Origin of the sequence: Pseudomonas serbica (assembly GCF_028823535.1) — a bacterium.
GTDB lineage: Bacteria > Pseudomonadota > Gammaproteobacteria > Pseudomonadales > Pseudomonadaceae > Aquipseudomonas > Aquipseudomonas serbica.
Genome location: NZ_JAQIYM010000003.1, coordinates 112,681 through 169,683, shown reverse-complemented (window position 1 = coordinate 169,683; position 57,003 = coordinate 112,681). Strand labels below are relative to the sequence as shown.

Annotated in this window: 50 protein-coding genes (2 of these 50 cut by a window edge); 23 read left to right on the top strand and 27 right to left on the bottom strand. The window is 60.7% G+C overall.

All coding sequences use genetic code 11. From position 1 onward, the window contains the following. Positions 1-602, bottom strand: partial view of a YkgJ family cysteine cluster protein gene (locus NQL71_RS05705; protein WP_046820492.1) — the 5' portion only. It extends 148 nt beyond the left edge of the window; only the first 602 of its 750 coding nucleotides appear in the window; its start codon is at positions 600-602; its stop codon lies beyond the left edge, outside the window. Between the two features lie 87 nt (positions 603-689). After that, positions 690-2,240 carry a nitric oxide reductase transcriptional regulator NorR gene (gene norR / locus NQL71_RS05700; RefSeq protein ID WP_046820491.1) on the bottom strand — a complete coding sequence of 517 codons (1,551 nt, stop codon included), beginning with the start codon at positions 2,238-2,240 and terminating at the stop codon, positions 690-692. 155 nt (positions 2,241-2,395) lie between these two features. On the opposite strand from norR, the gene hmpA reads away from it, so the two are divergent. Next, entirely contained in the window at positions 2,396-3,577 is a 1,182-nt protein-coding gene (hmpA, locus tag NQL71_RS05695) for an NO-inducible flavohemoprotein (protein ID WP_077182464.1), read from the top strand. Between the two features lie 28 nt (positions 3,578-3,605). Here hmpA and NQL71_RS05690 read toward each other — a convergent pair whose 3' ends face one another. The 5 genes from NQL71_RS05690 to NQL71_RS05670 form a co-directional block, all read right to left on the bottom strand. Continuing rightward, positions 3,606-4,247, bottom strand: coding sequence for a helix-turn-helix transcriptional regulator (locus NQL71_RS05690; protein WP_248686594.1), 642 nt, complete (start codon positions 4,245-4,247; stop codon positions 3,606-3,608). Between the two features lie 91 nt (positions 4,248-4,338). Then, on the bottom strand, positions 4,339-5,466 hold the full coding sequence (locus NQL71_RS05685; RefSeq protein ID WP_077182465.1) for an NAD(P)/FAD-dependent oxidoreductase: 1,128 nt from the start codon (positions 5,464-5,466) through the stop codon (positions 4,339-4,341). A 147-nt stretch (positions 5,467-5,613) separates the two neighbouring features. Beyond that, positions 5,614-6,558: an ornithine cyclodeaminase family protein gene (locus tag NQL71_RS05680; RefSeq protein WP_274642380.1), complete on the bottom strand. Its 945-nt coding sequence runs from the start codon at positions 6,556-6,558 to the stop codon at positions 5,614-5,616. A gap of 137 nt (positions 6,559-6,695) precedes the next feature. Continuing rightward, positions 6,696-8,183, bottom strand: coding sequence for an ATP-dependent RNA helicase RhlB (rhlB, locus tag NQL71_RS05675; protein ID WP_046820486.1), 1,488 nt, complete (start codon positions 8,181-8,183; stop codon positions 6,696-6,698). A gap of 98 nt (positions 8,184-8,281) precedes the next feature. Next, positions 8,282-8,938 (bottom strand): alpha/beta hydrolase, encoded by a 657-nt coding sequence (locus tag NQL71_RS05670; protein WP_077182466.1) that lies wholly within the window; start codon positions 8,936-8,938, stop codon positions 8,282-8,284. A 467-nt stretch (positions 8,939-9,405) separates the two neighbouring features. Between NQL71_RS05670 and NQL71_RS05665 the strand changes: the two genes are divergently transcribed. The 4 genes from NQL71_RS05665 to NQL71_RS05650 all read left to right on the top strand — a co-directional run bounded on the left by NQL71_RS05665 (position 9,406) and on the right by NQL71_RS05650 (position 13,570). Continuing rightward, positions 9,406-10,437: an amino acid ABC transporter substrate-binding protein gene (locus tag NQL71_RS05665; protein WP_046820484.1), complete on the top strand. Its 1,032-nt coding sequence runs from the start codon at positions 9,406-9,408 to the stop codon at positions 10,435-10,437. Positions 10,438-10,502: 65 nt separating this feature from the next. Next, positions 10,503-11,684 carry an amino acid ABC transporter permease gene (locus NQL71_RS05660; protein ID WP_046820483.1) on the top strand — a complete coding sequence of 394 codons (1,182 nt, stop codon included), beginning with the start codon at positions 10,503-10,505 and terminating at the stop codon, positions 11,682-11,684. Between the two features lie 10 nt (positions 11,685-11,694). Next, positions 11,695-12,792 (top strand): amino acid ABC transporter permease, encoded by a 1,098-nt coding sequence (locus NQL71_RS05655; protein ID WP_046820482.1) that lies wholly within the window; start codon positions 11,695-11,697, stop codon positions 12,790-12,792. 13 nt (positions 12,793-12,805) lie between these two features. Continuing rightward, positions 12,806-13,570: an amino acid ABC transporter ATP-binding protein gene (locus NQL71_RS05650; RefSeq protein ID WP_003171943.1), complete on the top strand. Its 765-nt coding sequence runs from the start codon at positions 12,806-12,808 to the stop codon at positions 13,568-13,570. 617 nt (positions 13,571-14,187) lie between these two features. Here NQL71_RS05650 and NQL71_RS05645 read toward each other — a convergent pair. Further along, a complete protein-coding gene (locus tag NQL71_RS05645; RefSeq protein ID WP_046820481.1) occupies positions 14,188-15,156 on the bottom strand; it encodes a LysR family transcriptional regulator in 969 nt (322 codons plus the stop codon). A 193-nt stretch (positions 15,157-15,349) separates the two neighbouring features. Here NQL71_RS05645 and NQL71_RS05640 point away from each other — a divergent pair, with 193 nt between their 5' ends. The 4 genes from NQL71_RS05640 to NQL71_RS05625 all read left to right on the top strand — a co-directional run bounded on the left by NQL71_RS05640 (position 15,350) and on the right by NQL71_RS05625 (position 20,269). Further along, positions 15,350-16,849 carry an efflux transporter outer membrane subunit gene (locus NQL71_RS05640; protein WP_274642379.1) on the top strand — a complete coding sequence of 500 codons (1,500 nt, stop codon included), beginning with the start codon at positions 15,350-15,352 and terminating at the stop codon, positions 16,847-16,849. 146 nt (positions 16,850-16,995) lie between these two features. Further along, the gene (locus tag NQL71_RS05635) at positions 16,996-19,200 is read left to right on the top strand and encodes an FUSC family protein (protein WP_274642378.1); all 2,205 of its coding nucleotides are present in this window, start codon (positions 16,996-16,998) and stop codon (positions 19,198-19,200) included. After that, positions 19,190-19,390, top strand: coding sequence for a DUF1656 domain-containing protein (locus tag NQL71_RS05630; protein ID WP_015096751.1), 201 nt, complete (start codon positions 19,190-19,192; stop codon positions 19,388-19,390). The genes NQL71_RS05635 and NQL71_RS05630 overlap by 11 nt, the downstream gene beginning before the upstream one ends. A gap of 24 nt (positions 19,391-19,414) precedes the next feature. Then, a complete protein-coding gene (locus tag NQL71_RS05625) occupies positions 19,415-20,269 on the top strand; it encodes an efflux RND transporter periplasmic adaptor subunit (protein ID WP_046820478.1) in 855 nt (284 codons plus the stop codon). Between the two features lie 3 nt (positions 20,270-20,272). Here the strand turns inward: NQL71_RS05625 and NQL71_RS05620 are convergent, their stop codons facing one another. The 16 genes from NQL71_RS05620 to yaaA all read right to left on the bottom strand — a co-directional run bounded on the left by NQL71_RS05620 (position 20,273) and on the right by yaaA (position 40,577). Further along, positions 20,273-20,662, bottom strand: coding sequence for a hypothetical protein (locus tag NQL71_RS05620; protein ID WP_046820477.1), 390 nt, complete (start codon positions 20,660-20,662; stop codon positions 20,273-20,275). A 119-nt stretch (positions 20,663-20,781) separates the two neighbouring features. Further along, on the bottom strand, positions 20,782-21,606 hold the full coding sequence (locus NQL71_RS05615; RefSeq protein WP_046820476.1) for an SDR family oxidoreductase: 825 nt from the start codon (positions 21,604-21,606) through the stop codon (positions 20,782-20,784). A 32-nt stretch (positions 21,607-21,638) separates the two neighbouring features. Then, entirely contained in the window at positions 21,639-22,103 is a 465-nt protein-coding gene (locus NQL71_RS05610; protein ID WP_046820475.1) for a hypothetical protein, read from the bottom strand. Positions 22,104-22,384: 281 nt separating this feature from the next. Further along, the gene (locus tag NQL71_RS05605; protein ID WP_046820474.1) at positions 22,385-23,836 is read right to left on the bottom strand and encodes a mannose-1-phosphate guanylyltransferase/mannose-6-phosphate isomerase; all 1,452 of its coding nucleotides are present in this window, start codon (positions 23,834-23,836) and stop codon (positions 22,385-22,387) included. Between the two features lie 192 nt (positions 23,837-24,028). Beyond that, entirely contained in the window at positions 24,029-24,685 is a 657-nt protein-coding gene (locus NQL71_RS05600) for an alginate O-acetyltransferase AlgF (RefSeq protein WP_046820473.1), read from the bottom strand. A 17-nt stretch (positions 24,686-24,702) separates the two neighbouring features. Continuing rightward, complete coding sequence (locus tag NQL71_RS05595; RefSeq protein ID WP_046820472.1) at positions 24,703-25,878, bottom strand: alginate O-acetyltransferase; 1,176 nt, start codon at positions 25,876-25,878, stop codon at positions 24,703-24,705. An 11-nt stretch (positions 25,879-25,889) separates the two neighbouring features. Continuing rightward, positions 25,890-27,455 carry an MBOAT family O-acyltransferase gene (locus tag NQL71_RS05590; RefSeq protein ID WP_046820471.1) on the bottom strand — a complete coding sequence of 522 codons (1,566 nt, stop codon included), beginning with the start codon at positions 27,453-27,455 and terminating at the stop codon, positions 25,890-25,892. Positions 27,456-27,596: 141 nt separating this feature from the next. Further along, positions 27,597-28,709 (bottom strand): mannuronate-specific alginate lyase, encoded by a 1,113-nt coding sequence (locus NQL71_RS05585; protein WP_046820470.1) that lies wholly within the window; start codon positions 28,707-28,709, stop codon positions 27,597-27,599. Positions 28,710-28,717: 8 nt separating this feature from the next. After that, positions 28,718-30,169, bottom strand: coding sequence for an alginate O-acetyltransferase (locus NQL71_RS05580; protein WP_077182470.1), 1,452 nt, complete (start codon positions 30,167-30,169; stop codon positions 28,718-28,720). Between the two features lie 10 nt (positions 30,170-30,179). Further along, on the bottom strand, positions 30,180-31,769 hold the full coding sequence (algG, locus tag NQL71_RS05575) for a mannuronan 5-epimerase AlgG (protein ID WP_046820468.1): 1,590 nt from the start codon (positions 31,767-31,769) through the stop codon (positions 30,180-30,182). Positions 31,770-31,795: 26 nt separating this feature from the next. Next, entirely contained in the window at positions 31,796-33,280 is a 1,485-nt protein-coding gene (locus NQL71_RS05570; protein WP_046820467.1) for an alginate export family protein, read from the bottom strand. Continuing rightward, entirely contained in the window at positions 33,277-34,788 is a 1,512-nt protein-coding gene (algK, locus tag NQL71_RS05565; protein WP_282581548.1) for an alginate biosynthesis TPR repeat lipoprotein AlgK, read from the bottom strand. The genes NQL71_RS05570 and algK overlap by 4 nt, the downstream gene beginning before the upstream one ends. 9 nt (positions 34,789-34,797) lie before the next feature. Beyond that, positions 34,798-35,967 carry an alginate biosynthesis protein Alg44 gene (locus NQL71_RS05560; protein ID WP_046820466.1) on the bottom strand — a complete coding sequence of 390 codons (1,170 nt, stop codon included), beginning with the start codon at positions 35,965-35,967 and terminating at the stop codon, positions 34,798-34,800. Between the two features lie 36 nt (positions 35,968-36,003). Continuing rightward, complete coding sequence (alg8, locus tag NQL71_RS05555; protein WP_080957131.1) at positions 36,004-37,494, bottom strand: mannuronan synthase; 1,491 nt, start codon at positions 37,492-37,494, stop codon at positions 36,004-36,006. A gap of 175 nt (positions 37,495-37,669) precedes the next feature. Next, on the bottom strand, positions 37,670-38,986 hold the full coding sequence (locus NQL71_RS05550) for a nucleotide sugar dehydrogenase (protein WP_046820464.1): 1,317 nt from the start codon (positions 38,984-38,986) through the stop codon (positions 37,670-37,672). Positions 38,987-39,797: 811 nt separating this feature from the next. Further along, positions 39,798-40,577, bottom strand: a complete 780-nt coding sequence (gene yaaA / locus NQL71_RS05545) for a peroxide stress protein YaaA (protein ID WP_046820463.1) — start codon at positions 40,575-40,577, stop codon at positions 39,798-39,800. 267 nt (positions 40,578-40,844) lie between these two features. Here yaaA and NQL71_RS05540 point away from each other — a divergent pair, with 267 nt between their 5' ends. The 6 genes from NQL71_RS05540 to aotJ all read left to right on the top strand — a co-directional run bounded on the left by NQL71_RS05540 (position 40,845) and on the right by aotJ (position 46,150). Continuing rightward, positions 40,845-41,969, top strand: a complete 1,125-nt coding sequence (locus tag NQL71_RS05540; protein ID WP_046820462.1) for a polysaccharide deacetylase family protein — start codon at positions 40,845-40,847, stop codon at positions 41,967-41,969. Between the two features lie 335 nt (positions 41,970-42,304). Further along, on the top strand, positions 42,305-43,699 hold the full coding sequence (locus NQL71_RS05535) for a PhoH family protein (RefSeq protein ID WP_046820461.1): 1,395 nt from the start codon (positions 42,305-42,307) through the stop codon (positions 43,697-43,699). A gap of 225 nt (positions 43,700-43,924) precedes the next feature. Further along, positions 43,925-44,398: a cyclic pyranopterin monophosphate synthase MoaC gene (gene moaC, locus NQL71_RS05530; protein ID WP_046820460.1), complete on the top strand. Its 474-nt coding sequence runs from the start codon at positions 43,925-43,927 to the stop codon at positions 44,396-44,398. Further along, on the top strand, positions 44,395-44,637 hold the full coding sequence (gene moaD, locus NQL71_RS05525; RefSeq protein WP_046820459.1) for a molybdopterin converting factor subunit 1: 243 nt from the start codon (positions 44,395-44,397) through the stop codon (positions 44,635-44,637). Before moaC ends, moaD begins: the two co-directional genes overlap by 4 nt. A gap of 3 nt (positions 44,638-44,640) precedes the next feature. Further along, positions 44,641-45,093 carry a molybdopterin synthase catalytic subunit MoaE gene (moaE, locus tag NQL71_RS05520; protein WP_046820458.1) on the top strand — a complete coding sequence of 151 codons (453 nt, stop codon included), beginning with the start codon at positions 44,641-44,643 and terminating at the stop codon, positions 45,091-45,093. A gap of 280 nt (positions 45,094-45,373) precedes the next feature. Continuing rightward, positions 45,374-46,150, top strand: a complete 777-nt coding sequence (gene aotJ / locus NQL71_RS05515; RefSeq protein WP_046820457.1) for an L-arginine-binding protein AotJ — start codon at positions 45,374-45,376, stop codon at positions 46,148-46,150. Here the strand turns inward: aotJ and NQL71_RS05510 are convergent. Next, positions 46,138-47,097: a DMT family transporter gene (locus NQL71_RS05510; RefSeq protein WP_274642377.1), complete on the bottom strand. Its 960-nt coding sequence runs from the start codon at positions 47,095-47,097 to the stop codon at positions 46,138-46,140. The genes aotJ and NQL71_RS05510 overlap by 13 nt on opposite strands. 121 nt (positions 47,098-47,218) lie before the next feature. On the opposite strand from NQL71_RS05510, the gene NQL71_RS05505 reads away from it, so the two are divergent. Together NQL71_RS05505 and NQL71_RS05500 are read left to right on the top strand one after the other, a co-directional pair. Continuing rightward, the gene (locus NQL71_RS05505) at positions 47,219-48,112 is read left to right on the top strand and encodes a LysR family transcriptional regulator (RefSeq protein WP_274642376.1); all 894 of its coding nucleotides are present in this window, start codon (positions 47,219-47,221) and stop codon (positions 48,110-48,112) included. Positions 48,113-48,220: 108 nt separating this feature from the next. Then, positions 48,221-48,730 (top strand): disulfide bond formation protein B, encoded by a 510-nt coding sequence (locus tag NQL71_RS05500; RefSeq protein WP_046820454.1) that lies wholly within the window; start codon positions 48,221-48,223, stop codon positions 48,728-48,730. A gap of 436 nt (positions 48,731-49,166) precedes the next feature. Here the strand turns inward: NQL71_RS05500 and NQL71_RS05495 are convergent, their stop codons facing one another. Beyond that, positions 49,167-49,508 (bottom strand): hypothetical protein, encoded by a 342-nt coding sequence (locus NQL71_RS05495; protein ID WP_046820453.1) that lies wholly within the window; start codon positions 49,506-49,508, stop codon positions 49,167-49,169. A gap of 27 nt (positions 49,509-49,535) precedes the next feature. Between NQL71_RS05495 and cyoA the strand changes: the two genes are divergently transcribed. The 5 genes from cyoA to cyoE are packed head-to-tail and all read left to right on the top strand — an operon-like array spanning position 49,536 to position 54,365. Next, a complete protein-coding gene (gene cyoA / locus NQL71_RS05490) occupies positions 49,536-50,471 on the top strand; it encodes a ubiquinol oxidase subunit II (protein ID WP_046820452.1) in 936 nt (311 codons plus the stop codon). A gap of 3 nt (positions 50,472-50,474) precedes the next feature. Beyond that, complete coding sequence (cyoB, locus tag NQL71_RS05485) at positions 50,475-52,505, top strand: cytochrome o ubiquinol oxidase subunit I (RefSeq protein WP_077182475.1); 2,031 nt, start codon at positions 50,475-50,477, stop codon at positions 52,503-52,505. Positions 52,506-52,508: 3 nt separating this feature from the next. Then, a complete protein-coding gene (locus NQL71_RS05480; protein ID WP_046820450.1) occupies positions 52,509-53,132 on the top strand; it encodes a cytochrome o ubiquinol oxidase subunit III in 624 nt (207 codons plus the stop codon). After that, a complete protein-coding gene (gene cyoD, locus NQL71_RS05475) occupies positions 53,132-53,467 on the top strand; it encodes a cytochrome o ubiquinol oxidase subunit IV (RefSeq protein ID WP_007916940.1) in 336 nt (111 codons plus the stop codon). The genes NQL71_RS05480 and cyoD overlap by 1 nt, the downstream gene beginning before the upstream one ends. A 10-nt stretch (positions 53,468-53,477) precedes the next feature. Further along, entirely contained in the window at positions 53,478-54,365 is an 888-nt protein-coding gene (gene cyoE / locus NQL71_RS05470) for a heme o synthase (RefSeq protein WP_020796846.1), read from the top strand. Positions 54,366-54,570: 205 nt separating this feature from the next. On the opposite strand, the gene NQL71_RS05465 is transcribed toward cyoE, so the two are convergent. Next, positions 54,571-55,989: an aminotransferase-like domain-containing protein gene (locus NQL71_RS05465; protein ID WP_046820449.1), complete on the bottom strand. Its 1,419-nt coding sequence runs from the start codon at positions 55,987-55,989 to the stop codon at positions 54,571-54,573. Positions 55,990-56,137: 148 nt separating this feature from the next. Between NQL71_RS05465 and NQL71_RS05460 the strand changes: the two genes are divergently transcribed. Further along, positions 56,138-57,003, top strand: the 5' portion of a protein-coding gene (locus tag NQL71_RS05460; protein WP_274642375.1) for an MFS transporter. It continues 235 nt past the right edge of the window; only the first 866 of its 1,101 coding nucleotides appear in the window; it begins with the start codon at positions 56,138-56,140; its stop codon lies off the right edge, out of view.

Sequence of the window (57,003 nt, the reverse complement as noted above, 5' to 3'; positions counted from 1 at the left end):
AGTTCGTCGATGATCGTCGCGAACTCGGTCATGTCCGGCAGATAAGCGGTAAACCCGTCGCCCTTGAGGGCAGTCGTTCGAATCCCCAACAACGCGCAAATCGCGTCCTTGGTTTGGATATCATCGCGATCCGCCTGGCGAGAGCGTTGGATCAGTTGCGCCAGTTCCGGGTCCACCAGTTGGCCACCCACGATCAGCTGTGGCCCTGTTTCCCACGATTGCGGCGGGCATTCCTTGGCGGCGATGTCCAGGGGGATGTGCGGATTGATCTCCATCGGATAGATACGGCACACCAGCGGCCGGCGTTCGTAGATGCGGCACAGGTTGTCCTGGTCCAGATGGCGGCAGGCTCCGGTGCTGTAGGCGGCAAAAGTGATGGCCACGTAAGCCTCGCTGGCGCCGCTGCGCACCAGCGCCGAGCGCGGTTCGGCATGTTCGCGTTGCTGCGCCGTCAAGCCCAGGCCATTGCTCAGGAAAGCTTCCACCAGCACGATCACCTGACCACCGTCGGCCGCCCACATCCTGGCTTCGGACAGGGTCAAGGGCACATGGTGGTCATTGCAGCATTTACCGCAGCCTACGCAGGAAAACGTTGTATTCATTGAGCAGCCAGTCGCATCCGAGGGCAGAAAGCGGCGACAGAATGCCGCCGCGAAGGTTGCTCTCGAAGCAAGTTATACGCCACGGTGCTATTTCATCCCCAGTCGCTTGGCCATCCGCCCGAGATTGGCCCGGTCCAGGCCCAGCTCCCGGGCCGCGCTCGCCCAGTTGTGGTGGTGGCGTTCCAGGCAGGCGCCGATCAATTGGCGCTGGTAACGCTCGGTGGCTTCGCGCAAATCGCCGGTCACCGTTTCCATGGCCACTTCGGCGGGTTGCTCGGCGCTGACTTCGACATTGGCATGGGGCAGGTCGAGGTCGGCGGCATTCAAGCTGAGGATCTTCGGCCGTTCCTTGCAGTTACCCAACGCCTTCAACGCACTGCGCCCGATCAGGTGTTCCAGCTCGCGCACGTTGCCGGGCCAACCGTAGGCCAGCAACGCCGCCTGGGCGTCGGTGCTCAGGCGCAGGCTGTTGAGGCCCATGCGCGAGCGGTTCTGCTCGAGGAAGTAACCGCTGAGCAGCAGCACATCCCGTCCGCGATCCCGCAGCGCCGGTACCAGCAACGGGTAAACGCTGAGGCGGTGATAGAAGTCGGCGCGGTAACGGCCACTGCGCACTTCCTCGGCGAGGTCGCGGTTGGTCGCTGCGATCAGGCGCACATCGACCTGGTGCTCCTTGTCCGAACCCAGTCGCTGCAACTGGCCGCTTTGCAGCACGCGCAGCAATTTGGCCTGCACCGTCAGTGACAATTCGCCGACCTCATCGAGAAACAGTGTGCCGCCATTGGCCAGCTCGAACTTGCCGCGGCGGTCGTTCAGCGCCCCGGTGAAGGCACCGCGGACATGCCCGAACAGCTCGCTTTCCACCAGGGTGTCCGGCAACGCCGCGCAGTTGAGACTGATAATCGGCTTGTCGGCGCGAGGCGAGGCGGCATGGATGGCCTGGGCGACCAGTTCCTTGCCGACCCCGGTTTCCCCGGTGATCAGCACCGTCAGGTCGCTGCCGCCCACCAGGTTGATTTCTTCCACCAGGCGTTTATGGGCCTTGCTCTGGCCGATCATTTCGCGGTTTTGCTGACCGCTGGCCTGGCGGTACACCTCGGCACGCTGGTGTTCGTCTTCGACCCTGTTGTTCAACCGCTCGATGCGTTCGGCGGCATTGACGGTGGCCGCCGCGAGGCTGGCGAAGGCTTCCAGGGCATCCAGCTCGACCGGTTCGAATTGTTCCGGATTGAGCGCGTCGAGGGTCAGCAGGCCCCACGGCCGCTCGTCGATAAACAAAGGGCAACCCATGCAATCGTGCACCTCCAGATGATCGTCCAGGCCATCGACCAGGCCGTCATAGGGGTCGGGCATGTCGCTGTCGGCAGCAAAGCGTGTGGGACCGGTGCTGCTGAGCAGGGCCTGGAAGCGCGGGTGTTCGCTGACCTTGAAACGCCGGCCGAGGGTGTCGGTACTCAATCCGTCGACAGCCAGCGGTACCAGCCATTCGCCATCCAGGCGCAGAAGGGCGGCCGCGTCGCATGGGAGCAGGGCGCGCATGGCTTCCAGCAGGCGCCGATAGCGCTCGCCTTCGGGAAGTTCGCGGGACAGGTCGGACACCAGCGGTAGCAGGGCGGTTAACAACGATTTTGCAGTCATAGTGACTCCATGTAGTCGATGTGACTATAAAGCAGTCTGTGTCGATATGACTACTATGTTATTAAGTTGCTGATTTATATGGTTTTATTTGTTGGCACGGAAACTGATAAGCATAAGGTAATTGCTAAAAACCTTCGTTGCCCAGGAGTTACTCTATGCTCAGCGTTCAAGACCGTACCATCGTCAAATCCACTGTGCCGCTGCTGGAGAGCGGTGGCGAAGCGTTGATCACTCACTTCTATCGCATGATGCTTTCCGAGTATCCAGAAGTGCGTCCACTGTTCAACCAGGCCCACCAGGCCTCCGGCGACCAGCCACGTGCCCTGGCTAACGGTGTATTGATGTATGCCCGCCACATCGATCAGCTCGACCAACTGGGCGACCTGGTGGCCAAGATCATCAACAAGCACGTGGCCCTGCAGATTCTGCCGGAGCACTATCCGATTGTCGGCAACTGCCTGTTGCGTGCCATTGCCGAAGTGCTGGGCGAAGAAATCGCCACCCCGCAAGTGATTGCGGCCTGGGCAGCGGCCTACGGTCAACTGGCGGACATCCTGATCGGTGCCGAAAAAAGCATCTACGACCAGAAAGAGCAGGCACCGGGCGGCTGGCGCGGGGCTCGCGAATTCATCGTCACGGCCAAGGTCGAGGAAAGTGCGGAAATCACCTCGTTCTATTTCGAGCCGGCCGACAAGGGCCAGATCCTGGCAGCTGAACCAGGCCAGTACATCGGCATGAAACTGATCCTCGATGGCGAAGAAATTCGTCGCAACTATTCGCTGTCGGCCTTGGCGAACAAAGGCCAGTACCGCATCAGCGTCAAGCGTGAAACCGGTGGCCGGGCCTCCAATCACTTGCACGATCAACTGCAGGTAGGGGCGAGCATCCAGCTGTTCCCGCCGTCGGGCGAGTTCACCCTGAGCGCCAGCGACAAGCCGTTGGTGCTGATCAGCGGCGGCGTCGGCATCACCCCGACCCTGGCGATGCTGGAAGCGGCGCTGCAAACCGAGCGGCCGGTGCACTTTATCCACTGCGCTCGCAATGGCAGCGTCCACGCCTTCCGCGACTGGATCGACGGGCTGGCCGAGCGTCACCCGCAACTCAAGCGTTTCTACTGCTATGCCGAAGATGACGGCGTCAGCCCGGCGGCCCACAAGGTCGGGTTGTTGAGCCAGGAACAACTGGCCGCCTGGTTGCCCGAAGAGCGTGACCTGGACGCTTATTTCCTCGGACCGAAGGGTTTCATGGCGGCGATCAAGCGCCACCTCAAGGCGTTGGGTGTGCCTGAAAAGCAGAGCCGCTACGAGTTCTTCGGCCCGGCTGCGGCGCTGGAATAAACACTGCCGGTGACGGCAAGGTATGGTTTCAGCCCTTGAGTTCCTTCAAGTGCTTGTACACCGTCGCCCGCCCCATGTTCAGCACATTGGCCACATAGTTGGAGGCGCTTTTGCCCTTGAAGGCGCCTTCGGCGTGCAGAGCCAGCACCAGTTCGCGTTTGTGATCGCGGGTCAGCAGGTTCAGGCTCAGCTGGCGTTCGCGCAGCCAGGCGTGGAGGAAGGTGTTGATCCGTTCTTGCCAGTCATCGCGGAACAGTGAATCCGGCTGCGGAATCACTTTGGTCGGCGACAGGAACAAATCCAGCGCGGCCTTGGCATTCTCGAACAGCGAAATATTCAGGTTGATGCACAGCACGGCCAGCGGGTTTCCCTGGCGGTCGCGCAGTACGGTGCTGAGGCTGCGGATCTTCTGACCATCCCAATTGAGCTTTTCGTACGGCCCGATATTTCGTTCGCTGACATCATCGCTGAGCATGTCCTCCAGCGCCGAATCGTCACCGATTTCCCGTTTCGACAGGTTGTTGGCGATGTAGTCGACCTTTTGCGTGCGCAGGTCGTGCAGCACCACTTCGGCATGGGGAAAGAACAACGTCGCGATGGCATCGGCAATCGCCCGGAAGTTATCCAGGGACGTGTCGTTCAGGGCCGGGTCTTTTTCAGGTGCGTTCATACAGTAGGGCTCCGGGCAGCTTCAGCGCCCCGTAAAACAGGGCGTTGAAAGTGTGACGCAATCGAGTCGGCGCGTCACCTGAGGACAACCGTCAGCCCAGGCGGGCAGGGGACAGCATGCCGGCATTCAGACCGAAACCACCGAGGGTTTCGGGCAGGGGTTCACCCCGCACGAGCGCGGCACTGGCCTGGCCCATGGCTGGCGAGGTCTGGATGCCGTAGCCGCCTTGTGCCGCCACCCAGAACAACCCCGGCACCTGGGAGTCGAATCCCGACAGCAGGTCGCCATCGCTGACGAAGCTGCGCAAACCGGCCCAGGTTCGGGTCGGGCGGCGGATGGTCAGGGTGGTGGCTTCCTCGATCTGGTAGATGCCCATGGCGATGTCCAGCTCTTCGGGCTGCACGTCGTGGGGTTCCACCGGGTCGGCGTTGGCCGGCGAGCCGAGGAACATCCCGGCGTCAGGCTTCATGTAGAAGGATTCATCGAGGCTGACCAGCATCGGCCAATGGTGGATGTCCACGCCCTCGGGGCCGGCGAAGATGAAGGCCGCGCGGCGCTTGGGTTGCAGGCCCAGCGGCCGGGCGCCGGCCATTTCGCCGATCTTGTCGGCCCAGGCGCCGGCGGCGTTGATGATGACCGGAGCGCTGAAGGTCTGGTCCTTGGTTTGTACCTGCCACAAGCCTGCGGCATCGCGGGTCAGGCTCAGGACTTCGCTGTCGGTATGGACTTCGCCCTGGTGGCGGCGGATTCCGCGCAGGTAACCCTGATGCAGGGCGTCGGTGTCGATGTCGCTGGCGGTCGGATCGTAGATCGCGCCGTGGACTTTTTCCCGACGCAGGATCGGCACGAGCGCGCAGGCTTGGTCGGCGCTGAGCAGTTGCATCTCGGGGACCGTGGCTTTGGCGCTCAGGTATTGTTTGTTCAGCTCGGCCGGGTCACCGGTGAGGTCCACGGTCATCTCGCCACGCGGGGTCAGCAGTGGGTGTTCGCAGAAACCGGCCGGAGGGGCGTCGAAGAAATCCCGGCTGGCCTGGGTCAGCGCCCGAACTTGCGGCGTGCCATAGGCGGCGGTGTACAGCGCCGCCGACCGGCCGGTGGAGTGATAGGCCGGATGGGATTCGCGCTCGAGCACGATCACCCGAGCGTGCTGCGACAGCCAGAAACCGGTGGAAGCGCCGGCTATTCCGCCGCCGATGATGATGAAGTCTGCCTGGCTCATGAACGTCTCCTGTGAAACACAATGCCGGAATGATGGTGATCTCCTGTGGGAACGGGCTTGCTCGCGAAAGCGATTTATCAGTCGACATCGTCGGCGAATGCCAGACCGTATTCGCGAGCAAGCCCGCTCCCACAGGGTGTTGCGGTGTCAGGGATGCAGGCGGTAGATGGCATTGGCCAGCGCTATGTCTTCCAGGCCCAGGCCGATCGAGCGGAAGAACACATGGCGGGCGTACTCGGGGCGCTGCACTTTTTCGCTCAGCAGATCGGGCAGGTCGCCGACAATCGCATTCTTGTCCCAGCCATGCTGTTCGCCGGCAATCAGCATCTCGCCGGCAGCGCCTGGGGTGGTCACACGATAGTCGCAGAATACCTGCATGTCGTTGAGGCTCTGCGGCGGCACTTCGTGGGCGCGGGGGGCGTTGGTGCTGATGGAGGTGATCAGCGCCGGCTTGCTCAGGCTCGACGGATCGATCACCGGACCAGGGGACGAGGTGCACAGCATGATCACGTCGGCGTCCTGGATGGCGGCCTCGCGACTGTCGACGATATTCAAGCGCGGCTCGATGCTTTTCAGCAGATTCACCGTTTCAGGGTCTTCGCTCAGGCTTGGCGAGTACAGGTTGATGTTTTGCCAGTCGCGCAGCCCTTTCACGTAGTGCAGGTGCGCCTGGGCCACTTTGCCGCTGCCGATGATTGCCAGGCGATTCGCGGTGAGTGGCGCCAGGGCGTCAACCGCTACCGCCGTGGTCGCGGCGGTGCGGGCGGTAGTGAGCTCGGCGGCATCCACCAGCAGCAGCGGCTGGCCGGTCTGCATCGACATCAGCAAGGTCCATGCGGTCACCAGCGGTCCTTGTTCGCCCACGATGTAGGGCGAGGTCTTGACCCCGTATACGCCTTCTTCGGCCAGCACACCGAGGTAGTTGATGAAGTCGCCGGCACCCCGTGGGAATTCCACCAGTTGCTGTGCCGGTTGCACAGCTTGCCCGGCGGCCAGGTCGCGGAACAATTTGCGCAGGATCTGCGGCACGTCGACTTGCGCCAGCAACTCGCGGGCCTGGGATTGGTTGATCACGTAAGGGGTGCTGGCCATGGTGGCTCCGGGAGTGATAAGTAAACTAATTTGTCCATTATGGACTTTTAGTTATCTCGAGCAAGCACCTGTTGAAAAAACCAGACGAAAAAAAAGCGCAGTCCGTTTCCGGCTGCGCCCTTTACTGCAAGTCGCCGTTACGGCCGCTTGCGCTCAACCGCCCGCAACAGATGCGTGGGTGGCGTTTCACAGCTGATCTTGCGACCGAGTTTTTCTTCGATGGCCGGTAGCTGGTAGGAGTCATCTTCACCGGCAAAACTGATGGACACACCGTCGGCGCCCGCACGACCGGTACGGCCGATGCGGTGCACGTAGTCGTCCGGCACTTCCGGCAAGGTGAAGTTGATCACGTGGCTGATGCCGTCGATGTGGATGCCGCGACCGGCCACGTCGGTGGCGACCAGCACGCGAATCTTGCCTTCGCGGAAACCTTCCAGGGTCTTGATGCGCTTGTGTTGCGGCACGTCGCCGGACAACTGCGCGGCGTTGACGCCATCGCGTACCAGGCGTTCTTCGATGCGCCGCACTTCATCCTTGCGGTTGGCGAAAACGATGACCCGCTCCCAGCCGTTGTCGTTGACCAGGTTGTAGAGCAGTTTGTATTTGTCGGCACCGGCCACCGCGTAGATGTGCTGTTCGACGTTTTCGTTGGCCACATTCTGCGACTCGATCTCGACGATGGCCGGGTCGGTGGTCCATTGCTTGGCCAGGTTCATCACGTCTTCGGTGAAGGTCGCCGAGAACAGCAGCGTCTGCCGCTCGTTCTTCGGCGGCGTCTGGCGAATGATCTGGCGCACCTGTGGGATGAAGCCCATGTCGAGCATGCGGTCGGCTTCATCCAGCACCATGACTTCGACCATGTCCAGGTGCACGTCGCCGCGCTGGTTGAAGTCCAGCAGGCGGCCAGGCGTGGCCACGAGGATGTCGCAGTGGCGGGCTTCGAGGTGCTTGAGCTGCTTGTCGAAGTCCATGCCACCGACGAAGGTCATGACGTTCAGGCCGGTGTACTTGGTCAGGTCGGCGGCGTCCTTGGCGATCTGCACCACCAGTTCGCGAGTCGGGGCGATGATCAGTGCGCGCGGCTCGCCCATGTAGCGCTCTTTTGGCGGCGGGGTTTGCAGCAGCTGGGTGATGATCGAGATCAGGAAGGCCGCGGTCTTGCCGGTACCGGTTTGCGCGCGGCCGATGGCGTCTTTGCCGGCGAGGGTGAAGCCCAGCACCTGGGCCTGGATCGGCGTGCAATACGGGAAGCCCAGGTCCTGGATGGCGTGCATCAGTTCGGGGGCGAGTTTGAAATCGTGGAAACGGGTCTTGCCTTCCTGGGGTTCGACGACAAAGTCTTCGAGTTTCCAGGGAATGACCGGCGCCTTGGGCTTGGGTTCGCGGCGCGGCTTGGCAGGTTTTGGCGTTTCGCTGCGCGGTTGCTCGGCGGCGGTTGGCTCAACGGGCTCGGCGACCGCTGCGCTCTTTGGCTCGTGTTTCGGTGCCGCTACCGGGGCGGCCCGACCAGGCTGATGACCGTCGGTGCGGTGGCTGGGGGTGTGAGACGGAGCGCTGGGGACTGGCGCGAGTTGCTCAGTCTCGCTTTTACCGAACATTTTCTTGAGTGCTTTGAGCACGGTCATCTCATCAATTGGTTAAGGAATGTACGCCGGCCAGTGTAATGCAAGAATCGGGCGCGGCGTAGTGGGATGGATCAAAGGGCGTTTTTAAACATCGACGGTCAGCGCAAACGCTCGGTCAGCCACAGGCCGATGTCGCGAATCTCCTCGGGTAACACTTCGTGGCCCATTGGGTATTCCTGCCATGTCACGGTGACACCACGCTGCTTCAAATGCTCGTAGGCGCTACGTCCCATGGAGTTTTGCACCACGTCATCGTACTGGCCATGCAGCGACAGCACCGGAATGCGCTGCTGGCTGGCGGACAGTTCCAGCTCATCGCCAAAGGTCGGTGCATAAGTCGAGAGGGCAAGTACGCCACCCAGCGGGCCCTGCCATTTCAGAAACGCGGTGTGTAGAACCACGGCGCCGCCCTGGGAAAAGCCGGCCAGGAAAATCCGCGAGGCGTCTATTCCGCTGGCGCGCTGCTGTTCAATCAATTCGATAACCCGGTCCGCCGATGCTTCCAGTTGCTCGCGATTGATCGCGCGCGCCGGGCTCATGGCCAATATGTCGTACCAGCTCGGCATCTCGTAGCCACCATTGATGGTGACCGGGCGGTGTGGTGCCTGAGGCAGGACGAAGCGGGTGCCCAGCAAGGTTTCCTGCAGGGCTTCGGCTACCGGCAAGAAGTCGTAGCGGTCGGCACCCAGGCCGTGCAGCCAGATAACGCAGGCGTCTGCGTCCTTTACGGGCTGAAGAATCAAGGGCTCGGTCATGGTTGCTCCAATTTTGTGCGGGCGCTCTCATTGAGTGCGAGGTCCGAGGGCGCCTCTGGTTGATCAGTTACGAAGATGTCGCAAGGCTACAAGTTTTGCTATTGACCTGTCGCTTAACCGCTTTAGCAGCCGGTGTGGTACGGGCTTTGCTATGGGGAAGCGGTGCAACTCATCTCGCGCCTGGCGGTAACACTATCAGTGTACGACTGGCCGCGGGATAGCAAAAATCCGGTAATGGATGTTCGCCAGTGGCCGCTACGGGCTTCGCGAACGAGAAAGGGCTACAGCCCGTTCGGCCGATTGGTGAGAAGTGAGGTGTCCATTATGTGGATTTTCTCCTACTAGACTCATGGCTACGGTCCTAACGTCGGTTGACCCTAAAAAAAGCCAACACGGGTCACCACCGCCTCAAAAGGGTGCGACTGGACTCACGCTCCGACACAACAAGAGCAAAACTGGAGGTTTGAATGAAGATGTTGAAATCCACCCTGGCGGTCGTGACTGCAGCCGCGGTACTCGGCGTCAGTGGGTTCGCTCAGGCGGGCGCGACCCTGGATGCAGTGCAGAAGAAAGGTTTCGTACAGTGCGGCGTCAGTGATGGCCTGCCTGGTTTCTCGGTTCCGGATGCCACCGGCAAGATCGTCGGCATCGACGCTGACTACTGCCGCGCCGTGGCCGCTGCTGTCTTCGGCGACGCGACCAAGGTCAAGTTCAGCCAGTTGAACGCCAAGGAGCGCTTCACCGCGCTGCAGTCGGGCGAAATCGACATCCTGTCGCGCAACACCACCATGACCAGCTCCCGTGACGCGGGCATGGGCCTGAAATTCCCGGGCTTCATCACTTACTACGACGGCATCGGCTTCCTGGTCAACAACAAGCTGGGCGTCAAGAGTGCCAAGGAACTGGACGGTGCAACCATCTGCATCCAGGCCGGTACCACCACCGAGCTGAACGTTTCCGACTACTTCCGTGGCAACGGTCTGAAATACACCCCGATCACTTTCGACACCTCCGATGAGAGCGCCAAGTCGCTGGAATCCGGTCGTTGCGACGTACTGACCTCCGACAAGTCCCAGCTGTTCGCCCAGCGCAGCAAGCTGGCTTCGCCGAAAGACTACGTGGTGCTGCCGGAAACCATTTCCAAGGAGCCACTGGGCCCGGTCGTGCGTAATGGCGACGACGAGTGGCTGGCCATCGTGCGCTGGGTTGGCTACGCCATGCTCAACGCCGAAGAAGCCGGCATCACTTCGAAGAACGTCGAAGCCGAAGCCAAGGGCACCAAGAACCCTGACGTCGCCCGTCTGCTGGGTACCGACGGCGAATACGGCAAAGACCTGAAAGTGAAGAAAGACTGGGTCGTGCAGATCGTCAAGCAGGTCGGCAACTACGGTGAAGTGTTCGAGAAAAACCTCGGCAAGAGCACTCCCCTGGAAATCGACCGTGGGCTGAACGCCCTGTGGAACGCTGGCGGCATTCAATACGCACCACCAGTGCGCTGATGGTTCTATCACCCGGCGGGCCAACCGCCGGGTGATGTTCTGTTCCATTATTTGCGGGGCACTTCATGCAAAATTCAATCGGCGCACCTAAGCAGAGGCTCAGCCTCAGCGATCCACGAGTGCGTGCGTGGGTATTCCAGATCATCACCATCATCGGGGTGGTCTCGCTAGGCTGGTTTCTGTTCGACAACACGCAAACCAACCTTCAACACCGGGGCATTACCTCCGGTTTTGACTTTCTGGAGCGCAGCGCCGGCTTCGGCATCGCTCAACACCTGATCGACTACACCGAAGCGGACAGTTATGCCCGGGTGTTTGTCATCGGCCTGCTCAACACCTTGCTGGTGACCTTCATCGGCGTGATCCTGGCGACCATCCTCGGTTTCATCGTCGGTGTGGCGCGGCTGTCGAAGAACTGGATCATCGCCAAAGTGGCGACGGTTTATGTGGAAGTCTTCCGCAACATTCCGCCGCTGCTGCAGATCCTGTTCTGGTACTTCGCGGTGTTCCTGACCATGCCGGGGCCGCGTAACAGCCACAACTTCGGCGACACCTTCTTTGTCAGCAGCCGCGGCCTGAACATGCCGGCGGCGTTGATGGCCGATGGTTTCTGGGCGTTCATGACCAGTATCGCGGTGGCCATTGTCGCCATCGTGCTGATGTGCCGCTGGGCCAACAAGCGCTTCGAAGCCACTGGCGTGCCTTTCCACAAGTTCTGGGTCGGCCTGGCCTTGTTCCTGGTGATCCCGGCGCTGTGCGCACTGATTTTTGGCGCGCCCGTGCACTGGGAAATGCCGCAACTCAAGGGCTTCAACTTCGTCGGCGGCTGGGTGCTGATCCCGGAACTGCTGGCCTTGACCCTGGCGCTGACCGTGTACACCGCAGCGTTCATCGCCGAGATCGTGCGTTCGGGCATCAAGTCGGTCAGCCACGGCCAGACCGAGGCGGCGCACTCGTTGGGCCTGCGCAACGGTCCGACCCTGCGCAAGGTGATCATCCCGCAAGCCTTGCGCGTGATCATTCCACCGCTGACCAGCCAATACCTGAACCTGGCGAAGAACTCCTCGCTGGCGGCCGGTATCGGTTATCCGGAGATGGTCTCGCTGTTCGCCGGCACGGTGCTGAACCAGACCGGCCAGGCGATCGAGGTGATTGCCATCACCATGAGCGTGTACCTGGCGATCAGTATCAGCATTTCCCTGCTGATGAACTGGTACAACAAGCGCATTGCGCTGATCGAGCGGTAAGGAAAAGCGCATGAGCACTCATACTTTCAAACCTGACATGCCGCCACCGAGCCGCAGCATCGGCGTGGTGGCGTGGATGCGCGCGAACATGTTCTCCAGCTGGCTCAACACCCTGCTGACCCTGTTTGCGTTCTACCTGATCTACCTGGTGGTACCGCCGATCCTGAGCTGGGCGATCCTCGATGCCAACTGGGTGGGCACCAGCCAGGCCGACTGCACCAAGGAGGGCGCCTGCTGGGTGTTCATCCAGCAGCGCTTCGGCCAGTTCATGTACGGCTATTACCCGCCGGAACTGCGCTGGCGCGTCGACCTGACCGTGTGGCTGGCGGTCATCGGCGTGGCGCCGCTGTTCATCTCGCGCTTTCACCATAAAGCGGTGTATGGCCTGAGCTTCCTGGTGCTGTACCCGATCATTGCCTGGTGCCTGCTGCACGGCGGCGTCTTCGGCCTGACCCAGGTGGCGACCAGCCAATGGGGCGGCCTGATGCTGACCCTGGTGATCGCCACCGTCGGTATTGCCGGTGCCTTGCCGCTGGGGATTGTCCTGGCTTTGGGACGTCGTTCGAACATGCCGGCGATTCGAGTGGTCTGCGTGACCTTCATCGAATTCTGGCGCGGCGTGCCATTGATCACGGTGCTGTTCATGTCCTCGGTGATGCTGCCGTTGTTCCTGCCCGAAGGCATGAACTTCGACAAGCTGCTGCGGGCACTGATCGGCGTGATCCTGTTCCAGTCGGCCTACGTGGCCGAAGTGGTGCGTGGCGGTCTGCAGGCGATCCCCAAGGGTCAGTACGAAGCCGCCGCAGCGATGGGCCTGGGCTACTGGCGCAGCATGGGCCTGGTGATTTTGCCGCAAGCCCTGAAGCTGGTGATCCCCGGCATCGTCAACACCTTCATCGCGCTGTTCAAGGACACGAGCCTGGTGATCATCATCGGCCTGTTCGACCTGCTCAACAGCGTCAAGCAAGCCGCCGCCGACCCGAAATGGCTGGGCATGGCCACCGAAGGCTATGTGTTCGCCGCCCTGGTGTTCTGGATTTTCTGTTTTGGTATGTCGCGCTATTCCATGCATCTGGAACGCAAGCTCGACACTGGCCACAAGCGTTAGGAGTTCTTTGTAAATGAGCGAAGCAATCAAACAGCCTGTGAGCCCTGAAGGCATTATTCAGATGCAGGGCGTCAATAAGTGGTACGGCCAGTTTCACGTACTCAAGGACATCAACCTCAACGTCAAGCAGGGCGAGCGTATCGTCCTGTGCGGCCCGTCGGGTTCCGGCAAGTCCACCACCATCCGCTGCCTCAATCGCCTGGAAGAACACCAGCAGGGCCGCATCGTGGTCGACGGCGTGGAACTGACCAACGACCTCAAGCAGATCGAGGCGATCCGTCGTGAAGTCGGCATGGTGTTCCAGCACTTCAACCTGTTCCCGCACCTGACCATCCTGCAAAACTGCACCCTGGCGCCGATGTGGGTGCGCAAGATGCCCAAGCGCAAGGCCGAGGAAATCGCCATGCACTACCTGGAACGCGTACGCATTCCGGAGCAGGCGCATAAATTCCCGGGGCAACTGTCCGGTGGCCAGCAACAGCGTGTGGCGATTGCCCGGGCGCTGTGCATGAAACCGAAAATCATGTTGTTCGACGAACCGACTTCGGCACTCGACCCCGAGATGGTGAAAGAGGTTCTGGACACCATGATCGGCCTGGCTGAAGACGGCATGACCATGCTCTGCGTGACCCACGAAATGGGCTTCGCCCGCACCGTGGCCAATCGCGTGATCTTCATGGACAAGGGCGAAATCGTCGAGCAGGCCGCGCCGAACGACTTCTTCGACAACCCGCAGAATGATCGCACCAAGCTGTTCCTGAGCCAGATCCTGCATTGATCTAACCCAGGCAATAAAAAAAACCGGACAGTGTCCTAATGCTGTTCACTTGAGCATGGTGTTGTTAAGAACTGGATTGGGGGGATATCCATTGCTGCGGTAACGGCCACTTAGGGTTTCGCCCTTACGGCGAGTCCCTTTTCCAAACGCCGAAAAGGAACCAAAAGGCTTTGCCCCACCACTCGGTGCCTCGCTGTGGCTCGGAATGCCCTCTCTCCGGCATTGCTCCGTGGGTCGCCGCGATGGGCCATCCCTGGCCCAGCGCGGCTAAACCGGCGTCCTGCCGGTTTACCCGCTACGCAATGCCTGCGTTCGGCCATCGTGGTTTAACGGGGCGCCACGATCAAAAGCAAAGCGAGGCGGCCTGACAGCCGACCTGAATTCTAGTGAACACGTTTCCCTGTAGGAGCGAGCTCGCTCTCACAATTGGATCGTAGACAGGTCCCTTAATCAGGTCGGCTGTCAGGCCGCCTCGCTTTTGCTTTGGCTTTTGATTTTCTTGCCCCCTCACGCCCTGAGCCTGTCCGTCAACTTGTGAGTGCCTCCATCGGCGCTTCTACCAACGTTGATCCGCGCCGCGTTAAAGCCAGCAAGTAAGTCTTTTCGTCATAAACGTCTCAGGTCGCCATCCGCGCCCCGGCGAGACTGCCGCTCAATTCATACGCGGCCAGCTCCGCCTGATGCGCCGCCAGCAACTCCGGCAACGACCCACGCAGGTATTCCACCCAGGTCTTGATCTTCGCATCCAGGTATTGCCGTGACGGATAGATCGCGTACAGGTTCAGCTCTTGCGAGCGGTACTTGGGCATCACCCGCACCAGCGTGCCGTTGCGCAGGCCGTCGATCGCGGCGTACAGCGGCAGGACGCCAACGCCCATGCCGCTGGTGATCGCGGTTTTCATGGCGTCGGCCGAGTTGACCAGGAATGGCGAGCTGTTGATGGTGACCATTTCCTGGCCATCGGGGCCGTCGAAGGCCCATTTTTCCAGGGGGATGACCGGGCTCACCAGGCGCAGGCAGGCGTGGTTGAGCAAGTCGCTGGGTTTTTGCGCGCAACCGTTGGCTTTGACGTAGGCGGGCGAGGCGCAAACGATGCTGTAGGTGATCCCCAGGCGCTGGGAAACGAAGCCCGAGTCAGGCAGTTCACTGGCGAGCACGATGGACACGTCGTAGCCCTCGTCCAGCAGGTCCGGCACGCGGTTGGCCATGGTCAGGTCGAAGGTCACGTCCGGGTGGGTCTTGCGATAGCGGGCGATGGCGTCGATCACGAAGTGCTGGCCGATACCGGTCATGGTATGCACCTTGAGCTGCCCGGCCGGGCGCGCGTGGGCGTCGCTGGCTTCAGCCTCGGCTTCTTCTACGTACGACAGGATCTGCTCACAACGCAGCAAGTAGCGCTTACCCGCTTCGGTCAGGGCGATGCGGCGTGTCGTTCGGTTGAGCAGACGGGTTTGCAGGTGGGCTTCCAGGTTGGAGACCGCGCGCGAGACGTTGGCCGTGGTGGTGTCCAGTTGCACGGCGGCGGCGGTGAAGCTGCCGGCCTCGGCCACGTAACTGAAGGCGCGCATGTTTTGCAATGTGTCCATGGGGTGCTCTCGGGTTCGATGGCAAATTGTGACACGAAGTTTCAGAGTCTGAGACCCCGACCAAGGGATTATCGCGTTAACGGTAACAAAGATTCACAGGATTCCCAGCTTATCGCCATCAAGAGCGCCCCATAGAATTGCCCCGATCCCACGAGATCCATTTGCCTCCTCCCAAATTCAGGAAATCGCAGCAGTGCCGCGTCGCATCAGCAGAGCGCTTCAGCCGCTCAGTGTTTTGGCTTTAACCCTGGCAATCAGCGGCTGCATCGGAACCGGAGGTATCGCCCCACAGGGCAAGGCGCTGGAGGCCAATTCACTGGCCACCGACGCAGCGATCCAGAGCGCCGCCCAGGATGCGCAATGGCCCACCGCCCAATGGTGGCAGGCCTATGGCGATCCGCAACTGAGTCGCTGGGTCGACCGCGCCGTGCAAGGCAGCCCGAGCATGGCCATGGCGGCGGCACGGGTGCGTCAGGCCAAGGCCATGGCCGGTGTGGCCGAAGCGGCGCAGGCGTTGCAGATCAATGGCGAGTCCACGCTCAAGCGTCACAACTGGCCCACCGATCAGTTCTACGGCCCCGGCGACCTGGCCAACAGCACCACCTGGGACAACAACGCCGCGCTGGGCTTCAGTTACGCCCTCGACCTCTGGGGCCGCGAAAGCAATGCCACCGAGCGCGCCGTCGACATGGCCCACATGACGGTCGCCGAAGCACGCCAGGCGCAGCTCGAATTGCAGAACAACATCGTGCGCGTCTACATCGAACTCTCATTGCACTACGCGCAGCGGGACATCGTCGAAGCGACGTTGACGCAACAAGAACAAATACTCGAGCTGGCGCAGAAGCGTTTGGACGGCGGCATCGGCACCCATTTCGAAGTCAGTCAGGCCCAGACGCCATTGCCGGAAACCCACCGCCAGATCGACGCGCTGGACGAAGAAATCGCCCTGAGTCGAAATCAACTGGCCGCCCTGGCAGGCTTCGGGCCGGGGGAGGGCGCGCAGTTGCAGCGACCAACACTGTCGCTGGGCGCAGCACTGAAACTGCCGTCGACGCTGCCGGCGCAGTTGCTCGGTCAACGCCCGGACGTGGTTGCCAGTCGCTGGCAAGTGGCGGCGCAGGCGCGAGGCATCGATGTGGCGCATGCCGGTTTCTACCCGAACGTCGACCTGGTCGGCAGCCTGGGCTATATGGCCACCGGCGGCGGGGCCCTGGAGTTCTTGACCGGCAAGAAGCTCAACTACAGCGTTGGCCCGGCCATTTCGCTGCCGATCTTCGACGGCGGGCGTTTGCGCTCGGAGCTCGGTGAAGCCTCGGCCGGTTATGACATCGCCGTGGCCAGGTACAACCAGACGTTGGTCAACGCGCTGAAAAACATCTCCGACCAGTTGATCCGCCGCGAGTCCATGGACAAGCAGCAGGCCTTCGCCGCCGAGTCGGTGGCCGCCGCGCAGAAGACCTACGACATCGCGATGATCGCCTACCAGCGCGGGCTCACCGATTACCTCAACGTGCTCAATGCGCAGACGCTGTTGTTCAAGCAGCAGCAGGTGCAGCAGCAGGTGCAGGCGGCGCGATTGAGTGCGCATGCCGAACTGGTGACGGCGTTGGGGGGTGGGCTGGGTGCCGGTAACGATGTGCCAAACGACAGCCAGACCGCTGCACCGAAAACCCCGAGCCTTTTGCGTTGAACACAACACCTGTGGGAGCGGGCTTGCTCGCGAAGAGGGTGTGTCAGTCGATGGCGATGTTCCCTGACACACCGCTTTGGCGAGCAAGCCCGCTCCCACAAGGACCGAGTTCTCATCGCACAATTTTCGTTAACTGAGCAGGCTTTATGACCCCCTTGCCCGCACCTTTGCGCTGGCTCTACTCCCTCGAATGGCGCCGGGGTTTCTTCGACTGGGCACGCAGCGACGGCGTGACCTGGGTCTACATTTTCAAGGTGCTGTTCGCGGCGTTCCTGACCCTGTGGCTGGCGATGCGCCTGGAATTGCCGCAGCCGCGTACGGCGATGATCACCGTATTCATCGTCATGCAGCCGCAAAGCGGCCAGGTGTTCGCCAAGAGTTTCTATCGTTTTCTTGGCACCTTGACCGGCTCGGCGGTGATGGTGGCGTTGATCGCCCTGTTTGCGCAGAACACCGAACTGTTCCTCGGCTCGCTGGCGATCTGGGTCGGTATCTGCTCGGCCGGCGCGGCACGTTGCCGCAACTTCCGTGCCTACGGTTTTGTGCTGGCCGGCTACACCGCCGCAATGGTCGGGTTGCCCGCGCTGGCCCATCCGGACGGCGCGTTCATGGCAGCGGTCTGGCGTGTGCTGGAAATCTCCCTGGGGATTCTCTGCGCGACCCTGGTCAGCGCCGCGATCCTGCCGCAAACCGCCAGTGCCGCCATGCGCAATGCCCTGTATCAGCGCTTTGGCGTGTTCGCCTTGTTCGTCACCGACGGCTTGCGCGGACGCAGCCAGCGGGAAGCCTTCGAGGCCGGTAACGTGCGCTTCATTGCTGAAGCGGTGGGCCTGGAAGGGTTGCGCAGCGTGACGGTGTTCGAAGACCCGCACATGCGTCGGCGCAACGGTCGGCTCAGTCGCTTGAACAGTGAGTTCATGGGCATCACCACGCGTTTCAACGCCTTGCACCAGCTGCTCGAACGCCTGCGCAGCAATGACACCGATCACGCCGTGGCTGCCATCAAACCCGGTTTGCAAGACCTTGCCGAATTGCTCGATGGCTTCAGCGGTCGCGCGCTGACCAGTGCCGATGCGGCGCGTCTGGTCACGGCGCTGACGGCCTACAAGGCCGGCTTGCCGGCGCGGGTGCGCAGCTTGCGGGCGCTCTTCCAGGAGAGCGGGCCGAGCGATGCCGAACTGCTGGATTTCCACACCGCCTACGAACTGCTCTATCGCTTCGTCGACGACCTGCACAGTTATGCACAGACCCACGCCTCGCTGGCCGATCACAGCCACGAGCGCGAGCGCTGGGACGAGCCCTTCACCCCGCAAACCAACTGGCTGGTGTCGGCGGCCTCGGGGATTCGCGCCGCGTTCATCCTGATAGTGCTGGGCAGCTATTGGGTGGCGACGGCGTGGCCGAGCGGGGCGACCATGACGTTGATCGCCGCCGCTACCGTAGGCTTGTCCGCCGCCACGCCGAACCCTAAACGCATGGCGTTCCAGATGGCTTGCGGGACGTTACTCGGGGCGCTGATCGGCTTCGTCGAGATGTTTTTCATCTTCCCGTGGATCGACGGTTTTCCGTTGCTGTGCGTAATGCTCGCCCCCGTGATCGTGCTTGGTTCGTTCCTGGCCTCGCGGCCGCAATACGCCGGCGTCGGGCTTGGCTTGCTGATCTTCTTCAGCACAGGTTCCGTGCCGGACAACCTCACGGTCTACAACCCCTACACGTTCATCAACGACTACATCGCCATGGTCATCGGCATGCTGGTCTGCGCGGCGGCCGGGGCGATCATTCTGCCGCCGAACAGTCGCTGGTTGTGGCAGCGGCTCGAGCAGGACCTGCGCGGCCAGGTGGTCTACGCCATCAGCGGCAAGCTCAAGGGCCTGGCGTCGAGTTTCGAAAGCCGCACCCGCGACCTGGTGCATCAGGCCTACGGCTTCGCGACGGGGCAGCCGCAGGTCCAGCGGCAGCTGTTGCGCTGGATGTTCGTGGTGCTGGAGGTCGGGCACGCGATCATCGAGTTGCGCAAGGAGCAGGCGATCCTGCCGGTGCATCCGGCCTATGCCGAGTCCCAGCCGTGGCGCCAGTCCATCCGCGTGATGGGGCGTGCGCTGGTGCGGCTGTTCCTGCAACCGGGCCAGAGCAATCTGGAGCGTGCGTTGATCGCCGTCGACCACGCCATCAGCCGCGTACAAGCCACTGACGAACCCTTCGCTCCGCATTTCGACACATCGGCACTGCGCCGGGTGAAGAGCTACCTGCACTTTATCCGTACTTCGCTGCTGGACCCGCAATCGCCGCTCGCCGGCTACATGAATGCCAGAACCAACACCAAGCCCAAAGGACTTGACCATGCCTCGTGAAATCGCCTTCCACGGCGTTTACATGCCGACCATGACCCTGATGTTTTTCATTGCAGCGGCACTGGCCTGGGCGCTGGACCGATTCCTGTCCGGCTTCGACCTGTACCGCTTCTTCTGGCACCCGGCGCTGCTGCGCCTGAGCCTGTTTACCTGTCTGTTCGGCGCCATGGCGCTGACTGTCTACCGTTGACTCTCTACCCCTGAGAAGGCCCCGATGAAAAAGCTTTTCAGCCTGCTTGCGACCCTGCTGGTACTGGCCCTGGCGATATGGATCGGCCGCTCCCTGTGGGAGCACTACATGAACACGCCGTGGACCCGCGACGGCCGGGTGCGCGCCGACATCATCAACGTTGCCGCCGATGTCACCGGCGAAGTGGTGAACGTGCCAGTGCGCGACAACCAGTTGGTGAAGAAGGGCGACCTGCTGATGCAGATCGATCCCGAGCACTACCGCCTCGCGGTGAAACAGGCGCAGTCGCTGGTGGCGTCACGCAAGGCGACGTGGGAGATGCGCAAGGTCAACGCCCATCGCCGGGCCGACATGGACAACCTGGTGATCTCCCGGGAAAACCGCGACGACGCCAGCAACCTCGCCGACTCGGCCCTGGCCGATTATCAACAGGCCCAGGCGCAACTCGAAGCGGCAGAATTGAACCTCAAGCGCACCCAAGTGCGTGCGGCGGTGGACGGCTACGTGACCAACCTCAATGTCCATCGGGGCGACTACGCGCGCATCGGCGAAGCGAAAATGGCCGTGGTCGACATGAACTCGTTCTGGGTCTACGGCTTCTTCGAGGAAACCAAATTGCCCCACGTGCGCGTCGGCGACAAGGCCGACATGCAACTGATGAGCGGCGAAGTGCTCAAGGGCCACGTGGAAAGCATCTCGCGCGGCATCTACGACCGCGACAACCCGGAAAGTCGCGAGTTGATCGCCGACGTGAACCCGACCTTCAACTGGGTGCGCCTGGCACAACGGGTGCCGGTGCGGATTCACATCGATGAAGTGCCGGAGGGGGTGCTGCTGGCGGCGGGGATTACTTGTACGGTGGTGGTCAAGTCATTGTAGGAGTCAACAAAACGTCTCATGCAGATGCCGCCAAAGAATCTTGCCTTCCACCTTCTCGAACACCACGGTGGAGCGGCGATCGGAATGCAGGCCGGTGGCATCGGTTTGATGTTCGCGGTAACTCACGGTGGCGCCGCCATCGTGCAAGGCGATGCCGCTCAACTCGCCAAGCTCGATGCGGAACCCAAGCTTCTTGCCTGCGGCCATCAGGAACAACTCGTTCAACGCATCAAAATCCAGCACCCGGCCCAACGGCGAGACCATGGAAAACTGTGGTGAAAAACGCGTCAGTAAGTGTTCGAGTTCGCACGGGTCGCGTTCCTCGGCCAGCCATTGTTCGATGGCGACGTGCGCCTGGATCACTTCGTCGAAGTATTCGGTGTAGTCGGTCATGTTTGATTCCTTGAATTCTGTGGCGTCTGTTTCGACGCCTTCGCGAGCAAGCCCGCTCCCACATTTGAAATGCGCTCCCCTGTGGGAGCGGGCTTGCTCGCGAAGGCGTCAACCCGGTTTCAGAGCTGCCCACGCAACCCGAACCGCCTCATCAACGCCGACTCCAGCAAGCCCTTGGGCAACAATCGCGCCATCAACGGCAACGCCCGGCTGCCATTGCCCAGACGAATCAGGCGCGGCGGTTTGTTCTGTTGCACGGCCTTGAGCAATCCGGCGGCAAACTCACTGGCGGGCGTCGGATTGTCCTGGGACGCCTTGGCCCGTGCCCGAATGCCTTCACGCAGGGGAAACCACGGCGATTGCTCGCTGATCAATTGCTCCGCCTCATGCCCGGCATTCTTGGCGAAACTGGAAGCGATGGCCCCCGGTTGCACCTCCATCACCCGCACGCCAAAGGGCGCCAGTTCCATGCGCAAAGCATCGCTGAGGGCATGCACCGCGGCTTTCGAGGCGCAGTAAGCCCCAGCGAAAGGGGTAACCAGAACCCCGGACACGCTACCGATATTGACAACGATCCCCTTGGTCCGCCGCAACACGGGAAATAACGCGCGGGTCACGCCCACGATGGCGAACACGTTGGTTTCAAACTGACGCTGCATCGCCTGTACGCCACCATCGAGCAAAGGCCCCATGGCACCGTAGCCGGCATTGTTGACCAGCACATCGAGGCCGCCGTGTTGCTGGTTGATCCGTTCGCTCAGCTGTTCGAGTGCCTGGCCATCGTTGACGTCCAGTTGCACGGCAATAAAACCGGCGGTGGTCAGCGCTGCGACGTCTTCAGCCTTGCGGGCACTGGCCCAGACGGTATATCCGGCAGCCTTGAAGACATCGGCGAGGGCACGGCCGATGCCGCTGGAACATCCGGTAATCAACGCAACGGGCATGGCGCGGTCCTTGTGCAAAAGAGAGAAGGGGATCAGTCGGAGAAACTACCCTGTAACCGCTCGGCGCGAAACTCCAGGGTTTCCGGGCGGTAGCCGGGGCGCAGTGGCGGCATGGGCAGGCAATCTTCCCAGCGCCCCCCCGCCTGTAATTCGCCGGGCCCGCGATAGCGTGGGGCCGTGTATTGGTTGTCGGCCAGGTTGACGGTGTCGCCCGGCGCATAAGCAGCGACGCGCCAGCGCAATTCGGTCAGCGGCACGTCGTTGCCATTGCTCATGGTCAATTGCAGCGGCCGGTCGGCAGGACAATGTTGCGGCGCATAGATGATGCGCAGCTCCAGGCGTTCAAGCTGTTTGAGCTCACGGTGATCCATCCAGATAACCCAGGTGGCGACGATGCCCAGGCCTGCGGCGGCGGCCATGGACACGGGCAAGGCTTTGGCTGGATAGCGCAGGAGCAGGATCAGCCAGGTGATGACCAGCAGGACACCGATGAACATGACGGGAAAACCTTGGGGGATGGAGAGACCATCCTACCTAAGCGTAGGGGAGGTTGGCGATGGGCGAGATTTTGTGGCGGATGTGCTGGCCTATTCGCGAGCAAGCCCGCTCCCACATTCGATCGCATTTCTCCTGGAAAAACTCGGTCAACTGTGGGAGCGGGCTTGCTCGCGAAGAGGCCAGCCTGGGCAACACAAAACCCGGACAAAAAAAGCCCCCGGTCAACCCGCTGCGGATAGGGGACGCAGCGGGTTGAGCGGGGGCTTAAGGTGAACAATGCTTACTGCGCGATGGTTTTCACCGACACGCCGCGCTCGATTGGGGTCGAGCGCCCGTAGATATCTTCAAACCGCTCGATATCGTCTTCGCCCAGATAGCTGCCCGATTGCACCTCGATGATTTCGAGTGGAATCTTGCCCGGGTTGCGCAAACGGTGAACCGAAGCAATCGGAATGTAGGTCGACTGGTTTTCAGTCAGCAGGAACACGTTCTCGTCGCAGGTCACTTCAGCCGTGCCGCTGACCACGATCCAGTGTTCGGCACGGTGGTGGTGCATTTGCAGCGACAGGCACGCGCCCGGTTTCACCGAGATGTGCTTGACCTGGAAGCGTCCGCCCATGTCGACGGAGTCGTAGGAGCCCCATGGACGATAGACTTCGCAGTGGTTCTGGGTTTCGCTGCGGCCCTGTTCGTTGAGGGTGTTGACCATCTGCTTCACGCCCTGGACCTTGTCCTTGTGGGCGATCATCATGGCGTCCTTGGTTTCGACCACGACGATGTTTTCCAGGCCGATCACCGACACCAGCTTGCCGTTGCCGTGGATCATGCAGTTCTTGCTGTCCTGGATCACCACGTCGCCTTTGGTGACGTTGCCATTGGCATCTTTGGCATTCACTTCCCACAACGACGACCAGCAGCCGACATCGCTCCAGCCAGCGGTCAGCGGTACGACGCAGGCACGCTGGGTTTTTTCCATGACCGAGTAGTCGATGGAGTTGTCCGGGCAGCAGGCGAAGGTGGCTTCGTCGATGCTCACGGTGTCGGCGTCCTGGGCGCTGCGCTCCAGGGTCAGCAGGCAGGTGTCGTAGATGTCCGGATCGTGCTTCTTCAGCTCTTCGAGGAAGCGGCTGGCGCGGAACAGGAACATGCCGCTGTTCCAGAAGTAACCGCCGGACTGGACGTACTCGGTGGCGCGCTTCACGTCCGGTTTTTCGACGAAGTGCGAGACGCGGCTGACACCTTCGGGCAGCAGCGAATCGTTGGTCGACTTGATGTAGCCGTAACCGGTTTCCGGCTTGGTGGCCGGTACGCCGAACAGCACCATTTCGCCGTTCTCGGCGGCCACGGTAGCCAGGGCCAGGGCGCGTTGCAGGGCTTTCTGGTCTTCCAGCACGTGGTCGGCCGGCAGGACCAGCATCAGCTCGTCACGACCTTCGTTGACCAGCATCATCGCGGTCAGGGCCACGGCCGGCGCAGTGTTGCGGCCAAACGGTTCCATCAGGATGCGTTGGGTTTCCAGTTTGCGCGCGGCCAATTGCTCGTTGACGATGAAGCGGTGGTCCTTGTTGCAGACCACGATCGGCGTGTCCATGCCTTCGAACACCAGGCGCTCCAGGGTTTGCTGGAACAGGGTGTGCTCGCCGGTCAGGGCCAGGAACTGTTTAGGGAACTGCTTACGGGAAAGCGGCCAAAGACGTGAGCCACTACCACCTGACAAGATCACCGGAATCATGTTGTTACTCCTTGAAAATCGTTTGGTTAGAGCTACGAACGCTGTGTCGTTTCACTCTTGTTCTTGTTCCGTGTCCAAAGGCTGACTCGTTCTCTTTGTAGGCGCTGGCTTGCCGGCGAAGGGGGCATTGAGGACGCCTTCGCTGGCAAGCCAGCTCCTTCAGGGATTGCGGTCAACCTTTCGGAAAAATGATTAGCGCGTCGACACCGGGCGTTTCACCCAGACCGGCGACAGGCTGCTGCCGCTGCCGGTGACGTACAGCACGGCGGCTTCACCGCGTTCCAGGGCGACCGGTTTCACGTCGCCGACTTTCGTGGCGCCATCGTATAGCGCCAGGCTGACTTTGACCGGGTTGATTTCACGCTCGCCACGGCCCTTGGCGGCCACGTTCGGGACCACGTCGGTCTTGCCGTCGGCGGTTTTCAACGTCAGCGCCTTGTCGCTGAGGTTCTGCACGCGCACCAGGGATTTCTGCTTGTTCTTGAACGGCGGCTCTTCAATCAGTTGCGGCGCGCCGCTGGCGTTGTTGACCAGGGTGTAATAGTGGTCGCCGGCCAGTTTCACCGGCAGGGTCTGGCTGCCGACCTTGGCGCTGTAGTCACCGCCCGGCATGAAGCTGAAGTCGCTGCTGGACAGCGGCGCGACATCGCTCAGGTTGGTGCTGCCGACGGTGGCGCTGACTTCAGCGTTGCTGGCGTTGTAGATCCGCACGAAGGACGATCCTTTCGGTGCGGTCGGGCCGTACAGCGCGGCATCGCCGCCGGCGAAGGCCTGCATCGAGAGCACACTCATACCAGCAACCAGTGCAAAGGTCTTGGCGAGACGACGAGGAGTAGTATTGAAAGTCATGGTAGTACCTCTCTCTTTCAGTTTTGCGCCCGGTCGGGCGTCTCGGATTTAGTGTTTGCAGCTACGTTTTGTTGGCGCGCGCCGGCTTGTTTAAGCTCTGCGACCCACTGCGGGTCGGCGTCACCGATTTCGTTGTTCACAGGCAGATATCGTTCAGGAAACTCCCAGATCAGCACTTGCGGCGGGCTGTTCTTGAAAGCGTCGCTTTTCAGGTAGCTGAGCATCGGCAGGATCGGGCCGTGGCCGTCTTCGGCGTAATTGACCACGTCGCTGCGCAGCGCTTGTTTCAGTGCGCCGACGAAGTTCCAGTTAGGGTTGGCGCTGTAGCTGGTGCCGATCAGTGCCACGGGCACTTCGGTGTTGGCGAACAGGGCGTCCTCAGCGGCCGGCTGGTCGGAAGCCGCCATGGTGTTGCGCTTCTGCAAAGGCTCTTGCGCCGGCATCAGGTTTTCGAACAGCGGGTCCAGCGGCAGGAACAGGCGCAGGTCGCCCTTGTGCGTGATTTTCTCTGCCGGCTCGGTGACGAAGTCTTGCGGTTCGCCGCTCAGCGGGTACTTGTCGGCAATGGTCCTGGCCAGGCGGTTGGCGGCGATCTCGGCGCCTTCCGGGGTCCAGTGGGTATCGGTGCGCAGGAACACTTGCTTGCCGTCCTGCTTGGCCGCTTGCAACGGACCCAGCAAATCAGGGGCAAGGATGTGATCGGCGGCCAGGCGCTTGTGGAAGTCCTGGTAGAGGTTGGCGTGGATGCTGGCCGGTTTCACCTCACCGAGGTGTTCCGGGTACAGGCGCACCTTGGCCGGTACCACCGCCATCACCAGTTTCACGCCTTTGTCCTTCAGGGTCTGGCGCACGCCTTCGACCAGCGCGTAGTTGCCTTGCAGGTTCAGCTCTTCGTTGACGGTCGGGTGGAATTCTTCATCGCTGTACAGCCACTGGTCGCGACCAAGCACAACGCCCGGACGACCCTCGTTGAACAGCTTGAAGTCCAGCGCGGCCCAGAGGTTGGTGCCCAGGCGCTTGATCGGGAACTCGTCGTCGTAGTGCGTCTCCACGGCTTTGGTCCAGCGGCCGTTGAGCACCGTCGCATCGGCGTTGGTGCTGAAGCCCAGGAAGCTGCGGACCGACCACAGGCCCAAGGCCAGCAGCGTCACCAGGAACAGGGCGATGTAGAAGATGCGTAATGAGCGGGTCATGGTCAGATCCCTCAGAACTGGAAGTAAAGGAACGGCGAGAAGCTTTGCGCCGAGAGTTTGAGAATCGAGGCGATGAACAGCAGCAGCACCAGGGCTCGCATCGCGTAACGCGACCAGTCAGCGGTCCAGTAGGCCGGTTGAACTTGCGCTTCCACGCCAACGGTGTAGCCAGGCTGGTGGATGCTCGCCGGGTTATCCCCAGGTGCAGCCTTGATCAGGCCCGGTTCAGTGGCGGCCGGGCCATCGCTGTCGACGTTCGCGGCAGGCTTGGTCTTGACCGGCGTCTGGTTGCTGTAGAAATCACGCAGGCCGAAGAACGCCAGGGTCACGTAGGCCACGATCAGGGTCGCCACTTGCAGGCCGGTGAGGCTGGCCTGGTTGAGTTCCGACAGCGACCAGTCGCCGAAGCTGAACATCGCACCGTACATGCGACCGGCAACGTGCAGGTTTTCCGCACGGAAGATCACCCAGCCCATCACCACCAACAGGAAGGTCAGTGCCCAGCGGATCGGGTTGAAGGTGCGCGCCGAGGTGTTCAGGCCCAGGGCTTTCTCGATCGCCAGCCACATGCCGTGCCACGCACCCCAGACGATGTAGGTGATGTTCGCGCCGTGCCACAGGCCACCGAGCAGCATGGTCAGGAACAGGTTGCGATAGGTGGTCAGGGTACCTTTGCGGTTACCGCCCAGGGTGATGTACAGGTAGTCACGCAGCCAGGTCGACAGGCTGATGTGCCAGCGGCGCCAGAACTCGGTGATCGACTGGCTGATGTACGGCTGCTTGAAGTTTTCCATGAAGCGGAAACCCATCATCAAGCCCAGGCCGATGGCCATGTCGCTGTAGCCGGAGAAGTCGAAGTACAGCTGCGCGGTGTAGGCCAGGGCGCCGAGCCAGGCATCGCCCGTGGTCGGGTTCTGCAGGGCGAAGCAATGGTCGGCCACCACCGCGAGGGTATCGGCGATGAAGACCTTCTTGATGAAACCCTGCATGAACCGCGTGCAGCCCTCGGAGAACTTGTCGAGGGTGTGGGTGCGGTTGTTGAACTGGTCGGCCAGGTCGCGAAAGCGCAACACAGGGCCGGCGATCAGGTGCGGGAAGATCGCCACGAACGCCGCGAAGTCGATCAGGTTGCGGGTCGCCGGGGTATCGCCACGGTAGACGTCGATGATGTAGCTGATGGACTCGAAGATGTAGAACGAGATCCCGATCGGCAACAGCACGTGGGTCAGGATGAACGGCTCAAGGCCCACCGAGGTCATCATGGCATTGATGCTGTCGACCCCGAAGTTGGCGTACTTGAAGTAGCCGAGGATGCACAGGTCGACGGCCACGCCGAGCAGCAGCCAGCGCTGCGCCGGTTTGGTCCGCACGCCGGCGGCGCCGACTTTGAGGCCGATCCAGTAGTTCCACAGCGTGACCGCCGCGAACAGTGCGAGGAAGTCCACACGCCACCAGGCGTAGAACATGTAGCTGGCGATCAGCAGCAGCAGATTGCGATAGCGTTGCCCGCTCAAATAGTACAAGCCGAGAAAGATCGGCAAGAACAAAAACAGGAACACGTTGGACGAAAAAACCATCCCGATCTCTCCTTGTTTGAACCTACATTCAAGGGCCCAACGGCCCCCCCAAACCCCCCACGAAAAACCGGGGGGATAACTCACAAAATTCAAACCCTACGATCGTTCCCACGCTCTGCGTGGGAACGATCGTGCGTGGTCCTAGGAACCCTTGCCTTTTTCGTTGGCCGGGTCGTAGACACGGGTCAGGTCACCGCCGAGGCGGAAGGTCTTGAACGGTTGCATCTCGTGCTTCTTCTCCAGTACGTCCGGCGCGCAGGTGTAGAGGGTGCAGAACGGTTCAAGCCAGGCGAATTTCGAGTCGACCTTGAGATCGCTCATGTCCTGTTTCTTGCCGTTCTTTTCCTCGAACTCATCCGGGTCTTTCACCCCGGCGAGCACGCGATCACCCAGGCGCTTGAGCGCGCCGTTGTTTTCCTGACGCAAGTCCACACCATTGACCTGGGCGAAACTGGCGATCATCGCCAGCGGCGGCAGGGCGTAGTTGTGATAGGCGAGGGCGCGTTGCTGGCGCTTGAGTTCGTTCGGCAGATAGCCGTCCGCGTCGACCTGATTGGCGCCGACCTTGTATTCCTTCACGGCCCAGTCGAACAGGTCGCGGCGGTTGGTGGCGACGGAGGTCGCCATGACCGACCAGGCGGCCCAGTACGAGTGGTTGTTGGTTTTTTCCAGCGGCAGGTTGTCCCAGTCGCTGACCACCTGATCGGCCATGCGGTTGAACCAGGCCTCGATCAGCTGTGACTCCTGCTGATGGTTGGCCAGTGGATGGGAGTCAGAGAATTTCAGGCGAACGTACGACGACGCCATGCTGCCCAACGCCCATTTGCGCATGGACTTGCCGGTGTGGTTGAAGTCCTTGGACATCAATGCATCGGCCTTGGCCCAAGCGGTCAACCAGCTCAAGGTGCATTCCAGCTGTTCAGGGCGACCGTCACGCATGAACTGCATGACGCGCTTGCTGGTGCCACGTTCCATCTTGGTGATGTCGGCGGTGCTGTCGCGGAAGGCTTTCTCCGACTGCACGTTCAGGGTCGAGCGCGCCTTGTCCGAACCTTCGTACTTGCTGCGAAATTGCAGCGAGCCGGTGTAGGGCATCGGCATGGCATCGCAGCCTTCGCTCTTGTCGCCGCTTTTGACTTTCTCGATCGGCGCAAAATAGCCCTGTGGCGGGCGCAGTGGCGCCGCGGCCTGGGTCGCACCGGCGAACATCGCCAGGCTCAACAGCGTCAGTGTTGCAAGTTTCGGATTTCGCATAGCAGACCTCATTGCCCGGCTGAAGCGGTACGTTGCTCAGCGCTCGGGAATACGTTGCGTTTGCAGATTTTCGCTTCGACTTTCTGTGGCGCGGCGCCGGCTTTTTCCGGGCCCTGGATTTCGACGGCCAGCAGGTTCTGCGAGGCCCAGTCTTCGTCCGTGCGCAACTCGAAGGCGAAACGTCCGTCAGTGTCGGAGGTTTCCGGTTTTTCGATCTTGATGTCCTCGTGGCGCCCGTTCATGTACCAGAGGGTGGCTTGCAGGTTTTTCACCGAGGTGTCGGCGAAGCGGATGTCGACCTGGTGACTGCCGTTTTGCAGGTTCAGGTTTTTGCTGTTGACCATCAGTTCGTTCTTGCCAGGCTTCAAAGTGGTGCTGGCAGACATCTGTGCATCCTTGCCTTCGCAGCCGTTGTCCAGCAGCGCCATCATCTGGCGGTAGATGGTTTCCTGGTCGAGGCGATAGAGCGGCGAGAATTCCCAGATGAGAATCTTCGGCGGGTTCTTCTGGAACTCGTCGCTGCCCAGGTACTGCAGCATCGAACCTTCCAGGCCGCCGCCAGGGAACGCCACGTTGAGAATGTCGGCGCCGATGGCCTCTTCGAGGAAACCGGCGAAGTTGTAGTTCTTGCCACTGTGACTGGTGCCGACCAGAGTGATTTGCGGGTTACCGGAATCACCGAACAGATCGCCATCGCCTGCTTCGCCTTTCGGCTCGGTGGTGAATTGATCCATGTACTGGATCGCGTAGCTGGTGCCACAGAGTTGACCAGCCATGTTGTGCAATGTTCCGGTCTTGCCCATGCGACCCGACTTATGGGTCTCGAATTCACGCTTGGGAATGTCGGCGAAGGCCGGGATCTGCTTGACCTTTTCGGCCACGATTTTTGCCGTGCGCTGGGCACCGTAAGGCGTCCAGTGCTGGTCGCCGCGGAAGTAGAAGTCGTGGGCGGGCAGGGTGTCGGGCAGCGACTCGTTGGTCAGCGGCGACAGGTCCGGTACTACGTAACCCATCTGCGCGAAACGGCCGAGCATGGTCTTGTAGTTCTTCAGCGCCTTGTCGAAGTCGAAGCTGGCTTTCTCTGCCGGGTTCAACTTGTTGCGGTTCACCAGGCCACGGGTCGGCTGGTAAACGACAACCAGTTCCACGCCTTTGCTCTTGAACGCATCGTGCAATTGCTTCATGCGCTTGTAGCCGGCCGGGGTGGTATCGAATTCGGTGCGCAAGTCTTCCTGGGTCCGGAACAACCAGTCGCCCTGCGCCTGCACCAGGGTGGTGAAGTTCTGCTGATAGCGCGTGGTGTAGTTCTTCGCGTCGTGGGCCGCGGGGCACAGGCTGCAGCACGGCTCGGCGCTGAATTTTGGCGCTTGCACTTCATCGGCGCGAACACCGCCGCTGGCGGCGAGAATGCCGGCGGTCAGGGCCGACAGGCTGAGTAATTTGATCAAGTGTGGGTGCATAAAATTATCCTCAGTCCCGCATTTCGGTCTGGCGTTCGACAGGGTCGATCAGCACGGCTTTCTGCTGGCGTACCAACAGGTCGAGAATTTCATCCTGGCGCTCGCCGAGAATCCCCGAGAAGCTGATGCCACTGGATTTGGTCGGCGCGAGCATGGACACGCGATACAACTCGACGCTCAACGGCGAGTCGATGGACAGCGGGCCGCTGCCGTTGGCCGCCAGTTCACCGCCAACCACGATCAGCGATACCTGGGCGTCGAACGGATCGAGCTTGATGTCACGGTCGGTGTTGGTCAGGTCCTTGATGTGCCCGTAGACGCCGGTCAGGCCGTTGGCCATGGCGACGTTTTCGTACAGGCGAATGTTCACGCTGTTACGAATGCGGATGCCGTGACGACGGTTGCTGATCACCTTGTTGCCCCACAGCAGGTTGTCGGCACTCTCGTAGAGGGTGATGCCGTCGGTGTGGTTCTGGTAGATCTCGTTGTGGGCGATCAGGTTGTTCACGCTGTTACGGTCGATCACCAGGCCCGACAGTTTGTTGTCGTAGCTGCGGTTGTTGAAGATGAAGCTGTCGTTGACCTCACGGGAAATGATGATCCCGTGCTTCTTCTTGGTCCCGAACACCGTGTTGTCGGCAATGATCAGGCCGTGGGAACGGTCGTGCGGGTCGATGCCGTAGACGATGTTGTCTTTGTAGGTGTTGCCCTTGACCACGAAGTCGCGGGTTTCGTAGCAGTAGAAGCCGTACCACATGTCCGAGAACTCGGAGCCGACGATCCAGCCGGTCGGCTCGGAACGCTTGAGCACCTTGGCCATGTTCGGCGTGTACTGGGAAATACTCACGCCGTAGGACTTACTGTTGGCGTAGCCGAAACTGGCGATCTTGCTGTTGGCGATGTAGGTCTCGGTGCCGCCCCAGGACAGCAGGAACGGACGGAATTCCTTGGGCGACTTGAAGGCCGCCGGGCCATTGGCCTTCTCGCTCCAGCCAGTGATCCTGGTATCGCGCACGAACAACTGGCCGTCGTTGACCAGGAACGAACCGGCCTCTTGGGACAGGCGCAGTTCCTGGGTCTGCTTGTCGATTTCGAGGATGCCGTGACGACCGACCACGATCGGCAACTTCGCCAGGAACACGCCCGGCGAGGTCTCGCTGAAGTACTGCTTGGGCAGCTTCTGCGCCAGGTCCTTGAGGTTCATGTAGCCGTCGTCGACGAAGATCGCCTGGGGGATGCCGTGCTGACGCACCACCCACTCGGCCATCTTGTTGTCGCCACCGATGAAGTCCTTCAGGGCGTCTTCCTGCATCATCCGGCGCACGCTGATCTTGCCGGCCTTGCTGCGCACGATCTTCGCGGCGATGGCTTCGGCGGTGTAGCCCGAGGTGTCCGGCAGTTTCGGCGTGGCCAGTTCCAGCGGCGCGGTTGGTGCGCTGCTGACGGTGTAGGTCTTGGCCTGCTGCAGTTCCTTGGCCATGGTGGCCGGCTTGCCTGGTTGAGGCACCGCCGGCTCCACATTGGCGAAGGCAGTCGCGCTGGCCAGCAGCATCGCGCCGGCCAACAGGCTGATCGAGCCTTTTCTGGCTTGATGATTCATCTGGGGGACTCCCTTCGCAATGTGCATCAGAAGCGCCAGATCACGTCGACGAACGCGCGGTGCATGTACGAATCGACTTCCTTGCCGTAGGCGTCGCCCGGCTTGAACACACCGCCGCGGAAACGCACCAGGGCCGAAGGCTCGTCGATCTTCTGGCTCAATGCCGCCGGCAGCAGGCCTTGCTTGAAGTACTTGGTGACGACCAGATCCATTTCCTGGCCGAGGTCTTTATCACCATCATTCAGTGGCAGGGACGTGCTGGACAGCACCGCACCGGTGACGTCGTCGGTGTTGTTCTGCACGGCGTCGATGCCGTTGCTGGTGATCGGCTTGTTGCCGTCGACGCGCCAGAACTTGTGGTAGATCAGGCTGGCGTCGTATTCGTCGTTGAGCATCCACGAACCGAACAGAGTGGCCGATTGCATGTTGTTCATTTCGCCACGGAAGGCTTCGCCGAAACGGTGCACCCGCGAACGGGTACCGGTGTAGCTCGAGCGGTTGCTTTCCAGGCCGTTCTGTTCGTAATCGGCGCTGGCACGGGCGTAGGCCGCACCGACTTGCCATTGCGGATCGAGGCGCAGACGCACGCCCAGGTCGGTGGCCCAGCCGTCGACATCGCCGCTGTGCTTGGCTTGCGCCGGAGCTGTGCCATCGGCGTTCAGCGGGTTGACCGTGTCGCGGTCGCCGCTCATGCCGGTGATGCTGCCCCAGTAGTTGACGGTGTTGGTGTTGCGCCAGTTGTAGGCGTCGCTGTTGGCCTGCAGGCCCAGCCAGCTGATGTCGCCGTTCTGTTTCTTGTCCAGCGAATCGCCAGCCACGCCCGGTTCCGGGTAGTCGAGCTTGCCGTCATCGTGGGTGTGATGACCGCGAATGCCGGCCCAGTGTCCCGGTGTCCATTGGTATTCGGCATCGGCGTAGGCGTGCAGGCGATCCTTGTCCTTGGGTGCCAGCTCTTTCAGGTCGGTGCGGTACTCGCTGAAACGTTCGGCGACACCGGCGTTGGCGCGCAACAGGGTGGTGTCGAAGGTCCAGTTCAGGGCTTCGATGTTGGTGTCGCGCCATTGACCGTCGTCGTTGTGCAGGCGCTGGCGACCGAACTTCAGGATTTCGCCAGGGTAGGGCGTGAAGCCGCTGTAGCCGACCCAGAACTCGCGCATCGCCAGGTAGTTCTTCTTGGTCTTGCGGTCGTTGTTGACGGTGTTTTCGGTGCCTTCGGATTGCTGCAGGGTGTCGGTTTCGATGATGTCGGTGGACGTCACGGCCTGACCCATGGCGTAGGCGCTCCACGCGCCGCTTTCGCCATAGACCCACGGACGCAGGTCGAGACCCAGGCCATTGACGTCGCCGCCACGCTGGGTGCCAAGGTCACGGTCGTCTTCGGACTGGCCGGTGATCTTCACGTCCAGGCCATAGTTCTTCGGTGCTTCAGTCATCGCTGCCAGCGTCGGGCAGGACCAGATCAGCGCGAACGTCAGGCCGATACCGGCCTTCATGAATGGATTCAACTTCATAGGGATTCCTCGCCGTCTTCTTCTTGCAGGGCGTGCAGTTGCAGCGTGTTCTGGCTCAGGTTGCCGCGAACCGCCTGTTCCTGTTTCAACAGGCGCTGGGCCTCGGCCAGCTGCGCAGGCGGCAGTTGAGCTTCGAGGGTTTGCGCAAGCTCGGTGGCTTGCGGGGTGTTCTGGGTCTTGGCCAATTGGCTGAAGACGTATGCATTGAGCGGGTCAGGCTTGGTGCCTTTGCCTTGGGAAAACAGTTGGGCAATGGCGAAGTCGGCGCTGTTCTGGCCGTTGCGCGCAGCGGTCAGCAGGTGATCCAGGGCCTTTTGCGGGTAGACCTTGCCCAGGTAGCCACGGCGATAGATCTGGCCGAGGTAGTAATCGGCGGCGACTTCGCGGCCGACGGCTTTCTGGAAGTGTTCCTCGGCGACCTTGGCGTCGGCCGGGACCATCTTGCCTTCGTAGTAGAGCTTGCCCAGCAACAGCTCGGCGCGCGGTTGGTCGGCGGCGCGGCCGTTGTCCAGGTACTTCATCATCTGGTCGACATCGCCCAGTTCCGGGAAGTCGTAGATCAGTTGCGCGAGGGTGACCCACGACGCCGGGTAGCCCGGAGCGATGGGTTCGAGCAGCGACTGCGCGGTTTTTTCGTCGGGCGTGCCCAGGGTTGGATCAGCGAGTACGCGAGCAACACTGTCCACACGCTGAGCAGAAACGGTGCCGCGACTGTGAGCCGCCTGCATCTGCTTGATCAGCTCGGCCTGTTGCTCAGGCTTGGCCTGTTTCTGGTAGACCGTGGCCAGTTCGACGTAGCAGATGTCGGTGGTGTTGAGCGCCGCCTTGCAGACCTTTTCCACTTCGTCCAGGTGCTGGTCGTAGGTGCCCTGGGTGCGATAAAGCAGCACTTGCGCCAGGCCCGCTTCCGGCTTGCCTTCGGCGCGCCATTGGCTGATCTGCTTCTGGGCGTCGACGTTGGGGAAGCTGTGCGGGTATTGCAGGTACAGCATCGCCAACGGGATCAGGGTGTTGCCTTCACCGGCAGCCGAGGCCTTTTTCAATAGGCCTTCGGCTTCGTGCTGCTCGGCTTCGGTGGAGCCTGGCTTGGCCACCAGCAGGCGGCCGAGGCGGGCCTGGGCGCGCGGCGAAACGCTGGCCGCGGCGCGGTAAGTCGCCTCGGCCTGTTTCATTTGCGCCGGGTCGCGGCTGTCGACCTGGATATCGGCCAGGCCAACCTGGGCTTCGCTGTAGCCCAGTTCTGCCAGTTGCTGGTAGTTCGCCGCCGCGGTGGCGGTATCGCCACGCTTGAGCGCTTCGTTGGCCAGGCGTTGGTCGGGCAGACCGGCACAACCGCTGAGGCTGACTGCCAAGGCCAGCGAGCAGAACGCGAATCCCCTGTGGGAGCGAGCCTGCTCGCGAAGCAGACGATGCGGTGCATCAGACGAACCGCGTTGACCCATTCGCGAGCAGGCTCGCTCCCACAGGGATTGCGGTGTTCTTGGAATTGGTGGCGTCGTCACGGGCATGTCCTCCGGTTAAAGACCAGCAGCCATGGCTTTGTCGATCAGCCAGCTGAGGTTCGGGCCACGGTCGCTGTTCACTTCCACCGGACGACCGGCGAGGCTGCTGTCCAGGGCTTCGTCAGGCTGGATCAGGACGCGGATGTCGGAGGACAGGTCGGCGCTTTTCAGGCTGGTGCTGCTGACGATCTTGCCGGTGCGGGTCTTGTCTTCGCCGGCGATCTGGAAGCGCACCGGGGTGCCTGGCAGAACGTCGCCGAACTGGCGATAGGAGAAGCGCGCTTCAACGTTGGCTTCGGTGTTGCGGGGTACCAGCTGGAAGATCACGTCGCCTTTGCTGGCGTACTGACCGTCGGCGACCATCTGCTGGGCCACGGTGCAGTCGCAGGGCGATGTCAGGGTGCCGGTCATCTGCTTGCCGAACAGCTCTTCAACCTTGGCCGGAGCCAGTTGATCGTCTTCCAGGTGACCCTTGAGCACGTCGAGCATGCTGGTGCTGAAGGTCGCCAGTGGTGCGCCTTTGGCGGCCACGCCGTCGGCTTTCACCAGGCTCTGCACGGTACCGTCGCGGGGCATGGTGATGTTCACGCCCGGCACGCTGACCAGACCGGCCTGGGCGTGGCTGACGAAGTACATGCCGTACACCGATTTGAAGATGAAGCCGAACGCCGCCAGGCCGATGGCGAAAACCCCCAGGCTGAGTGTCACTGCTTTCATGCGCCCGAACGCGCTCATGCCGTGGCCGCCGTCCTTGATCTTGCGCGCCTTGGTGAAGTTGTCGCGCTGCAGGGTCGCCAGCACTTCGCCGATGGTGACGATGTCGCCCGCCAGGTGCGAAGTGATCAGGTGGCGCAAGGTCGAGATGTCCTGCGGTTCCAGGTTCTGGAACTGGCAACCGATACGACCGGTTTCGCGATCGTTGGAGCGCACCTGCAACTCCACGTCCATGGCCAGGCCGAGGTTGTCGATGACGAATTGCAGGCGGGCCTTGTACTTGTCGCCGATCTTCAGCGGCAGTTGCCCGGCATTGAAGGCCAGGCCACCGGCGGAGAGGTCGATCACCCGCGCTTCGACCGGCGTACGGTCGGGGCCGAAGAAACGCAGCTTGGCCGGGATTTTCACCCGGGCGTGTTGGCGCTGGGCTTCGGATTCATGCACTACGTTGGCGTTGACGGCGGTATTCATAAGGGCGATTTCCTGGTTAATTCAATAAGGGGGCGGTCAGACCATCATCAGCAGCACGGCGACAAAAATGCTGCCGGCGGAGAAGGTCATGGTCCGAGACGACCAGGTGTTGAACCAACGTTGAAAGCTGGCGAGATCACGGGTCAGGGAAGTGGGCTGGCGAGTCCAGGACTGTTGGTCGAGGCGGAAGAACACATAGATCTTCACCAGGGCACCGACGATCTGGTTGTAATAGAGAATCGCCGGGTAGGCCGGGCCGATCCGGTGGCCGGAGCAGGACAGCAACAGGGTCAGGATCAGGCGGGTAATGCCGATCCAGAGCAGGTACACCAGGATGAACGCGGTGCCGTACTTGAAGCTGGCGATCAGCGCCACGGTCAGGCCCAGCAGGGAAGTCCACATCGACACACGCTGGTCGAACAGCACCACGGAAGTGAACGCACCGAGGCGTTTCACCCCAAGGCCGAGGGCCCGGGAGTTCTGGCGCAGGTTGTTGCCGTACCAGCGGAACATCAGCTTGCGACTGGCCTTGATGAAGCTCTTTTCCGGCGGATGCTCGACGGTGTTGATGGCGGCGTCAGGCACGTAGAAGGTGTCGTAGCCCAGGCGCATCAGGCTGAACCAGCTCGACTTGTCGTCGCCGGTCAGGAACTTGAAACGGCCCAGGCGCCAGTGCTGCAGCGAGTCGCTTTCCACGTCGGCAATGAATTCCGGGTTGGTGACCACGGTGGCGCGGAACACCGACATCCGCCCGGTCATGGTCAGCACGCGCTTGGACAGGGCCATCGAGCACATGTTGATGTGACGCTGGGCGAAGCGCAGCTTGTGCCATTCGCTCATGATGTAGCCGCCGCGCACTTCGCAGAACTCGTTGGTGGTCAGGCCACCGACGTTGCCGAACATCTGGAACCACGGCACGGTCTTGCGCACCACGCCTTCGCCGAGCACGGTGTCGCCATCGATCACGGCCACAACGGCGCGGTCATCCGGCAGGTGGCGGGAGATGGCGCGGAAACCGTAGGCCAGGCCGTCGCGCTTGCCGGTGCCGGGAATGCGCACGAAGTCGAGCTTGACCCGGGCAGGCGGATTCATCCGGTTCCACAGGCTCTTGACCAGCAGTTCATCGGACATTTCGACGATAGAGCAGACCACGGTGGTCGGCAGCTCGCAGTCGATCGCTTCGCGGATCACCGAGCTGTACACCTGCGCGGTGGTCAGCGCATCGATACGGAAACTGGTGACCATCAAAAATACATGGGACGGGTCGGCCGCCTTGCCCAGCTTGCGCACTTTGCGCCGCAGGTGCGGGTAGACCACGTACAGGAACAGCATGCCGCGCAGAAAGTGCGTGGCACCCATCGAATAACGCCAGATACCGACGATACCGATCAGGAAAATGAAGTCCTTCGACTCGGAGTCGAACGTGGACACAGGCAACGCCATGGCGATGCCCATCAATAAACTCAGGTAGAACAGCCAACCGGCGGCCTGGAGTAGGCCGTTTTTTAGCCTGTGCATAATCTGCATCCGTCTCGATCTCGGGCGAGCCTGTGGGGTGGCCCGATGGGGTTAAGGCAGGCGTAAAAAGCCAAATCGATCTCATCGGACCTGTAGGAGCGCGGCTTGCCCGCGAAGGCGGTGTGTCTGGCACACCGCGTTGCCTGGTTCGCCGGCAAGCCTGGCTCCTACAAGGGACGGTGTCTTACCAGCAGATGCCTTCAGTCCGGCCAGTCACGCTGGTGGCCTTGGACATGAAGCCGACCAGGTCGATCACCTGCTTGCCGTGTGGGACGTTCTGCACCAGGGCGCGGAATTTCTCGTCACGGTTGCCGAGGATGATCACGTCGGAGTTGTTGATCACGGCGTCGAAGTCGGCGTTGAGCAAGGACGAGACGTGGGGAATCTTCGACTCGATGTAGTCCTTGTTCGCGCCGTGGACACGGGCGTACTCGACGTTGCTGTCGTAGATGCTCAGGTCGTAGCCCTTGCCGATCAGCATTTCGGCCAGGTCAACCAGCGGGCTTTCGCGCAGGTCGTCGGTGCCGGCCTTGAAGCTCAGGCCCAGCAGGGCGACTTTGCGTTTGTCGTGGCTGGAAACGATATCGAACGCGTTCTGCACCTGGGACTCGTTACTGCGCATCAGCGAGTTGAGCAGCGGTGCTTCCACGTCCAGGGAGCCGGCGCGGTAGGTCAGGGCACGCACGTCTTTCGGCAGGCAGGAACCACCGAAGGCGAAGCCTGGGCGCATGTAGTACTGGGACAGGTTCAGCGTCTTGTCCTGGCAGACCACGTCCATCACTTCACGACCATCGACACCGACAGCCTTGGCGATGTTGCCGATCTCGTTGGCGAAGGTCACCTTGGTGGCGTGCCACACGTTGCAGGTGTACTTGATCATCTCGGCAACGGCGATGTCCTTGCGGATGATCGGCGCGTCGAGTTCTTCGTACAGCGATTGCAGAACGTCGCCCGAGGCCTTGTCGAACTCACCGATGACGGTCATGGGCGGCTGGTCGTAGTCGGCGATGGCGGTGCTTTCGCGCAGGAACTCAGGGTTCACGGCAACACCGAAGTCGACACCGGCTTTCTTGCCGGAGCAGTCTTCGAGGATCGGGATCACCACGTTGGCCACGGTGCCCGGCAGCACGGTGCTGCGAACCACGATGGTATGACGGGTGGTCTTGTCACGCAGGACAAAACCGATCTCGCGGCACACGGCTTCGATGTAGTTCAGTTCCAGGTCGCCGTTCTTCTTGCTTGGCGTACCAACACAGATCATCGACAGGTCGGTGTCGCGAATCGCCTCGGCGAAGTTGGTGGTGCCGCGCAGACGACCGGTCTGGATACCTTGGGCCAGAAGTTCGCCCAGGCCTGGTTCAACGATCGGCGAACGGCCTGCATTGATCATATCGATCTTGTCTTTGGCAACATCGACGCCAACGACGTCATGGCCCCGAGCAGACAGGCAGCCGGCACAGACTGCGCCTACGTAACCCAAACCAAATATGCTGATGCGCATCGCATTTACCTCAGTGTTGATCAAGCCATTAGATGGCCGGAGTTAATGGTGTTCAGCGTTTATAGTGCACACGGAAGTTACGCCTGGCAGGCGTGACCGTACCGCGTGCTGGCATAAAAGTTCCGAGTGTCTAAATAAGTGCACTCAAGGTGTGCGCAACTAGGCCTTGTTGTTATGACTTGCCCTGTTATGCAGCCCGTCCTCTATTCAGAGGATGTTCGTGCAATGTTCCTGCACGCTCGATGTCAGGCCGAAAGCCCGTGGATCAAGCGTTTTGGTGCCCAGGTGAGCACGTTTATAGGGACGCGGCCTTGGCCTTGTAGGGGATATTAATGGTGCGTATCTCCTGTGCGTTCTGGTGTTGCCCAAATCAGGGATTAGTCAGTGCAAGTTAGTATTGCAACTTCACTACATGGATCTCTGTTCTGCGTAAGTTATCTCGTACATCCTCGGCGAGAATCGTTACCGGTGGTATGAACGGTGCATTTGGACATAGTTCCGGCCCATCCATCGCGAAATCTGAAATTTCTTGAAATATTGACAAAGATGGCACTGCTCTCAAATTGATAGCACTTGCCGTTTCGCCCTGTATATATAGGCGGATTATTGAAGGGGATAGTTTTTTGCCACTACTGATAATTTTTTTCGGTGCCACTACTGAAAAAAATATTCGAAGTCGAGTGAAACTAAAGTTAGAAAATTGACAAACTGTTTTTTGGCGTCATAAAAATGACGAAATTGGCGGGGGGATTGCAGGCTACGAATGGGGGGCGCACGAGGCGTTTGAAAGGTCGTGCGCCGACCCGTTGCTTCATTCGGGGGCGTGGTCGCGCAGGAACACCAGATTGTCCGGTTTAGACTGCTCGGCGCTGTAGCGGTAACCCTGCACATCGAACTGCTTGAGGGCTTGCGGATCGTTGATGCGCTCTTCGATGACGAATCGGCTCATCATGCCCCGGGCCTTTTTCGCGTAGAAGCTGATGATCTTGTACTGACCGTTCTTCAGGTCCTTGAACTCGGTATTGATGATGCGAGCATTCAGGGCGTTGCGCTTGACCGCCGAGAAATACTCGTTGGAAGCCAGGTTGAGCAGCACGTCATCGCCTTGGTCGGCCAGGGCTTCGTTCAGCCATTCGCTGATCCGGGTACCCCAGAAGGCATACAGGTCCTTGCCCCGGGCATTGGCCAGCTTGGTGCCCATTTCCAGCCGGTACGGCTGCATCAGGTCGAGGGGGCGCAGCAGGCCATACAGGCCGGAGAGCATGCGCAGATGTTGCTGGGCATAGTCAAAATCGGCTTCGCTGAAGGTTTGCGCGTTCAACCCGGTGTAGACGTCGCCCTTGAACGCCAGCAACGCCTGCTTGGCGTTGGCCGGGGTAAAGGCGGGTGTCCAGCTGCCGAAGCGGGCGGCGTTGAGCCCGCCGATCTTGTCGGAAACGTGCATCAACTCGCTGATCTGCGCCGGGGTCAGCTCACGCAGTTGCTGGATCAGCTCCTGGGAGTGGTCGAGGTACTGCGGCTGGGTAAAGCGTTGGGTCGCCGGTGGTGTTTCGTAATCGAGGGTCTTGGCGGGGGAAATCACCGTCAGCATGAAGTCGTCTCCTTTAATCGTGGCGGCGATTCTAGGGGGTTGTCGCGGTGGACTCCAGCTATCGAGGCCATAGGTGATGACCGGTGGCTATCCACAAACCCTTGTGGGAGCGGGCTTGCTCGCGAAGGCGGCGTGTCAGCCAATATTAATGTGACTGACACACTGCCTTCGCGAGCAAGCCCGCTCCCACTTTGCTTCGGTGCTGCTGCGGGAATGCGGGGCGGATCAGCTATAGTGCCGCCCGGGTCTGGTTATGGAGGCATCCCATTGCGTATCGTTTTTCTGCTCACCGCCTGGCTGCTGAGCTTCGGCGCCATCGCGGCACCCGGTGAGGTGGCGACCCTGGATCGCAGCACCTGGCCGGAAAAACTCGACAACCCGACCCTTTTCGACGTCGCCTCGCGTGCCGAAATCCTCATGTTCGCCCGGGTGCTGCTGGCCAGTGAGTCCCTGGACGAGGCGGCGCTGGCGCAACGCCTGGGGCTGCGCACGATCAATCTGGATTCGGTCAATCGAGTTCGCCAACGCCTGTGGCAACGCCTGTTGGCCAACTACAACTTCGCCCAGCAAAGTTGCGACCAGGACGCCTCCTTCTGTTTCCTGGTCGAGGACATGGCCACCTTGCGCGAGCAGGCCGGCAAGTTCCAGCTCAGCGAGGACAGCTATTACACCCGGTGGTACGAACCGAGCCGCCTGTTCCACACCCAGTACCTGGACGAGCAACTGCGCAAGGCGGCACTGTTCCCGCAAACCAGCAGTGAAGTCGATCGTTTTGGAGACTTTGAGCGCAATGGCGACGGCATGCATGACCGGCTGTTTCTATTGACCTTCGACAGCGCCGCCAACGCCATGCCGGACAACACCGACTGGGTGGCCGAGTACCTGCGCAAGGCCAATCTCAGTGGCACCTTCTTCGTGCTCGGCAAGGACCTCCAGGCGCGTCTGGGCGAGCGTTCGGTGGCCAGCCTGCAGTCGACCTGGTCAACCCAGTGTATCGGTGTGCAAGGCTGGGAGTTTCGCTCCCACAGCCACTGGCAGGACTGGCAGGACTCGGTACGTCGCAGCGTTGAGCTGGCGAAAAATAAACTGCCGGAGAACTTCATGCCGCTGTTTCGCCCGCCCGATGGCCAGCGTCGCGCCGACGCCGCCGCTTTCTTCAAGGCCCAGGGCTTGCAGGTCGCCCTGTGGGACATCGATGCCCAGGACGGTGCAGGCAAGCTCAAGGGCAGCCAGAGTGCGCAACGGGTGCTGACCCTGATGCTGCTGTGGCGCCACGGGGTGATCAACTTCAATGTGAAGCAGGACGGGGTGAAAACGGCGTTGCCCTGGCTGATTACGCAAACGGCGCAAAGCGGGATCGGTTGGGAGGACTGTCAGGAGGGGTTTCGCTGAAAACCGCCAAATCCCGCAAACATTGGGTAAAAGGCGATTTTTGAAGAGGTTTTGCTGCAGGTTGACTTCCGACTGTAAACGGGTGATGGCAGTCCGCCAAGTGTTATTGGTCATTCTGAAAAATAAACTTCAAAAAAGCGTCAAAGTACTTTTTTCTGTCATGGGTTTTGGAGTATTACGAAGACAGACCGCCGAAACCTGCAACACAGGTGGCGTCTCCCAAGACCCGCATGTATGCAGAACACTTGAGTCCCCGCAGGTGTATTCGGTAGTCACTTCGAGGCGCAGCACCGCCAAGGTATTGCGTCGAATGGCTCCCACAAAGGTGACCGAGTATGGATGATCACGGACGTAGCTCTTCTTCCAACCAGCCAATCCTTTATGTACTCGATACCAACGTATTGATTCACGATCCAAACGCGCTGCTCAACTTCGAAGAACACCACGTCGCGATCCCGATGACCGTGCTTGAGGAGCTCGACAAGCTCAAGAGCGGGCATCACAGCGTTGCCGCCGAATGCCGCCAGGCCATCCGGCTGATCGACAAGACCCTGGGCGATGCCTCACCCGAGGACGTCGAGCAGGGTGTGCCGATCCAGCGGGGCAAGAGCGGACCCAAGGGCTTGCTGTCAATTCTGATGAGCAAGCATGCCGAGCCGAACCTGATTCTGCCCGAGCACCTGAACGACAACAAAATCATCAACCAGTTGATCGACCTGCACGCGCGCGATCCGCAAAAGCCCGTGGTGCTGGTCACCAAAGACATCAACATGCGCCTCAAGGCCCGCGCCTGCGGGATTGCGGCCGAGGACTACAGCACCGACCAGTTGGTCGACGACGTATCGTTGCTGCCTAACGGCTACCACAACATGACCGGCTCCTTCTGGGACCGAGTGAGCAAGGTCGAGACCCGCCAGGACCATGGCCGCACCTGGCATCAGGTACAGCTGATCGACAACCTGCCGGCGGTGCACATCAACGAGTTCATCATCGACGAGCAAGGGTTCGTCGGCTGGATCAAGGAGATCGAGGAAGACAAGTTGCTGATCCTGGACCTGCACCAGGAACCGCTGCTGCACCAGGAAGCCTGGGGCCTGAAACCGCGTGACATCTATCAGAGCCTGGCGCTGTATGCCTTGCTCGATCCGGACATCCACCTGGTCAACCTGTCCGGTGCCGCAGGTTCCGGTAAAACCATCCTCGCGCTGGCCGCGGCCATTGAACAGACCATGGTCAGCAAGCGCTATCGCCGCATCATCGCCACCCGCAGCGTGCAAGGCCTGGACCAGGAGATCGGCTTCCTGCCCGGCACCGAAGCGGAAAAAATGGAGCCTTGGCTGGGCGCCATCACCGACAACCTCGAAGCCTTGCACATGGATGATGAAAGCACCCATGGCAGCGTCGACTACATCCTCAGCAAAGTGCCGTTGCAGTTCAAATCCCTCAACTACATCCGGGGCCGCAGCTTCCAGCAGAGCCTGATCCTGATCGATGAATGCCAGAACCTCACACCGCACCAGATGAAAACCATCATCACCCGTGCCGGCGCCGGTTCCAAAGTGGTGTGCCTGGGCAACCTGGCACAGATCGACACCCCTTACCTGTCCGCGACCAGCTCCGGGCTGACCTACCTGACTGAACGCTTCAAGGATTTCCCCAACGGAGTGCACATCACCCTGCAAGGGGTGCCACGTTCGATCCTGGCTGAATACGCCGAATCGCATCTGTAACTGCTTCACACAAACCGGGCGGCCCCAAAGCCGTCCGGTTTTTTATGCTCGACACAAAACCTTGTAGGCGCTGGCTTGCCAGCGAAGGGGGCGTTGAAGGTGTTGAATTCAAGACCGTCATCGCTGGCAAGCCAGCTCCTACAGGAATGCGTCCATCCGATAATCATGCGTGCGGAAATCTGACCCACAGGTTTACAATCGAGACTCCTGATCAGGAGTAACCCTGTGCTGACTCATCTCGATTCCCAAGGCCGTGCCAACATGGTCGACGTCACCGAAAAAGCCGTGACGTTCCGTGAAGCAACGGCCCAGGCGCTGGTGCGCATGCTGCCCGAAACCTTGCAAATGATCGTCAGTGGCGGTCACCCCAAGGGCGATGTGTTCGCCGTGGCCCGTATTGCCGGCATCCAGGCGGCGAAAAAGACCAGCGACCTGATTCCCCTGTGCCATCCGCTGATGCTGACCGGGGTCAAGGTCGAACTTAGCGCCGAAGGCGAGGACAGCGTGCGCATCGTGGCGCGCTGCAAGTTGTCCGGGCAGACCGGAGTCGAGATGGAGGCCCTGACCGCCGCCAGTGTCGCCGCGTTGACCATCTATGACATGTGCAAGGCCGTGGATCGCGGCATGACCATCGAAAGTGTGCGCCTGCTGGAGAAGGTTGGCGGCAAGAGCGGGCATTTCCAGGCGGATCAGCCATGAACGTGACCGTGAAGTTTTTTGCCCGTTACCGTGAAGCGCTGGGCGTTGATGCGGTGAAGGTCGAGGGCGACTTCGCCACCGTCGACGACGTGCGCGCACTGTTGGCCCAGCGCGATGGCGCCGAGGTGTTGAGCGAGCAGAACCTGATGTGCGCACGCAACGAAGACCTGTGCCAGCTCGACGAGCCGGTCAGCGATGGCGATGAAGTGGCGTTTTTCCCCACTGTGACCGGGGGCTGAGGCATGGCCATTCGCGTGCAATCGACCGCGTTCGACCCCGGCGCCGAAGTCAACGCCATGCACGATGCCAATGTCGGCGTCGGCGCGGTGGTGAGTTTTGTCGGCTATGTTCGCGATTTCAATGACGGCCTGGATGTCGCCGGGATGTTCCTCGAACACTATCCGGGCATGACCGAAAAAGCCCTCGGCAAGATCGCCATCGAAGCGGAGCAGCGCTGGCCGTTGCTCAAGCTGCAAGTGCTGCATCGCATCGGCGCCCTGGAGCCCGGCGAGCCCATCGTCTTCGTCGGCGCCGCCAGCGCCCACCGCCAGGCCGCCTTCGACGCCTGCGCCTTTGTCATGGACTACCTGAAAACCCGCGCGCCGTTCTGGAAGAAGGAAAACACCAGCGACGGCCCACGTTGGGTGGAGGGACGTGACAGCGATCATGCGGCGGCGGATCGCTGGAAGCGGTAATTCCTGCGGCGTTCTTCAGTCAGTCTTCGCGAGCAAGTCCGCTCCCACTGTGTTCGCAGTTCCCATGTGGGAGCGGGCTTGCCCGCGAAGAGGCCATCCGCTTCACCCAAGAACCTCTTGATTCGCTACCCGACAATCGGCGGGCACCGTCCCCATTTGCCTGATTGACGCCAAATACATAAAAGTCCAGTATGGAATTCTAAGTATAAAAAAGGCTTTCCCACGATTCTGCTCTTTCTTCTGTCTTGCCAAACCAACAACAACCCGCGAGAGAACGAACATGAAGAAACTCCCCCTCATCACCGGTCTGGCCCTGAGCCTGTTGGCGTGCAGCAACCTGTTTGCCGCTGAGAAAACCCTGCGTATCGGCATCGAAGCGGCCTACCCGCCGTTCGCCTCCAAGACCGACAAAGGCGAGATCGCGGGCTTCGACTACGACATCGGCAATGCCCTGTGCGCGCAGATGAAGGTCAAGTGCGTGTGGGTCGAGGGCGAGTTCGACGGCCTGATTCCTTCCCTCAAGGTGAAGAAGATCGACATGGCCCTGTCGTCCATGACCATCAACGAAGACCGCAAGAAGTCGGTGGATTTCACCCACAAGTACTACTTCACCTCGTCGCGCCTGGTCATGAAGGAAGGTGCGGTCGTCGATGACCAATACGCCAGCCTCAAGGGCAAGACCGTGGGCGTGCAACGGGCGACCACCACCGACCGTTACGCGACCGAAGTCTTCGAACCCAAGGGCGTCAACGTCAAGCGCTACAGCAACAACGAAGAGATCTACATGGACTTGGCGGCCGGCCGCCTCGATGCCATCTTCGCCGACACCATTCCCCTGAACGACTTCCTGTCGATGCCCCGTGGCAAGGGCTACGCCTTTGTCGGCCCCGAGCTCAAGGACCCGAAATACGTGGGCGAGGGCGCCGGGATCGCGGTACGCAAGGGCAACACCGAGCTGGTCTCGGAGCTGAACACCGCAATCGACGGCATTCGCGCCAGTGGCGAGTATCAGAAGATCTCGCAGCAGTACTTCAAGTCTGATATCTACGGCGAGTGATCAATCGCTGCCGGGGCTTTCGCGCGAAAGCCCCGCTGCGATGCAGATTCCCGAACTTTCGAGGGTTGCAGGTTGAGCGCCAGTACGCTCGCCAGCACGATGAGCATCCCGGAGATGACCATGATCGAAGGGCGCTCAGCCAGAGCCACCGAGGCCATCAGCATGGCCGTGGGCGGTATCAGGTAAAGCGAAATGGACGCGCGGCTCACGTTGCTGTGAGTCAGTACGTAGGCCCAGGCCAGGTATGCCAGGGCACTGGGGAAAATACCCAGGATCAGCACCGCCAGGTTGGCCGAAGCAGGCGCGTTATGCACTTCACTCCACAAGCCCGGTGCGAACACCAGTAATAACGTGGTGCCCGACCAGATGGTGTAACACACCATTGTCAGTCCGTCGTAGCGATGGGAATGGCGTTTTTGCAGGGCGAAATAGAGACTCCAGGACAAGGCCGCCAGCAGGATCAGCAGCCCGTGCGCATCCAGTTCTCCAAACCCACGATCACCCGTCACCACGACCCCCGCACCGAGCAAGCCGCATAGCAGACAGATCCACTGCCAACCGTTGACCCGGTCCTTGAACACGAAATGCGCCAGTATCGTGCTGAACAGCGGCGTGGATTGCGCCAGCACACTGGCCGCGCCGGCGCTGACGCCTCGTTGGCCGACATTGATGGCGATGTGGTGCAGGCTGACAGCAAAGAATCCCAGCATGACCAACAGTGGCAGGTCTTTCAGGCGCGGCAGGGAAATACGTGTCACCAGGGCGACGCCGGCCATGAACGTCGAGGCAATGAGAAAGCGGATCAGCGCCAGATGTCCCGGCTCGTAAGCCCCCAGGCCGATGCGGATGCCAATGGGGGAGTAGGCCCAGCAGAGGATCACGAAAACCGTCGCCAGGGCGATTTTTACGCCTGGCCTTTGCGCGAGGTGGCGTTGAACAAAATCCATAAGGCTTCCTTTTTGTACGGCGCAAATAAGGCGTGATGCCGTGCGACATTCGAATTATCAAAACCCTATCAATTCACTACAAGTGACTTAAACTGAGTTAAGTATTCACTTTTGGTGAGCTATGGAATTGTCCCAGCTGCGCATGTTCAACACGGTTCACCACCTCGGCAGCATCGCGCGTGCGGCCGAGATGCTGCACTGTGTGCCGTCCAATATCACCGCACGCCTCAAGTCCCTGGAGCGTGAACTCGGTACGCCGCTGTTTTCCCGCGACGGCCGAGGATTGCGGATCACCCCCGCCGGGGAGGTGTTTCTTGAGTACACGACGAAAATCCTCGGCCTGGCCGAGGAAGCGCGCAGGGCGTTGGCGCCCGGCTGCGAGCCGAGCGGTCCTCTGCGCATTGGTGCCATCGAGTCCAGTGCCACGGGGCGATTGCCCAGGTTACTGGCCAAGTACCACGAGCTTTACCCAAAGGTGATGCTGGAGTTGAGCACCGGCACCTGGGCGCAATTGCTCGACGACACACAGCATCGGCGGTTGGATGGGGCGTTCGTGGCGGTCAACGTTGATCGCCCGGGACTGCAGCGGGAAGTGATGTACCGCGAAGATCTGATTCTCATCGCATCCGCCTCCCATGGGCCTTTGCGCAAGGCGGCGGATTTGCAGAGCAAAGCGATTTTCATGTGGCCGCCGGGCTGCCCGTACCGCTTTGCGCTGGAACAGTGGTTATTGCGCCACGACCAGGTGCAGCCGATTGTCAGCATTGCCAGCTATGGCACCATCGTAGGTTGTGTCAGCGCCGGTGCCGGTGTCGCGCTGGTTCCCCGGGGCATCTATGAGCAGTATGGTCTGGGCGCTGGTTGCCAGGGCTATGAGTTCCCGGAACTGACGAGCGTCGACAACCTTTTTTACTGGCACGAGAACGCAGGCCGGCACCCGGCTCGCGAGGCGTTCGTGAAGTTGTTGCGGGCCGAGTTCGAGGGGCCGGGGGCTTTACGGTTAATCCCGTCTTAACCGGTCTGTCGTCTATTTCCCCACAATCCGCCAGTGCGCTCCAGCCCTCTCAAAGGAAAGGTCCAGCGTGTAAACTGACGGGCAATCGATAGTCAAAAGGGAAACACGATGAGCGAGGAAACGATGCGTCTGGGCCGTGAACGGCGCTACCTGGTGCTGTTGGGCATCATTTGCCTGGCGCTGATCGGCGGTGCGTTGTACATGCAGGTGGTGTTGGGCGAGGCGCCGTGCCCGTTGTGCATCCTGCAGCGGTATGCGCTGCTGTTGATCGCGCTCTTCGCCTTCATCGGGGCGGCCATGCGCACCCGTCGCAGCATTACGGTGCTGGAGACCCTGGTGGTCATTTGTGCCCTGGCAGGCGTCGGGGTGGCCGGGCATCACGTCTATACGCAGTTCTATCCGGCCGTCAGCTGTGGCATCGATGTGCTGCAACCGATAGTCGATGGCTTGCCGCTGGCGAAGATCTTCCCGCTGGGCTTCCAGGTCGACGGTTTCTGCTCCACGCCGTACCCGCCAATCCTGGGGTTGTCCCTGGCGCAGTGGGCGCTGCTGGCCTTCGTGCTGGTGGTGGTGCTGGTGCCGTTGCTGACGCTGCGCAATCGCAAGACGCTGCGCTAATAGACCCGAAACGCCCCGGTCCTCGATGAGAGGGCCGGGGCGTTTTTGCATTTCAGGGGCCAGGTAAGAAGACCGTGATGCATGGCAATCAGGGGTGCGACAAATGTGCGACATGTTGTCACATCGCAAGTGTCGCACTGCGCTTTCGAGTGTCGGATTGGTGCGATGTCTTGCAAAGAAATTGGCGTGTTCGAGCGTCGCCGGATTTTAGCCGGGTCAAAAGGGAGCAGACAGTTTTAACAGGTTGTGGCGATTTGCCAGAGCCCTTGTCATACCGGGGCTAGGGCGGGGTTGAGGACCCTGTTCGAGCCCCTGAAGCTGTCTGAATCGGGGGTGGTAGACCTACTTTTTTTGGTGTTTTTGTTGAGAATCAATTTCGATAAGATGCGCCACTTTTACACAATTGGGTCAGGATTGTTGCGGTCAGGGATAAAAATTATTTCGGGATAAGACATGGTTTATAAAACGCTACATATCTACAATCGCCCGCACTGAATTCCCGGCACTGCTCACCCAGGCTCTGGTGCATGAGTGGCAAGAGGGTGTCGAGAGGCTTTTTGGCCTCATGTGACGCCCAGGTGTCGGTGCCTCCAACTATCCGCACCAAATGGAATTGGGCTGTAACAAGGCCTTTGACCACGAATTCGAATAAGAACTCACCGCTGGCCCAGGATTTGTCGAAACGCCTCTGACGCTCGACGGGCAAGCCCTTATTCAATCCAAGAAAAATGCCAACCCTTGGCAGGGTGAAGTGTTGGCGATCAAAACCCAACTGCATTGCGCAAGCTGCTTTAGAGGTCGTGAGATGAGTAAAAACAGGTACCCCAGACTACTAGGCTTATTGCCGCTGCTCGGCACGTTGTTGCTGGGAGGCTGCAACATGACCTTGCTCAATCCCACGGGCCAGGTCGGCCTGGAACAGCGAAACCTGATCATCACCGCCACGCTGCTGATGCTGTTGGTCGTGGTGCCGGTCATCGTGATGACCTTCCTGTTCGCCTGGAAATACCGCGCGTCCAACACCAAGGCGACCTACACGCCTAAGTGGAACCACTCCACCAAGATCGAGATCGCGGTGTGGACTGTTCCGGTGTTGATCATCATTGCCCTGGGTTACATCACCTACAAGTCGACCCACGAGCTGGACCCGTACCGTCCGATCGAATCCGACGTGAAGCCTGTGACCATCGAAGTGGTCGCGCTGGACTGGAAGTGGCTGTTCATCTACCCGGAACAAGGCATTGCCACGGTCAACAAGATCGTGTTCCCGGCGCACACGCCAATCAACTTCAAGATCACCTCCGACGCCGTGATGAACTCGTTCTTCATCCCGGGCCTGGGTGGCCAGATCTACGCGATGGCGGGCATGCAGACCAGAATGCACCTGATCGCCGACCGCAACGCTGAAATGGACGGCATCTCCGCCAACTACAGCGGTGCCGGTTTCACCGGTATGAAATTCAAAGCGATCGCAACTTCCCAGGAAGATTTCGACGCCTGGGTAAGTGAAGTCAAAAAGGCACCTAAACAGCTTGAACAAGCTGAATACGCAGCCCTTTCCAAGCAGAGCCAGAACAACCCAGTCGAGCTCTACTCCTCGGTGACGCCGAACCTGTTCCAGATCATCGTCGACAAGTACGAAGGCATGAAACCGGGTCCGAAGGTCAAGCACGAGAAGAAAGAGAAAGAAGTGGCCGCTACGGACATGAACTCGCATTCAGCTGCCGGGGCAGAGGAGTAAACGATGTTTGGTAAATTAAGTTGGGAAGCGGTGCCGTTCCACGAGCCGATCGTGATGGTGACCATCGCCATGATCGCGCTCGGTGGTCTGGCACTGTTCGCGGGTATCACTTACTTCAAGAAGTGGACCTATCTGTGGACCGAGTGGCTGACATCGGTCGACCACAAGAAAATCGGCGTGATGTACATCATCGTCGCCATGGTCATGCTGCTGCGCGGCTTTGCCGACGCCATCATGATGCGTACCCAGTTGGCCATGGCCACCGAGGGTTCGCCTGGCTACCTGCCACCTGAACACTATGACCAGATCTTCACCGCCCACGGTGTGATCATGATCATCTTCATGGCGATGCCATTCTTCACCGGCCTGATGAACCTTGCAGTGCCGCTGCAGATCGGCGCGCGTGACGTTGCCTTCCCGTTCCTGAACTCCCTGAGCTTCTGGCTGCTGGTTTCCGGCGTGGTGCTGATCAACCTGTCCCTGGGCGTCGGCGAATTCGCCAAGACCGGTTGGGTTGCCTATCCGCCGCTGTCGGGTCTGCAGTACAGCCCTGGCGTGGGGATGGATTACTACATCTGGGCGCTACAGCTATCCGGGTTAGGTACGACGCTGACGGGGGTTAACTTCCTCGCTACCGTGCTGAAAATGCGTACCCCTGGCATGAAGCTGATGGACATGCCGATCTTCACCTGGACCTGCACCTGGGCAAACGTCCTGATCGTGGCTTCGTTCCCGATCCTGACCGCTACCCTGGCACTGCTGACCCTCGACCGTTACATGGATTTCCACATTTTCACCAATGAACTTGGTGGCAATCCAATGATGTACGTCAACCTGTTCTGGGCCTGGGGCCACCCTGAGGTTTACATCCTGATCCTGCCGGCCTTCGGCATCTTCTCGGAAGTGATCTCGGCGTTCACCGGCAAGAAACTGTTCGGCCACCACTCGATGATCTACGCTTCGGGCGCGATCTCGGTACTGGGCTTCATGGTTTGGCTGCACCACTTCTTCACCATGGGTTCGGGTGCCAGCGTCAACGCCTTCTTCGGTCTGGCGACGATGCTGATTTCCATCCCGACGGGTGTGAAACTGTTCAACTGGCTGTTCACCATCTACCAGGGTCGTCTGCGTTTCACCAGCCAGGTGCTGTGGACCCTGGGCTTCATGGTGACCTTCGCCATCGGCGGCATGACCGGCGTACTGCTGGCCATCCCGGGTGCTGACTTCGTCCTGCACAACAGCCTGTTCGTGATCGCGCACTTCCACAACGTGATCATCGGCGGCGCGGTATTCGGCTACATCGCAGGTTTCGCGTTCTACTTCCCGAAAGCGTTCGGCTTCAAGCTGCACGAAGGCTGGGGTAAAGCAGCGTTCTGGTTCTGGATCTCGGGCTTCTTCGTCGCGTTCATGCCGCTCTATGCACTGGGCTTCATGGGCATGACCCGTCGTCTGAACGCCACCACCAACCCTGAGTGGGTGCCGTACCTGTACGTCGCCATGTTCGGTGCGGTGATGATCGCCTTCGGTATCGCCTGCCAACTGATCCAGCTGTACGTCAGTGTGCGTGACCGCAACAAGCCAGAGAACATGTGCGAACACGGTGACCCGTGGAATGCCCACACGCTGGAATGGTCGACCTCGTCGCCACCTCCGTTCTACAACTTTGCCGTGCTGCCCAAGGCTGACTGCATCGACCCGTTCACCGAAGCCAAGGAAAACGGCACCGCGTACAAGGCTCCGGCCAAGTACGAGCCGATCCACATGCCAAACAACACCGCTACCGGTGTGGTCATGGGCGCTCTGCTGACCGTGTTCGGTTTCGCGATGATCTGGCACATCTGGTGGCTGGCAATCGCGAGCCTGGTAGGCACTGTCGCCTACTTCGTGATCCACGCTGCACGTGACGACCAGGGCTATATGGTCCCGGTTGAAACGATCGAGCGCATCGAAGCCGAGCAGCACAAGCGTCTGGTAGCGGCAGGGAAAATCCCGGCCACCGCCACCCGTGTTGAAACCTCGTTGGAACAGGCTTAAACCATGTCGAACTTAGTGACCAATGTTGGACACGCCCATGGTGACCATGGGCACGATGACCACCACCACGACTCGGGCGAGATGACCGTATACGGTTTCTGGCTCTACCTGATGACCGACTGCATTCTGTTTGCGTCGATCTTCGCGGTGTACGCGGTACTGGTTAACAACGTAGCGGGTGGCCCGTCGGGCCACGACATCTTCGAACTGCCGTACGTGCTGGGCGAAACCGCTCTGCTGTTGTTCAGTTCGATCACCTACGGCTTCGCCATGCTGGCGTTGTACAAGGGCAACAAGAAGGCGGTGCTGACCTGGCTCGGCATGACCTTCCTGTTGGGCGCAGGCTTTATCGCGATGGAGATCAACGAGTTCCACATCTTGATCGCCGAAGGCTACGGTCCTAGCCGTTCAGGCTTCCTGTCCGCGTTCTTTACCCTGGTCGGTACTCACGGTCTGCACGTGTCCGCCGGTTTGATCTGGATGGCGATCATGATGTATCAGGTGCAGAAAAAGGGCCTGACGTCGACCAACAAGACTCGCCTGAGCTGCCTGAGCCTGTTCTGGCACTTCCTGGACGTGGTCTGGATCTGCGTCTTCACCGTTGTCTATCTGATGGGGACCCTGTAATGGCTAATGCCCACTCCCATGACAGCCATGATGCTGGCCACGGCAGCGTAAAGTCGTACGCCATCGGCTTCATCCTGTCGGTGATCCTGACCGTCATCCCGTTCGGTCTGGTGATGTACCCGAGCCTGCCGAAGGCCACCACGCTGGCAATCGTTCTGCTGTTCGCAGTGATCCAGGTGATCGTTCACCTGTATTACTTCCTGCACCTGGACCGTTCCATCGCTCAGCGTAACAACGTGATCGCTTTCGTCTTTACGGCCATCGTGATCGTGCTGCTGGTTGGCCTGTCGCTGTGGATCATGTTCAGCATCCACACGTACATGATGGCGAAGTGAGGTAGACCCGATGTCGCTCAAGCACTTTATCCAAATCACCAAACCGGGGATCATTTTCGGTAACGTGCTTTCTGTGGCAGGCGGGTTCTTCCTGGCCTCGAAAGGGCATGTCGATCTGGCCGTGTTTCTGGCAGCCATGATCGGCACTTCCCTGGTCGTCGCCTCCGGTTGCGTGTTCAACAACTGCATCGACCGCGACATCGACATCAAGATGGAACGCACCAAGAACCGGGTGCTGGTTCAGGGCCTCATCTCCCTGAAACTGGCCCTGATCTATGCGACCGTCCTGGGTGTTCTCGGCGTTGCGTTGTTGTACAAAGTGGCCAACCCGTTGGCCGCTTTGTTCGCCGTGATCGGCTTCGTGATCTACGTCGGCTTCTACAGCCTGTACCTCAAGCGCAAGTCGGTTCACGGCACGCTGGTGGGCAGTCTGTCGGGCGCCATGCCGCCGGTGATCGGCTATGTCGCAGTCAGCAACACCTTCGACATGGCCGCGCTGACCCTGCTGGTGATGTTCAGCCTGTGGCAGATGCCGCATTCCTACGCCATCGCGATCTTCCGCTTCAACGATTACCTGGCCGCATCGATTCCGGTGCTGCCAGTGAAGCGTGGCATCCAGGTGGCCAAGAAGCACATCCTGATCTACATCCTGGCCTTCCTCGTGGCGACCTTGATGCTGACCTTCAGCGGCTACGCCGGCATGAGCTACCTCGCCGTCGCCGCGGCCATGGGCATGTACTGGTTGTACATGGCCTGGACCGGCTACAAGGCAGTGGATGACACGGTCTGGGCACGCAAGCTGTTCGTGTTCTCGATCTTCACCATTACCGCGTTGAGCGTGATGATGTCCCTGGACTTCAAAGTGCCGACCGAGCTGCTGCTGACGTACGCGCCTTAAGCGTCGGATGCTGTAAAGAAAAGCCCCGCCTTCGAGAGAAGCGCGGGGCTTTTTCATTTACGCGCGGTTGTTGCACGGTGCATCGAGCACCTCCACCCTGTGGGAACGGGCTTGCTCGCGAAAGCGGTGTGTCAGGCGACATTGATGCTGGATGTGACGGCCTCTTCGCGAGCAAGCCCGCTCCCACAGGATCGAAGACAGTCGGTTATTTATGGGGCTTGTCGAGCAAGCGGAAAAACCGTTCGCGCACCTGCACGTGATCACTGTGCGCGACGTTGAAGCGCAGAAACCGATTGCCATCCGCCGCCTTGCTGAGCATGGTCCCCGGCGCCAATACCAGGTCGATTTCCAGGCCCTTCCTGGCCAGGGTTTCGGCATCGTATCCATCCGGCAATCGCGTCCAGATGTATAACCCTTCACCGGGCAGCGAAGACACCGAACACCCGGCTTCGCCCAGCCATGCCGCCACCCGGCTGTTCGACTCATAAAGCCTGTCTACGGTGCGGCGCATGTGCTTGGCGTAGCTGCCGTCGCTGAGCATGGTGCAGATGATCTGCTCGGCCATCTCCGAGGTCATGCCGCCGCAGGCCATTTTCAGGGTGACCATCCGCGCGGCCAGTTGCGGGGACAGCACGGCGAAGCTGACGCGGCTGTTGGCGGTCAGGGTCTTGGAGAAGCCTGAGACGTAGGACACGTTGTCCAGCCCGCTCGCGGCCAGGCGCGGCGTTCGGCGTTGCTGCATGTCGCAGTACAGGTCGTCTTCGAGGATGTGGAAATTGTACCGATGGCTCAGCTCCACCAGGCGGTAGACCTGCGCCGAGGTGAACGAGTGCCCGGTCGGGTTGTGCAGGGCGTTGTTGGTCATGTAGAGCACGGGGCGGTGAGCGATCAGCAGTTGCTCGAACGCCTCCAGGTCCATGCCGTCGCAATCGCGGCGGATGGTGACGACCTTGGCGCCGTGCCAGGCCAGGTTGGTGTGCATCGTGAAGTAGCACGGGTCGTCGAGCAGCACCGTGTCGCCGGGTTTGACCAGCAGGCGCATCAGCATGTCGATGGCCTGGACGGTGTTGGCGGTGGTGATGATCTGTTCCACCGGCGCTTCGACGCCCAGGGTCGCCATCTTGACCCGCAAGGCCTGGCGCAGCGGCAGGTAACCGCTGGCGTTACCGTATTCACCCATGCGCAGCGTGGTGGCGCGAAGTGTACCGCGCACGGCTTTGAGCAATTCGTCAGCAGGCAACCATGAGGATGGCAGGAAACCGGCCCCCGGGCGCAGCGCGCCATTGTCCAGCAGCACCGCGCGGCGCACCACGCTGAGGGTGTCCTGGGGCAGCAGATCGGGGCCGGCGTGGGTCTGCAGGGTGGTGCTGGAACGGTGCACGTAATGCCCCGAACCCTGGCGCGACACCACCAGCCCCTTGGCGCGCAAGCGGTCAAGGGCGTCGACCACCGTGGACTTGCCCACGTGCATCAGGTCGGAGAGTTCGCGAATCGGCGGCAGCCTTGAGCCGTGGGGCAGGCCGCCCTTGGTAATTGCCACCGACAACTGATCGACGATCTGCTGCACCAGCGGTACACCCGGCTGGAACTCGATAGCGGCGATCACTGCTCGCTGAGCCTGCATTTTACTGGTCTCTCTGGCAGTAAAGTTCGTTTGATTCTATACGAACTTGCTCTGACCAAGACAAGCATCTCTTTCTACCATCGCCTTACAGAGTTTCTGGATGGTCGACCTATGCCGGTCGATCGATGCCAGGTTCGTGAGGTGTTGCATGAGTGTCGAAACAACGGTCGTTGCGGCCAAGCCGGTCATCAATCTGCGCTTGTTCACCATCCGGATCATCACTGCCGTGTCACTGTTCGCGGTGCTGGGCAAGGCCAACGTCTGGCTCGATACCGCCACCAACAGCATCCTGGCCCTGGGTTATCGGGCCTTGTTGCTGCTGTTGCCGTTGACGTTGCTGGTGCTCGGTCGCCGCTCCCTGAGCGTTACCCTGCTGTGCGCCGCCCTCGGGCTGGTACTGCTGGCCATCACCAGTAACCAGGGCGTGGTGATGTTTGCCGCGGCGTTGTTTGCCTACGGTATTGCGATTGCAGGTTACCTGATCAAGAGCGAGGCGGCCCAGACCAAGGAGGGCGCCGCCTACAACCGCGTCGCCATGAACATGGGCAGCCTGCTGGCAGGGCTGATCCTGCTGTCGCCGCTGCTGACCCCGACCCTGTTCTTCCTGGGCGCCGCCGGTTTCGTCCTGTTGTGCCTGCCAATCGCCATGGGCGCGACCTTCACTTGCGACCCCGTGGTTGCCCGTCCCGCCAGCCAGGATGGCAGCGGCTGGCGCAACAAGCTGCCGTGGGTCATCGCCGGCGTCATCATGGGCATCAAGCTGTTCGGCGTGTTCTCGATCCTGCCCCAGGCGATCCTGCTGAAAACGGGCGAACTGCCGGCCTGGTACGGCCTGATGCTGATCCTCAACAGCGCCGTGGTGGTCTTTGCGCAAGTGCCGGTGATGAAGCTGATCGAGAGCACCGGGCGCTTTAAGGTGCTGACGGTGATCGGAATCATCGTCGGTGGTTTTGTGGTGCTGTCTTCACCTGCCGCGTTCCACGTCGACACCCTGGTCGGCGCGTTGATCTGGGT

What these genes read in the sequence shown, in the direction of transcription:
- NQL71_RS05620 (WP_046820477.1), bottom strand. Translation starts at nt 20,662, where the DNA reads ATGACCGACTACACCGAATACTTCGACGAAGTGATCCAGGCGCACGTC.
- NQL71_RS05495 (WP_046820453.1), bottom strand. Translation starts at nt 49,508, where the DNA reads ATGCAGTTGGGTTTTGATCGCCAACACTTCACCCTGCCAAGGGTTGGC.
- moaE (WP_046820458.1), top strand. Translation starts at nt 44,641, where the DNA reads ATGGCCATTCGCGTGCAATCGACCGCGTTCGACCCCGGCGCCGAAGTC.
- cyoB (WP_077182475.1), top strand. Translation starts at nt 50,475, where the DNA reads ATGTTTGGTAAATTAAGTTGGGAAGCGGTGCCGTTCCACGAGCCGATC.
- NQL71_RS05550 (WP_046820464.1), bottom strand. Translation starts at nt 38,986, where the DNA reads ATGCGCATCAGCATATTTGGTTTGGGTTACGTAGGCGCAGTCTGTGCC.
- NQL71_RS05535 (WP_046820461.1), top strand. Translation starts at nt 42,305, where the DNA reads ATGGATGATCACGGACGTAGCTCTTCTTCCAACCAGCCAATCCTTTAT.
- NQL71_RS05480 (WP_046820450.1), top strand. Translation starts at nt 52,509, where the DNA reads ATGTCGAACTTAGTGACCAATGTTGGACACGCCCATGGTGACCATGGG.
- NQL71_RS05655 (WP_046820482.1), top strand. Translation starts at nt 11,695, where the DNA reads ATGAGCACTCATACTTTCAAACCTGACATGCCGCCACCGAGCCGCAGC.
- NQL71_RS05630 (WP_015096751.1), top strand. Translation starts at nt 19,190, where the DNA reads ATGCCTCGTGAAATCGCCTTCCACGGCGTTTACATGCCGACCATGACC.
- rhlB (WP_046820486.1), bottom strand. Translation starts at nt 8,183, where the DNA reads ATGACCGTGCTCAAAGCACTCAAGAAAATGTTCGGTAAAAGCGAGACT.
- NQL71_RS05615 (WP_046820476.1), bottom strand. Translation starts at nt 21,606, where the DNA reads ATGCCCGTTGCGTTGATTACCGGATGTTCCAGCGGCATCGGCCGTGCC.
- NQL71_RS05580 (WP_077182470.1), bottom strand. Translation starts at nt 30,169, where the DNA reads ATGCACCCACACTTGATCAAATTACTCAGCCTGTCGGCCCTGACCGCC.
- yaaA (WP_046820463.1), bottom strand. Translation starts at nt 40,577, where the DNA reads ATGCTGACGGTGATTTCCCCCGCCAAGACCCTCGATTACGAAACACCA.
- NQL71_RS05685 (WP_077182465.1), bottom strand. Translation starts at nt 5,466, where the DNA reads ATGAGCCAGGCAGACTTCATCATCATCGGCGGCGGAATAGCCGGCGCT.
- NQL71_RS05660 (WP_046820483.1), top strand. Translation starts at nt 10,503, where the DNA reads ATGCAAAATTCAATCGGCGCACCTAAGCAGAGGCTCAGCCTCAGCGAT.
- NQL71_RS05465 (WP_046820449.1), bottom strand. Translation starts at nt 55,989, where the DNA reads ATGCAGGCTCAGCGAGCAGTGATCGCCGCTATCGAGTTCCAGCCGGGT.
- NQL71_RS05590 (WP_046820471.1), bottom strand. Translation starts at nt 27,455, where the DNA reads ATGGTTTTTTCGTCCAACGTGTTCCTGTTTTTGTTCTTGCCGATCTTT.
- cyoA (WP_046820452.1), top strand. Translation starts at nt 49,536, where the DNA reads ATGAGTAAAAACAGGTACCCCAGACTACTAGGCTTATTGCCGCTGCTC.
- NQL71_RS05665 (WP_046820484.1), top strand. Translation starts at nt 9,406, where the DNA reads ATGAAGATGTTGAAATCCACCCTGGCGGTCGTGACTGCAGCCGCGGTA.
- NQL71_RS05605 (WP_046820474.1), bottom strand. Translation starts at nt 23,836, where the DNA reads ATGATTCCGGTGATCTTGTCAGGTGGTAGTGGCTCACGTCTTTGGCCG.
- NQL71_RS05570 (WP_046820467.1), bottom strand. Translation starts at nt 33,280, where the DNA reads ATGAAGTTGAATCCATTCATGAAGGCCGGTATCGGCCTGACGTTCGCG.
- NQL71_RS05645 (WP_046820481.1), bottom strand. Translation starts at nt 15,156, where the DNA reads ATGGACACATTGCAAAACATGCGCGCCTTCAGTTACGTGGCCGAGGCC.
- NQL71_RS05625 (WP_046820478.1), top strand. Translation starts at nt 19,415, where the DNA reads ATGAAAAAGCTTTTCAGCCTGCTTGCGACCCTGCTGGTACTGGCCCTG.
- NQL71_RS05505 (WP_274642376.1), top strand. Translation starts at nt 47,219, where the DNA reads ATGGAATTGTCCCAGCTGCGCATGTTCAACACGGTTCACCACCTCGGC.
- NQL71_RS05595 (WP_046820472.1), bottom strand. Translation starts at nt 25,878, where the DNA reads ATGACCCGCTCATTACGCATCTTCTACATCGCCCTGTTCCTGGTGACG.
- NQL71_RS05670 (WP_077182466.1), bottom strand. Translation starts at nt 8,938, where the DNA reads ATGACCGAGCCCTTGATTCTTCAGCCCGTAAAGGACGCAGACGCCTGC.
- hmpA (WP_077182464.1), top strand. Translation starts at nt 2,396, where the DNA reads ATGCTCAGCGTTCAAGACCGTACCATCGTCAAATCCACTGTGCCGCTG.
- cyoE (WP_020796846.1), top strand. Translation starts at nt 53,478, where the DNA reads ATGTCGCTCAAGCACTTTATCCAAATCACCAAACCGGGGATCATTTTC.
- NQL71_RS05585 (WP_046820470.1), bottom strand. Translation starts at nt 28,709, where the DNA reads ATGCGAAATCCGAAACTTGCAACACTGACGCTGTTGAGCCTGGCGATG.
- NQL71_RS05610 (WP_046820475.1), bottom strand. Translation starts at nt 22,103, where the DNA reads ATGTTCATCGGTGTCCTGCTGGTCATCACCTGGCTGATCCTGCTCCTG.
- norR (WP_046820491.1), bottom strand. Translation starts at nt 2,240, where the DNA reads ATGACTGCAAAATCGTTGTTAACCGCCCTGCTACCGCTGGTGTCCGAC.
- NQL71_RS05500 (WP_046820454.1), top strand. Translation starts at nt 48,221, where the DNA reads ATGAGCGAGGAAACGATGCGTCTGGGCCGTGAACGGCGCTACCTGGTG.
- cyoD (WP_007916940.1), top strand. Translation starts at nt 53,132, where the DNA reads ATGGCTAATGCCCACTCCCATGACAGCCATGATGCTGGCCACGGCAGC.
- algK (WP_282581548.1), bottom strand. Translation starts at nt 34,788, where the DNA reads ATGCCCGTGACGACGCCACCAATTCCAAGAACACCGCAATCCCTGTGG.
- NQL71_RS05690 (WP_248686594.1), bottom strand. Translation starts at nt 4,247, where the DNA reads ATGAACGCACCTGAAAAAGACCCGGCCCTGAACGACACGTCCCTGGAT.
- NQL71_RS05510 (WP_274642377.1), bottom strand. Translation starts at nt 47,097, where the DNA reads ATGGATTTTGTTCAACGCCACCTCGCGCAAAGGCCAGGCGTAAAAATC.
- NQL71_RS05600 (WP_046820473.1), bottom strand. Translation starts at nt 24,685, where the DNA reads ATGACTTTCAATACTACTCCTCGTCGTCTCGCCAAGACCTTTGCACTG.
- NQL71_RS05680 (WP_274642380.1), bottom strand. Translation starts at nt 6,558, where the DNA reads ATGGCCAGCACCCCTTACGTGATCAACCAATCCCAGGCCCGCGAGTTG.
- NQL71_RS05650 (WP_003171943.1), top strand. Translation starts at nt 12,806, where the DNA reads ATGAGCGAAGCAATCAAACAGCCTGTGAGCCCTGAAGGCATTATTCAG.
- aotJ (WP_046820457.1), top strand. Translation starts at nt 45,374, where the DNA reads ATGAAGAAACTCCCCCTCATCACCGGTCTGGCCCTGAGCCTGTTGGCG.
- NQL71_RS05560 (WP_046820466.1), bottom strand. Translation starts at nt 35,967, where the DNA reads ATGAATACCGCCGTCAACGCCAACGTAGTGCATGAATCCGAAGCCCAG.
- moaD (WP_046820459.1), top strand. Translation starts at nt 44,395, where the DNA reads ATGAACGTGACCGTGAAGTTTTTTGCCCGTTACCGTGAAGCGCTGGGC.
- algG (WP_046820468.1), bottom strand. Translation starts at nt 31,769, where the DNA reads ATGAATCATCAAGCCAGAAAAGGCTCGATCAGCCTGTTGGCCGGCGCG.
- alg8 (WP_080957131.1), bottom strand. Translation starts at nt 37,494, where the DNA reads ATGCAGATTATGCACAGGCTAAAAAACGGCCTACTCCAGGCCGCCGGT.
- NQL71_RS05635 (WP_274642378.1), top strand. Translation starts at nt 16,996, where the DNA reads ATGACCCCCTTGCCCGCACCTTTGCGCTGGCTCTACTCCCTCGAATGG.